The following is a 56,709-nucleotide window of genomic DNA, read 5'->3' as shown; positions in this document are numbered from 1 at the left end:
ATTCTGATACGGCAGGTTGCTATCTTGAAACGCTCCTACCCGGATTTGATCCTTTAATTTTTCCCGCGAGATTACATAATCAAGGCTTTTGATTTCGGAAGCAATTTCGATGGCATCGTCGGTTTCGATATAATACAGCGGTTTAATTCCACTGATATCGCGAGCGACAATCAGTTCTTGCGTTACAAAATTCATATATGCAAACGCAAACATACCATCCAGTTTGGCAATCGCGCTGGTTCCCATTCTATTTAGCAGCTCAAACAACACCTCGGTATCAGAGGTGGTTTGCAATTCGATATCTGTAAGATATTGTGTGGCTAATTCCCTGTAATTATAAATTTCGCCATTAAAAACCAGCATGGCGCGGTCATTTTTATAGGGTTGTGCCGCGGCGTTACGTGTATCGAGGATGGCGAGTCTGGTGTGTCCCATTACGACATTTTTTCGATAGACGACTTGCTGGCAATCCGGGCCTCGGTGCTTTAATAACGTCGTTTTATCTTCATAACGCGTATTTGGCTGAACATCTTCTGATTTATAGAGTTTGCAGTAAATTCCACACATATGATTTCCGCCTGATTCCGTTACGTCTGCTTTTTAAAAAGCATCCCTGAAATACCCTTGGCTGTGGTTCGTAGGCTCGCACGATCCTGTGAGGTTATCGAGCCTGATGCGTTCAACAATCACTAAACGACACGTCAGGCAGAATACGACTGCCCGGACAGGTATTATTGTGCTAATCCGTCATCGTTATTCTTAATCAATGCAAAACTCAGGCACTCAGCGATATCCATCGTCAAATAAAGCACTCGGTAGTTATATTCCACGCAAAACTCATGCACCGCTTCGATGACGCCATAGCGATATTGAGTGCGCCAATTGCCCTGCATATAGTCATGTCCGGCAATAATGCCGGTTGATTTTACTTTTCTGGCACAGGCTCGGAGCTCATCTCGGGTTAATTCATAACTGTGGGTGGTATCGATATATACCCAATCGAAGGTCTGATCCGGGAAACTCTCCAGTGCCTCCAGCGAAGGTTTGCGGTGAATGGTCACCTCTCCGCGCTGTCGTTGCTGCTGAAAATGGTTGTTCACACTCAGGTACAACTCTTCGCCGTAGCGATCCGAATCCCATATGTCCACCAGATGTAGCTGCGCCGGAGCACAGATATCCATGATCTGGCGACTAAAATCACCCGCCGCCACGCCCAGTTCGGCTACGACGCCCTGGGTGGGTAACTTCTCGAGCAGAGCCAATCGATTGGTCAACAAGGTTGTGCCCTCGATATGCTGCTGCAGCAGGGGGATCTTCGGCAGCATATCCTCGCGTTTGGAACGCTCTGCTTGCAGGGCATTCTCATATTCGCGACTGGTCTGCAGTATCTCGTCACACTCTACGACGGGGGTGCCCGGCTCGATTCCATAACTTACCAGCGTCTGGTTGATCTCGCTGACAAAAGAGCTGGCGATCAAGATTTTGTCGAATTGGACGCCTGAAAGCTGACTGGGGTGATATACCGGCTTGTTCATCCAGTGCGAGCCCTGTTTGGCCGGATCACTGTCAACAAAGCCCTGCAGCGTATGGTTCAATGCCAATGCCGGTAAGAAATGAAGTGCTTGGGTCGAAGTCCCGTAGATCAGAATTTGCATAAGGCGCTCCGCGGATCGAGATCAGATCATTGACAACAAATGGGCGTGAATGAGGTCTTGCTGGGCAGAGCTCAAGCTTGGAAAAAGCGGCAAGGTGATGGCACTGGCATAGAACTGTTCAGCCTGCGGCAATGATGTTTGCTGTTTGTGCTGATACCAAGACTGCTTGTAGATTGGCATATAGTGCACGTTGGCCCCAATCCCATGATCGCGTAGTAGCTGGAATAGGTTAAAGCGTTGTTCGGGTGCCACATGATGTACATACAGGTGAAATGCGCTGCGTCGTTCTTCGCCGAAGTAACGGCGCAGACGCTCAGGAGACAAAGTTTCAAAGTAACGACGGGCAATCTCGCCTCGCTTGGCGATCCAGCTTTCCAGATTCTGCATTTGGCTCAATCCCAGTGCTGCCTGAATATCCGTCATGCGGTAGTTGAAGCCCAGCATCTGCTGCTCGTAGTACCAGGGGCCGTCCGGTTCATTGATGAAGTCTTCCGGTTCGCGGGTGATGCCGTGGCTGCGTAGCATGCGCATGGTTTTGGCGAGCGCAGGGTCGTTGGTCATCGCCATGCCACCCTCGCCGGTGGTGATGATCTTCACCGGGTGGAAGCTGAAGATGGTGATGTCGCTATAGCGGCCATTGCCGGTAGACTCACCATGATAACGGGCACCGAGGGCGTGGCAGGCATCCTCGATGATCCGGAAACCGTACTCTTGCCCCAGGCGGTGGATCTCCTGCATGTCGCAGGGGAGGCCGGCGAAGTGTACCGGTATTACTACTTTGGGTAGTTTTCCTTCCGCCTGGGCGGCAATCAGTTTCCTCTCCAGCTCCACTGCGCACATGTTCCCTGTATCGGGCTCAATGTCGACGAAGTCGACTTGTGCACCGCAATAGAGAGCACAGTTGGCGGATGCAACGAAGCTGATGGGCGATGTCCAGACCCAATCCCCGTGGCCGACGCCCAGCGCCATACAGGCGATATGGAGTGCAGCAGTACCTGAATTGACCGCCACCCCGAATTTAGCTCCACAGTAGTCGGCAACCGCTTGCTCGAAGCGTGGAACGACCGGCCCTTGGGTCAGGAAGTCGGACTTGAGAACTTCCACGACAGCATCGATATCTGCCTGGCTGATAGATTGACGGCCGTAGGGGATCATTCTGCTATCTTGCTCTGGTTCATCTTCTGCAGCTGTTCAATGGAGAAAAAGTCAGGGTTGCTTCGAGAGTTGTATTCAAATCCCTGCTCGACCATCTTTCCTTTTTCGCCCGCAGCTGTCTTGGAGAAGTCGTTGTTGCGATTATTGAAGTTGATTGTTGGGCCGATCACGAAGAAGTCATCAAATTCAAAGGTGTGGTAAGAGTCATCGGCAGGACACATCACTTCGTGAAGCTTTTCTCCAGGGCGGATACCGATGATCTTGTGTGGCAGGCTTGGAGCCATGGCACTTGCCAAATCGGTGATGCGAACAGATGGCAATTTGGGAACGTATATCTCCCCCCCTTTCATGCGGCCAAAATTGTCCAGCACGAAATCCACCCCTTGCTGTAAGGTGATCCAGAATCTCGTCATCTCCTCATGGGTAATGGGCAAGGCATCAATACCCTGATCAATCAGCTTTTGGAAGAAGGGGACGACAGAGCCGCGAGAACCGACCACGTTGCCGTAGCGGACTACGGCAAAACGGGTGGGATCTTGCCCCGCGATGTTGTTTGCTGCCACGAAGAGCTTGTCTGATGCCAGTTTGGTGGCACCGTAGAGATTGATTGGATTGGCGGCTTTGTCAGTGGAGAGGGCAATAACTTTTTTGACTTGATTGAGCAAAGCGGCCTGGATGACGTTCTCTGCACCATGGATATTGGTTTTAATACACTCCATGGGGTTGTATTCAGCGGCGGGCACTTGCTTGAGTGCGGCAGCATGAACCACGTAATCCACTCCACGCATTGCCATGGTGAGGCGGTTGGCGTCTCTGATATCCCCAATGAAATAACGCATGCAGGGGTCGTTGAACTCTTGCTGCATCTCGAACTGCTTCAGCTCGTCGCGAGAATAGATGATAAGGCGTTTGGGTTTATAACGTTCCAGTACTGTCTTGACCAATCGCTGGCCAAACGAGCCAGTGCCACCTGTGATCAGTAGCGTTTTATCGTTGAACATTGTGGGCATCTCGTCTCAAAAACAGTAGATGAATCATATGCTAGCAAATAAAGTACCAGCTTTTTCTGTAAAGAGTGTGATCAATTCATAAAAACGGTTTTAAAGCCAAGGGCATCACTCAGGTCTTGATCTCTTTGGCTTTTGTTACTTTCTGATTGCTCTGCATATATCCGCCACCGCATTGAGGGCTCTCGGGGTGAAACGGTGCAGCTCATCCGAGTTGATTAAATCGAGTCGCTGATGCTGTACAGCGTCGAGATTAGGCCACTTCTGCCAGTGACGCAGAGCGTCAGGATCTTGACTCCCCGCCAGGATCAGCGATGGGTTGGCCCTGATCACCTGTTCCATGTCCACTTGAGGGTAAGGGGTCTTGGCATTCGCCATGATGTTGATCCCGCCGCAGAGCTCGATGGCTTGGGCGGGCCAGGCGTTGCCGCTCACGCTGGTGAGCGGCGGATACCAGAGCTGGTAGAACACCTTGACGCCGGTTGGCCTGCCATAGCGCTGTTGCAGGGAATGCAGACGTGCCAGATAGCGATCGGCAGCTTCGTTGGCACTTTTTTCCACCCCCAGCAATTTGCCCAGCGCCCGCATCTCGGTCGCCAGCGAGGCAAAATCGGTAGGCTCAGAGTAGAACACCGGGACACCCAGCTGCTCCAGTGGGGCCAGCATCCGTGACTGAGCCGAGCGCCAGCCGAGAATGAGGTCCGGCTTTTGCGCCAGTACTGCCTCGACGTTGATGCTGCGATAATTCGCCACCTTTGGCTTGGTTTTGACCTCGGGGGGATAGTCTGAGGCATCGTCGATGGCCACCAGCTTGTCACCGGCGCCGATGTCATAAAGCAGCTCGGTAAGATGGGGCACCACGCTCACCACCCGGTTCGGGGTCGCGGCCTGCAGGACACCGGGCAACCAGGCAAGCAGCACGCAGGGCAGCCAGATAGGCAATCGCAACCATCTAACCATGAAATAACCCCGCCACAGTGACAAGCAGCGCCAGCATCAACCAGCCCCAGCCAATTCCTTGCAGAATATTGAGCACCTTGCGCGGTGACTCACCATCGGGGTCATCACCTCTACCAAGTATCGGCCAGCGTTGCAAGGTTCCCTGATAGTAGCGAGGGCCGCCAAGGCGGGTCCGGCACTTATCTACTAGCAGAGTGAGCAGCATCCCCATGGCGGGATAGGGCCAGAGCGCCCCACTTCGCAGCAGCTGTGCTGCCTGTTTGATACGGCTTGCCAGCAGTGGCAGCCCAAGCAGCAAAATGACGGAGACATTGAGCCCCTGATAGAGGGCGCTGGCGGCGCGACCAAAGTGGTCGAAGGCGGGATCTTTGCGGCTCCAACTCTGATTCATCAGCTGCACCAGTCGCCAGAGCAGGGCGCCCTGTACGCCAGCCAGGGCAAATCCCAGCAGCGGGCCAGCCCATTGGCCGATCAGACGCAGGGCGCAGCTCTCCGTCACCGCTTTGGCGAGCCCCATGGCCGAGAGTTTGCCGGTTTCCCGTTTGAGCCAGGGGGCGTACTGCAATCTCGCCAGCGGCAGCGTCTCCTGCGTAGCGAGCGAGCGGGTGGCATGGGCGAGTTCCCGTAGTGGACGAGATTCGATCATCAACAGCAGAAACAGCAGGTCAAACAGCGGCTCGCTCAGGGCCAGATTGCGCAGCGACCAGAGCCCGGCAGCGCAGGGGAGCCAGACTACCAGCATTGCCAGCAGGCCTGCCTGCATTTGCTGGCCGGGTGAACCATCGGGTCTGTGCACCTTGTGCCCCAGCCGGGTCAGCAAGGGCGTGACGGCCGAAAGACGCAGATGGGATGGCCACGGGATCACCGCCTCCAGCAGGGCTGCCCCCACCAGAATGGCCGCCATCGTAGAAAGGAGGGCGTCGGCCATCAAATCAAGCGAGCCGGTCTCGATCACAGCTTGCCGAGCATCTTGATGATCACTTCGGCGGAGTGCTTGCCGGCCACTTCGATGAAGGCATCGAAGGATTCAACCTGTTCCTTGCCAGCGATATCGGACATGGCGCGTACCACCAGATAGGGCACCTTGAACATGTGGCACACCTGACCGATCGCTGCACCTTCCATCTCGACCGCCAGCATCTGCGGGAAGTCGGCGCGAGCCTTGGCGATGGCGTCCGGTTTGCACATGAACTGATCGCCGGTGCAGATAAGGCCGACCTTGGTCTGGTGCTTGCCCTGCTCGGCGATGCAATCCTGAGCGACCGCGATGAGTTTCTCGTCGCAGGGGAAGGCGGCGGGTTGCTGCGCCATCTGGCCCATCTCGTAACCAAAGGCGGTCACGTCCACATCGTGGAAACGCATCTCGCTGGCGATCACCACATCACCGATATGCAGGTCTTGGGCAAAGCCGCCCGCAGAGCCGGTATTGATGACGCAGTCGGGGGCAAATTTTTCCAGCAGCAGGCTGGTGGCCACGCTGGCGGCGACCTTACCGATACCGGAGCGGGTCAGGATCACCTCTTTGCCTGCCAGCTCCCCTTGATAGAACTCGCAGCCGCCCAGTTGCAGGGTGGTGGGGTTGCTCATCTGGCTGCGCAGCAGGGCCACTTCTTGCTCCATGGCGCCGATAATACCTACTTTCATTACTGACCTCGTCTTGATAGCCGTGTGGCTGAATTTAAGTTGCTGTAGATCATAACAAAAGATGGCGTCGGCGCCGAGAGGCGCAAGCGAAAGGAGAGATGAAACGCGGCGCTCCATATGGGAGCGCCGCGGGTGACAAAAAGCATTGATGAGGCACGGCGAGGGCCTTTAGCCGAGCGCGGTATCGAGGGTCATCATCAGGGCAAAGCCTGCCATCAGGCCGAGGGTGGCATAGGTCTGGTGACCGTTGCGGTGAGTCTCCGGAATTACCTCGTGCGAGACCACAAACAGCATGGCGCCGGCGGCGAGCCCAAGTCCGATGGGGTAGGCGATGGCAAGGCCGCTGGAGAGCCCCACCCCGAGCAGGGCGCCAACCGGTTCGAGCAGGCCGCTGGCGATGGCGACCAGCACCGCCACCGAGGGGCGAAAACCGGCGGCGCACATGGCCAGCGCCACCGCCAATCCTTCCGGAATATCTTGCAGTGCGATGGCAGTGGTAAGCGGCAGCCCCACCGACATATCCCCCTGCGAGAAGCTGACCCCGATGGCCATCCCCTCCGGCAGGTTGTGCAGGGCGATGGCAAAGACGAACAGCCAGACCCGGGAGCAGCTCTCATGGCCGGGGCCGCAGGGGCCGGTCTTGTCATGCTCGTGGGGGGTGAACTGATCCAGTCCCAGCATCAACAGCACCCCGAGGGTCATGCCGACCACCACCACGGCGGCGGCACTGAAGCCGTTGCCAGTGATCCCCTCGGCGGCCTCCAGCCCCGGCAGCAGCAGGGAGAAGGCACTGGCCGCCAGCATCATGCCGGCGGCAAAGCCCAGCATGGTGTCCTCTACCTTTTGTGGTACCGAGCGCAGAAACAGAGCGGGCAGGGCGCCGATGGCGGTGGCGGCAAACCCGGCAGCACCACCGACAAGGCCGTAGCGCACGCCGCTGGTCACCTCACCGGTAGCAAGCATGATGAGACTTTGCAACAGCAGTAACAAGACGGCAGCCAGCGCGATAAAGAGACCGAGGGCAGTGAGCGGGCGGCTTTGCATCTGGCTGCGCAGTTGCTGTGACCAGGATAACGGAGGAAGAGCTGAGAGATGGTCCATGGCATGACCTCAAGGTGTGCAAAGTGGATGGTGGCATTACATCCACTTGGCCGCCCCTTGTCCATGCCTGCAAGGCGATTGCCGCTATCTGAAAATCTGGAAAGAGTTTATCCAAGCAACCACATGGGAATCTTATCGGTAGCCAAAGGCGGGGGGGCAAGAGGGGTTGTTTGCAAATGACTGAAGTGGATGTTGAGTGGCAAGTGGGGATGCATCGCTAACTCTTTTAAATCAGCTGCAGATGTCTGCCTTGGTGTTCGGATAACAGAAACAAAAAAACCGGCTTGCGCCGGTTTTTTTATATTGGTGAATGCAGGGAAGCTGGCTTATTTCGCCAGGGACTCCGGCAGCTCTTCACGGATCTTGCCGAGCATCTCTTTCAGGACGCGCGGGTTGGCAACCACGATGTTGCCGGAGTTTTCGTAGTTGTGACCACCTACGAAGTCGGTGACGATGGCGCCAGCTTCTTTGGCCAGCAGTTCACCGGCAGCGGTGTCCCAGGGCTTGAGGCCGATTTCCCAGAAACCGTCGACGCGACCGGCAGCCACGTAGGCCAGATCCAGTGCGGCAGAGCCGGAGCGACGGATGTCGGCACATTCGATGAACATGCTCTGGAACATTTTCAGGTAGGACTCGATGTGGTGCTTTTGTTTGTAGGGGAAACCGGTAGCCAGTACGGTGCCAGCCAGCTCTTTGGCTTTGCCGACACGGATACGGTAGCCGTTCAGCTGTGCGCCGCTACCACGGGTAGCAGTAAACAGCTCGTCACGGATGGGATCGTAAACAACGGCTTGTTCGGTTTTGCCTTTCACGCGCAGGGCGATGGAAACGGCAAAGTGCGGAATGCCTTTGACAAGGTTGGTCGTGCCATCCAGTGGGTCAATGATCCATTGGTAGTCCGGATTGGTACCGGCAATCTCACCAGACTCTTCAGCAACAATGCTGTGCTCAGGGTAAGATTTTTTGATGGTGTGAATGATGGCCGCTTCGGCTTCACGGTCAACGTTGGTCACGAAGTCATTGCTGCCTTTTTGGATAGCCTCAATGTTCTCGGGCTGGGAGAAGGCTTTTACTACAACTTGACCGGCGTTGCGCGCAGCGCGCACGGCGATATTCAGCATCGGATGCATAGGTTCACCACTGGATGTTAAAGAACGGGGGATAAAAGGACGCGGTATGATACCAGTATTTTGTACGATGGCAACTGTTATCCCCCTACGACCAATTGATTACCACTGCCAGATTTGACGGCTCCAATATAGACCAGATCTGCGCTAGTCTTATCCCAGCAGCCGGATACAGGCTGTCATGAGCATAGGGATGTGAACCATGAATTTGTCATTAGTGAGTCAGAACGTGTCTGCGGCCAGCGAGGGACTGTTGGCCATCTTGCGGTCATCACCCGAGTATGGTGATCACTTTGCCCACATCACCGTGACCCCCCTGGCCCAGTGGCAACCGGCCAAGACGGAGGCGGCGATCCTGCTGATCGACGGCGATGCGCCCTGGCAGGATGCCGGATTTGCCCGGGGAGAGGATGAGACGATCGGTTTGCCGGTCTTGCCGCTGTTGATCCGCAAGGGAGACAAGGAGCTGACGGTCTGCGGGCCGGATGTGCGTGACCCCCGTTTCTATTTTGTCTCAAACGGCATCGTGCTGGATGAGTCGGAGCTGGCCGAGCCTGCCTGCAGCCGGGTGCTGTTGCGCAAGCTGGAGTCCTACTTCCCGCTGCTTTCCCGCCTGATCATGCTGCGCCAGCGCAAGCCGGTCGCCGTGATCAACTAATATCTACCATTGCCAGAGCGCACCAGCGGCGCACCGTGGCCTTGTTTGGCCTACGGTGCGCCGCTTTTTAATGGTCTGGAGGTGGTCACTTGTTGCAAGATGAGGCGGCTATGGTGTTGCACCCAGTTCCAACCGTGCAATCTGGCTATGACCAACAAGGAGTGAATCATGATCGACTTTTACACCGCCGCAACCCCCAATGGCTTCAAGGTGGCCATTGCACTGGAAGAGCTGGGATTACCCTATCGGGTCATTCCCCTCGATTTGTCGGCACTGGATCAGAAGAAGCCCGAGTTTCTCGCCATCAACCCAAATGGCCGTATTCCGGCTATCGTCGATCGGGATAACGACGATTTCGCCGTATTCGAGTCGGGGGCCATCCTTATCTATCTGGCGAAGAAGGCGGGCAAACTGTTGCCGGCGGATCCCAAACGCCGCTCTCAGGCCATTCAGTGGTTGATGTTCCAGATGGGCGGGGTAGGGCCCATGATGGGACAGGCCAATGTCTTCTATCGCTACTTCCCCGAGAAGATCCCCGCCGCCATCGAACGCTACCAGAAGGAGGGGCGCCGCCTGTTCGAGGTGCTCGACAGCCATCTGGCTCATCACGAATATCTGGCGGACGAGTACAGCATCGCCGATATCGCCACCTGGCCCTGGGTGCGGATTTATGACTGGAGCGGCATCTCCATCGAAGGGTTACCCCATCTGCAAGCCTGGATGGATCGGATGGCCGAGAAGCCTGCCTGCCAGAAGGGGATCACCATACCGCCGCGCAAAGAGCAGCCGGATGAGCTGATCAAACAGGCACAACAGATGGTAACACGTTGATTTTGAACCGCAGACGGGGCGTATTGCCCCGTAATATTAGAAAAACTAAGGCAAGCCGATTATAAAGATTCGTTCGTTTTCTGTGAGCTGAATCACTATGATGCCCCCATACCACCAAGCGTCCTGTGCGGTGGTCTGGCGGGCTCCCCGCATACTGTTTCCAACACTGTTTTTGATTGCATCACAGCCTCTGTGATCAGATTCCTCTGGGCCATTTTGTGCCAGAGGGCGGCAGCTTTTTTTCGATTTTTTGGGACTGATATGGATCGGCACAGTTTTTATCCGTTGTTTTTACTGACCATTTTGATGGTCGCTGTGGGCCAGATGACCCAGACCCTCTATGTCCCCTCCATTCCCATGATTGCGGGGGACTTCAATGTGGCTTCGGGCCAGCTGCAGGCAGTGATGGCCTGCTACCTGATCCCCTATGGCCTCTCCCAGTTTGTCTACGGACCGCTGTCGGATCGCATCGGTCGTCGTCCGGTGCTGATCGTCGGCATGATGGTGTTTCTGGTGGGCACCCTGATCATTCAGGTCATCCCCCATTTTGCCGCCCTGCTGGTGGGCAGCTTTATTCAGGGGCTGGGTACCGGTGCCGGTGGCGCCATGAGCCGTACCGTGATGCGCGATCGCTACAACGGCGCCGAGCTCAACCGCGCCAACAGTCTGGTGAGCATGGGGGTGATCTTCTCCCCGCTGCTGGCGCCTGTGCTTGGGGGCTGGCTGACCGAGCTGTTCAACTGGCGTGCCGGTTACTGGTTCCTGTTCGGTTTTGGTGCCGTAGCCACTCTGGCGATCATGGCCTGGTTTGGTGAGACGCTGCCTGCTGCTGCCCGTCAGCCGCTGCGCGTCGGTGCTGCCTATCGCCATGTACTGGGCAACCCCAAGTTTCAGGGCAACCTGCTCTGCCTGATGGCGACCTTTGCGGGACTCGCGGTATTTGAAGCGGCGGCCGGTGTGCTGCTCGGCGATGTGCTGAAACTGAGCGCCCGTACCGTGAGTGTGCTGTTCGTGCTGCCGCTGCCCGGCTATCTGTTCGGTGCCTGGCTCTCTGCCAAGCTGAGCTTTCGCCTGAGCCAGGGCAAGCTGATGCGTCTGGGTATCGCCTTTCTGGCGCTGGGGTCGCTGATCATTCTGGTGCCGGGGCTGTTCGGGGTGGTGAGTGCCGCTTCGCTGGTCGGTGGTGCGGCCGTCTACTTCATCGGTAGCGGCATTCTCTACCCGACCGCCACTTCCTGTGCCATCGAGCCCTTCCCGGGGCAGGCCGGCACCGCGGGTGCCATTCTCGGCGGGATGCAGAATCTGGGGGCCGGTGTGGTGACCCTGCTGGCGGCCGGTTTCCCGATGACCGGTCAGGTGACGCTGGGTGCCATCATGACCCTGATGGTGCTGATCGTGGCGCTGAGTTTTGTCTGGCTGCGCCACCACGGCTCCCCCCACGAGCAGATGGCCATCTAAATTTGCTTGCCAGTTGCAAAACAAAGCCCGCCTGTTTGGCGGGCTTTGTCGTTATGGCAGTGTCCGTTTCACACCTTGTCCCATCGGGTTCTCCATTTATTGGGGGGAAAGGTGTAAACCATATTCAGGACGGGACAGTTCGTTGATCATCAGGCAAAGAAAAAGCCCGTCACGCTGGTGACGGGCTTTTGCTGTTGGTACCCCGAGATGCCGTTGCCGGTTTGGGCCCTTGAACCGTCGGTTCAAGGCGGGGATCGGATCTGACCGCAGGCTTCTCGGTCGTGCCGAGCATGCGCAATAGCCAGAAGGCAGATCCCCTGTTTGGTATGAATATCGGCTCGGGGACTTGAACCGGCTGACAAACATCCCAGGGAATTTTAAAACGGTTTGCGATTAGGGCTGTTGCCCCTCTTCGCTGGAATCACCATATTGTCCGTGCTCGATCAGGGCCGCTTCGATGGTGCGCTGCAGCATCTTGATCCGCTTGTCCATGGTCTCAGAGTATTGGTGGTTCTTCTCTTTTTCAAGGCAGAGCTCATGACAGAAATTGAGCGCCGCCATGATAGCCAATTGCTCGTTGCTGGAGACTTTGGAGCGTTGACGCAGGTCGATCAACTTGTCGGTCAGCTGCTCGGCGGCCTGGCGCAGGGCATCCTGCTGTCCCAAGGGACAGGATACCTTGTAGGGACGTCCCAAAATGACGATTTCTACGGCCTCTGTGCTCATGCCTTCCTCAATACGGCGGAGCTGATTTCCGCCTTTATCCACGTGGACAACTGGGCGGGACTATATAGCGCAGATGCATAAGTTTCAAGGCCTTGCTGGCTCTGCAAGAGGGAGAATGCTAGGATCCTGACCATTAATTCTGCAAATTTGACTGAACTTTGAGCGGATCCTCGATGAGCAAAACGAACCCCCTTAAATATGCGGCAGTGGCCGACATCATGGAACAACATGAGCTGATGGCCAGCGCAGTAGAGGCCCATGCTGTGATCTGCGGTCTGGTGTGCGGTGGTGTGGCACTGGACGACAAGAGTTGGCTGCCCCATTTCAACGATCTGGTGAACGACGGTTTCGGCCTGCCAGCCCCGGTGCGCCAGGTGATGACCGATCTTTATCACAATGTGGTTGAGAGCCTGATGGCCCAGAAGGGCGTCGAGCTGCTGCTGCCAAGTGATGATGCTCCCCTCGATGAGCGCATCGATTCGCTGGTGGACTGGTCACAGGCATTTCTGGCCGGTTTTGGCGTGGTGCAGCAGGAGCTCTCCCGCGCGTCGGAAGAGCTGCAGGAGATGATCCAGGATATCGCCAGCATCACTCAGGTCTCCGCCGAGTTCGATCAGGAAGATGACGAGAACGAAGCCTCCTTCCTGGTGCTCTACGAACACGTCAAACTGGGTGTCATGATGGCCTTCGAAGAGTTTGGCAAGCGCCCCGATACCCCGAGCGCGCCGCCGACCCTTCATTGAGGTGCGGGTCAACGAGACCCTTACTGAATCTGCAAGAGCGCCTGATGGCGCTCTTTTTTATTTCCTTGTAGTAGCTAACCCTGTGAGGCGCAACCGGTTTTTTGCCGGTGACCTCGCATTCGGCCAGCGGCTTTGTGATAGCATGAGGCCACCTTTTTCACTTCTTCCTCTCTGCTTATGTCTCAATCTGATGTGCGACAGGTCGATGTCACCCTGGTCGGCGGTGGAATGAGCGGTGCCGTGCTGGCCCTCTCGCTGGCAGCCCTGCTTCGATCCGATGGCTCCCCCCTCGAGATCCTGCTGCTGGAGGCAAGCGTCCCCGAACAGCACACCCATTCAGGGTTCGACGCCCGCGCCATTGCGCTCTCGGCCGGTACCTGTGATGCGCTGTTGCGATGCGGACTCTGGCCGCTGTTTGCCCCCCATTGCGCCCCCATTACCCAGATCCATGTCTCGGATCGGGGCCACTTCGGTCAGGCTAGCCTGTCGGCTGCCGAATACGGTCTGCCCGCGCTGGGCCAGGTGATCGAGCTGGCATCCGCCGGCAAGGAGCTGCAACGGGCGATGGCGGCCTCTCCCAATATCCGGGTCTGCTGTCCGGCACGGGTGAGCGAGATTGTGCCCGATGAGGAGAAGGTGACCCTCACCCTCGAGAGCGGTGAACAGATTGAGACCCGCCTGCTGGTGGCGGCAGACGGCGGCAACTCCTTTGTGCGTCAGCACTTCAAGTTGCCGGTGACCCGCCACGACTTTGAGCAGCACGCCATCATCGCCACGGTCAAAACGGCGCAAGACCCTGAGGGACGCGCCTTCGAGCGTTTTACCGAAGGGGGGCCGTTGGCCCTGCTGCCGATGCAGGAGGGGCTCTCCTCGCTGGTGTGGAGCGTCGGGCAGCATGAGGTGGATGAGCTGATGGCCCTCGATGAGGCGGCGTTTCTTGCCCGTCTGCAGCAGGCCTTTGGCTGGCGGCTCGGTCGCTTCGAGCGATGCGGCGTGCGTCACGTCTATCCGCTCATTCTGACCGCCTGCGATTACCCGCTGGCCCAGCGCACCGTGCTGGTGGGCAATGCCGCCCACGCCCTGCACCCGATTGCCGGACAGGGCTTCAACCTCGGGATGCGGGATCTGGACCTGCTTACCGGTGCCGTAGCCAAGGCGTTGGCAGAGGGGGAGGATATCGGCAGCTTCAAGGTACTGAGTGGCTACTGGCAGCAGCGTCAGCGCGATCAGGAGCAGACCGTCTGGCTCACCTCTTCGCTGGCCCAGCTCTTCTCCAATGGTCACGATCCGTTGGTGGCGGGGCGCAATCTGGCGCTCACCCTGATGGGGCGATTCCCGTGCCTCAAGGCGCCGCTTGCCTCGCGCACCTTGGGCTTTGTCGCTGATGTGTGCGGCAACTAGCCAGCACTTGTTGAGTGGAACCTGTTGACCGCCATTCGTTGATCAAAACCTATTGAATAAAGAGGTGATGCCTGCGGGCGTCCCCTCGCTGGCCAGCCGGTCAGCCCTGAAAGGATGAGATGATGCAGATGCAAAATGTGGATGTGGTGATTGTAGGTGGCGGCATGGTGGGGCTGGGGCTCGCTGCGGCCTTGAAACATAGCGCCCTCAAGGTGCTGGTGGTGGAGGGACAACTGCCCGACCCGCAGCTGGGGGAGGTGGCCGATAACCGGGTCAGCGCCCTGAGTCTGGCCAGCCAGCAGATCCTGCGCCATGTCGGCGCCTGGGACGGCATTGAAGCGCGCCGCCTGCAGGCCTATGACAAGATGGCGGTGTGGGAGCAGGACAGTTTTGGCCATATCAACTTCGATGCCGCCAGCCTGCGTCAGGCCAACCTCGGCCACATCGTCGAGAATCGGGTGATCCAGCTGGCGCTGCTTGAGGCAATTGAAGGTGCCAGCAATATCCAGTTGCTGACCCCCGCCAGAGCCAAGAGCCTGCAGAGCGGCCCGGCGGGCGCCTTGCTGCTCCTTGAAGATGGTCAGGCCATCTCTGCCAAACTGGTGGTGGCCGCCGATGGCGCCCACTCCTGGGTACGCCGTCAGGCTGATATCCCGCTCACCAGCTGGGATTATGGCCACCACGCGCTGGTGGCGACGGTGCGCTGCGCCGAACCCCATGAAGCTGTTGCTCGCCAGATCTTCACCCCGGATGGCCCGCTCGCCTTTTTGCCGCTGTGGCAGGAGAACCTCTGTTCCATCGTCTGGTCGCTGCCTGCGGCCCGCGCCGAGGCGCTCTGCGCCTGCGATGACGAGCAGTTCAATCGCCAGCTTACCGCCGCCTTCGATGCCCGGCTCGGTCTGTGCAAGGTGGAGGGGCCGCGCAGCGCCATTCCCCTCACTGCCCGCTATGCCCGCGACTTTGCTCGCGAGCGGCTGGTGCTGGTGGGAGATGCCGCTCATACCATCCACCCGCTGGCGGGGCAGGGGGTCAACCTTGGCCTGCTGGATGCTGCCGCGCTGGCGGAGCAGACCTTGCAAAATCATGCCGCGGGTGAGGATATCGGCCTGCTCGCCAACCTGCGCAGCTACGAGCGCTGGCGCAAGAGCGAAGCGGCTCGCATGCTGGCGGCGATGGAGGGGCTCAAGCGGCTGTTCAGCGGGGCCAACCCGCTCAAGAAGCTGGTGCGGGGCGTGGGATTGCGCGCGGCCAATCTGCTGACGCCCTTCAAGGAGGGGGTGATCCGCGCCGCCATGGGGCTGGAGGGAGAGTTGCCCGCATTGGCCCGTCCTGACTGGGCTGTTGCTGCGACCAAGGGCAGTGCCATGCAGGCCAAGGGTGAAAAAAACTAATATTACTCGCCGTTTTTGACAACAAAAGTAATCCGACAAGGCTGATGACCCGTTTTGGGTGTCAGCCTTTAATTTTGCTCTGGAGCGAAACGTTTTTCTGCAAATTGTGACGAAACGGTAAAAATCAAAATTTAATCTCGCCTGAGTCGGCTTATGGCTGTTTTTATCACTGCATTTATCTTAGTGTCTGGAGTCAGTTTTACGGGAGGGGATTAGTTTTTTTTGAGCGGCACGCTCGCCTGCTTGTCATATAATCCGCTCCGTTCAAGGAATCCCTCTTGCCTGGCAAGGGCAGGAGCGAGCACACACTTTTGGATCCGGTCGCTTTTTGCTGTACGTATTGCAGTCAGAGCGGTGGCGCGGGTCGCAAGGGTGGTCGCCAAAGCGAAAAGGCTTTTTGCTAAGGAAAGAATGCGATGATCCAGACTACTGTACTGCATCCCAAACACCTGGAAGCCGGCGCCAAGATGGTGGACTTCCACGGTTGGGAAATGCCCATCAACTACGGCTCCCAGCTGGAAGAGCACCACGCGGTGCGCAGCGATGCCGGTATGTTCGATGTCTCCCACATGACCATCGTCGATTTGACCGGCGAACGGGCCAAAGCCTTTCTGCAACACCTGCTGGCCAACGACGTGGCCAAACTCACCGTCTCCGGCAAGGCCCTCTACAGCGGCATGCTCAACCCGGAAGGCGGGGTGATCGATGACCTCATCACCTATTACCTGACCGATACCTTCTACCGACTAGTTGTCAACTCCGCCACCCGCGAGAAGGACCTGGCCTGGATCCGCCATCACGCCATCGACTTTGATGTCACCGTGACCGAGCGTCCCGAGCTTGCAATGATCGCGGTGCAGGGCCCCAACGCCAAGGTCAAGGCTGCGGCCGTGCTGAGCGCCGCTCAGCGTACCGCCGTGGTGGGGATGAAACCCTTCTTCGGCGTGCAGGCTGGCGATCTCTTTATCGCCACTACCGGCTACACCGGCGAAGATGGTTATGAAATCGTAGTGCCGCAAGAGAAAGCCTGCGAGCTGTGGCAAGCGCTGCTGGATAACGGCGTGGCCCCGTGTGGTCTCGGTGCTCGCGATACCCTGCGCCTCGAAGCGGGGATGAACCTCTATGGTCAGGATATGGACGAGTCAGTCTCTCCGCTGGCCGCCAACATGGCCTGGACCATCGCCTGGGAGCCGAGCGATCGCAACTTTATCGGCCGCGACGTGCTGGAAGCACAGAAAGCGGCGGGCAATCAGCCTAAGCTGGTGGGTCTGGTGATGGAAGAGAAAGGAGTGCTGCGTGCCGGTATGCCCGTTACCTTCACTGCGGCAAACGGTGAGAAGCGGGAAGGTGTGATCACCTCCGGCTCTTTCTCCCCCACCCTGGGCTACAGTATTGCCCTGGCACGGGTGCCCCGTGATATCGGTGAACTGGCCGAGGTGGAGATCCGCAAGAAACTGGTCACCGTGAAGGTCACCAAGCCCGCTTTCGTCCGTAACGGCCAGAAGCTGGTTTAACATCGTCTTGGGGGAGGGCAGTGCCTCCCCCATCCCTTTTCATATTCGTTTTTAAACGCGACTCAAAGATCAAAGGAAGCACAAATGAGCCATATCCCGAGCGAACTGAAATATGCCACTTCCCACGAGTGGATCCGTGTTGAAGCCAACGGCGAGGCCGTGGTCGGTATCACCGAGCACGCCCAGGAGCTGCTGGGTGACATGGTGTTTGTCGAGCTGCCGGAAGTGGGCAAGCAGGTCAGTGCCGGTGACGACTGCGCCGTGGCCGAGTCGGTCAAGGCGGCCTCCGACATCTACAGCCCGGTGAGCGGCGAGATCATTGCCGTCAACGAAGAGCTGGAAGGGAGCCCCGAGCTGGTCAACTCCGACCCCTACAGCGCTGGCTGGTTGTTCCGCATCAAGCTCGATGACGAGAGCGAGCTGGCCAACCTGCTGGATGCCGAAGGCTACCAGAACGTGGTGGACGAAGAGTAATGCCCCCGGGCCCTGCCAACACAGCAGGGCCCCTTTGTATGACCGCCAGCCGGGCAAGCACCGGCCGGTGGAAGGGTGAAGTCGCCCGCGCCTGCCGTTTGCCAGTCTAGGAGCCTAGGGAGCAAACGGGCTGGTTCGAAACAAGGCGATCCCCTCTTGATGCTGCCGCAGCATCCGGTGCCGCACCCTGTCTGCGGGATCCAGAACATGAGTGGAGTCGGTATCAGCCGACGATCAGGAACATCAGGTCTTGGTTATCAGGATGTCATGCCAGGACTTATTTATCAGGAAATAGGGAAATGACCCAGTCACTGTTTGAACTCGAGCAAAAAACCGATTTTGTCCGCCGCCATATCGGCCCGGGAGAGGAAGAGCTGCGCCAGCTGCTGGCGACCGTCGGGGCCGAAAGCCTGGACGATTTGATTGAACAGACCGTGCCCGCCGCCATTCGCCTGCCGGGTCCGCTGGGGATCGGTGCCGGCATGACCGAAGTGGAGGCGCTGGCCAAGCTCAGGGGCTATGCCGCTCAGAACAAGATTGCCAAGAGCTACATCGGTATGGGTTATCACGATACCCATGTGCCCCATGTCATTTTGCGCAATGTGCTGGAAAATCCGGGTTGGTATACCGCCTACACCCCCTATCAGCCCGAGCTGGCACAGGGCCGTCTCGAAGCCCTGCTCAACTTCCAGCAGCTGACGCTGGATCTGACCGGCATGGATCTGGCGAGTGCCTCCCTGCTGGATGAAGCGACCGCCGCCGCCGAGGCGATGGCGCTGGCCAAGCGGATGGCCAAGTCCAAATCCAACCTCTTCTTCGTGGCCGATGATGTGCACCCGCAGGTGATCGACGTGGTCAAGGAGCGTGCGGTTCACTTTGGTTTTGACGTGGCGGTTGGCGCCGCGAGCGATGCGGTGAGCGAAGAGGTGTTTGGTGCCCTGTTCCAGTACCCCACCACCACAGGTGAGGTGAAAGATCTGCGCGCTCTGATTGCCGCCGTACAGGCCCAGAAAGGACTGGCATGCGTCAGCGCCGATCTGCTCTCTCTGCTGCTGCTCAAATCCCCGGGCGAGCTGGGTGCCGATGTGGTGTTGGGCTCCGCCCAGCGCTTTGGCGTGCCCATGGGCTACGGTGGCCCCCACGCCGCCTTCTTCGCCACCCGCGATGCCTACAAGCGCTCCATGCCGGGCCGCATTATCGGTGTCTCCAAAGATGCCCGCGGCAAAGCCGCCCTGCGTATGGCGATGCAGACCCGCGAGCAGCATATCCGCCGCGAGAAGGCCAACTCCAACATCTGTACCGCGCAGGTGCTGCTGGCCAATATGGCTAGCTTCTACGCCGTTTACCACGGTCCGGTAGGGCTGAAAACCATCGCCTCCCGCGTGCACCGTCTCACTACCATTCTGGCGCTTGGCCTCAAGGCCAAGGGCATGCCCCTCAAGCATGCCAGCTGGTTCGATACCCTGACCGTGCTGACGGCAGATAAAGCAGCACTTATTGCCAAGGCTGAAGCTAATGGCATCAACCTGCGTGCAGACCTCGACGGTGCGGTAGGGATCTCCCTCTCTGAAACCACTACCCGTGGCGATGTGGCCGAGTTGTTCGAACTGTTCCTAGGGGCAGGCCATGGCCTCGACATCGAGGCCCTCGACAAGGCGGCGCAGGCCCATCACGCCATCCCGCAGGATCTGCTGCGCACCGACGCCGTGCTGACCCACGAGGTGTTCAACAAGTACCACTCCGAAACCGAGATGCTGCGTTATATCCACCGTCTCGAAGCCAAGGATCTGGCGCTCAACTACGCCATGATTTCACTCGGCTCCTGCACCATGAAGCTCAACGCCACCGCCGAGATGATCCCGGTGACCTGGCCCGAGTTCGGCAAGTTGCACCCGTTCGCGCCGCTGGCCCAGGCCAAGGGCTATCAGCTGCTGCTGGCCGACCTCGAAAACTGGCTGGTGAAGGTGACCGGTTACGATGCGGTCTGCATGCAGCCCAACTCCGGTGCCCAGGGCGAATACGCAGGTCTGCTCGCCATCAAGAAGTACCACGAATCCCGCGGCGAGGGGCATCGCGACATCTGCCTCATTCCGGCTTCTGCCCACGGCACCAACCCGGCCTCTGCCCAGATGGCGGGGCTCAAGGTGATCGTCACCGCCTGTGACAAGTCCGGCAACGTGGATCTCGACGATCTGCGCGCCAAGGCGGCCGAGGCGGGGGATCAACTCTCCTGTCTGATGGTGACCTACCCCTCCACCCACGGGGTGTATGAGGAGACCATCAAGGAGGTGTGCGACATCGTTCACCAGCACGGTGGTCAGGTCTATCTGGACGGCGCCAATATGAACGCGCAAGTCGGGTTGACGGCGCCGGGCTTTATCGGGGCGGACGTCTCTCACCTCAACCTGCACAAGACCTTCGCCATTCCTCACGGCGGTGGCGGCCCGGGCATGGGCCCCATCGGCGTGAAGAAGCATCTGGCACCGTTCGTGGCCGGTCACGCCGTAGTCAAGACCGACAAGGAGAGCCGTGATAACGGCGCCGTGTCGGCTGCACCGTTCGGTTCGGCCAGCATCCTGCCCATCAGCTGGATGTATATCGCCATGCTGGGTGACGAAGGATTGAAGAGATCCACTCAGGTGGCCATCCTCAACGCCAACTATCTGGCCAAGAAGCTGGGGGAATCCTTCCCGGTGCTCTACTCCGGCCGTAACGGTCGGGTAGCCCACGAGTGCATCCTGGATATCCGTCCGCTCAAGGAGGCTTCCGGCATCAGCGAGATGGACGTAGCCAAGCGGTTGATGGACTACGGCTTCCACGCGCCGACCATGAGCTTCCCGGTAGCGGGTACCCTGATGGTCGAGCCGACCGAGTCGGAATCCAAGCGCGAGCTGGATCGTTTCGTCGAGGCGATGACGTCCATCCGCGCCGAGATTGCCAAGGTGCAGGAGGGGCAGTGGAGCCTGACCGACAACCCGCTGGTCCATGCGCCGCACACCCAGGACGACGTGATGGATGCAGAGTGGTCCCGTGGCTACAGCCGCGCCGAGGCGGTGTTCCCGTCCGACGCCGTGCGCGCCGCCAAGTTGTGGCCCTCTGTGAACCGCATCGACGACGTCTACGGCGATCGCAACCTGTTCTGTGCCTGCATTCCGACCGAGGATTACGCCAAGTAAGTGGTGTTTAGGTGCAACAGTTAAGCCGTATAAACAACAGGGCCACCCAGACGGGTGGCCCTTCGTTTACATGGACTTTATCTGCATGCTGCTATCCGAACGTCCGGCTTAAGTCCTTGAGCTGGCTCGCTTTGCTCTGCAAGTTGGCACTGGTTTCACTCACTTGATCGATTTTGAGACTGTTATCGTGAGAGAGCGAGGATATCTGGTTGATATTGCGACTGATCTCCTCGATGACCGCTTGTTGCTCGGTGGCCGCGGCGGTGATCTGGTTGGAAAAATCAGAGACCTTGTCTATCTCGACCACAACCTGATTCAGGTTGCCGGTACTTGCCCGGGTAGTGGCGAGGCAGGCGTTGGTTCTGGTCACATTGAGATGCATCATCTCTTTCCATCCCCCCAGGGTTTGCTGGATATGGCCAATGCTGTTCTGGATCTGCTCTGTCGCCTTGTGGGTTCTGGTCGACAGGCTGCGAACCTCGTCCGCCACCACTGCAAAGCCGCGCCCCTGATCGCCTGCCCGTGCGGCTTCGATGGAGGCATTAAGCGCCAGCAGGTTGGTTTGATCTGCAATGCCGCGAATTTCGCTCATGATGGTGCCGATCCGCTCGGATTCGCTCGCCAGCTCAACGGCTGACTGGAAGGCTTGCTCCGCCTGGGTGGCCAGCGCCGACATCTCTTCTCCTGCTTCCGAAAGCTGGGTGCTGGTGGTGATGCAGTGGCTGCGGGCTTCTTCGATCTGGCTGTTGCTGTCTTGAATATTGCGGTTGATCTCCTCGGCGGCCGAGGCCATCTGGGTGACGGCGGTGGCAATCTGCTGGATCTGCGTGTCTTGCGAAGAGATATCCTGGCTGGCCAGCGAGGCGGAGCCGCGCAGGTCATTGGCCATGGCATTGAGCGAAGCCGTGGTGTCATCCACCCGGCCGAGTACGGTACGGATCTTCGCTTGCCCGAGTTTGATATGGAAATCGGCGATGCTGTGGGGGGCATCCCCCGAGAAGATAAGGCGGCTGATGCTGTCGTAATCCTGCTCGAGCTGCTGCAAGAATCGCGGCGTTAGGAAGAGAGGGTGGCGATTGAACCAGATTGTTGCCAAGAGGGGTATGATTACCCAGAGCGCCTGCAGCGGTGAGATCAGCCAGAGCGCGCTGATCACGCTGACGAGCAGCAGGGGGATGGTCATCATGGCCGGCGTGAGTTGACGCAGGCCCATGTGAATGGCAGAGCCGGTTTCACGGGCTTTAAGGGTTTTGTACATCTGGCTGGCACGCGCTTTGTGCTCTGCGGCGGGGCGGCAGCGGACGGATTGGTAACCCACCATCTTGCCATCTTCATAAATCGGGGTGACATAGGCATCAACCCAATAATAGCGACCATCTTTGCAGCGGTTTTTTACCATCCCTCGCCATGGTTTACCCGCCTGCAGGTGGGCCCAGAGATCGGCAAACGCTGCCTTGGGCATGTCGGGGTGGCGCACCAGATTGTGATGCTGCCCCAACATCTCTTCCAGGCGATAGCCTGCCACCTGACAAAACGCCGGATTGGCGTAGGTGATGTCCCCTTTGAGATCGGTCGTCGATACCAACTGGATATCGTCGGCAAATTCAACCTCGGTATCTGTGGTGTGAAGCGAGCTGGTTACCATGATCAGACTCCGGTTTCGGCGTAACGGAATACTTCGTCTGAGTATGGCAGAGGATGTTCATTTATTGTGTTGTTGCACATTAACTCTTGTGCTACTGCGTGGGGACGGGATGGGTCTCACATTTTTACAGCGCGGTTTGGCGAGGGGAGGCAAGCCAAGTAACATGGCGTGACTTATGGCTGTGCAGCGAGACAGGTAACGCAATGAAGTTGGATGCGATTTTATGGGATTATGACGGTACTCTGGTCAATTCGGTGCCGAAGAATATCGATATCACCAAGCAGATCCTGGCTGAGGTCGCCCCCCATCTGACCGGAGAGTATCTGCCGCGCTATCTGCGCAGCGAAGCGGAGTATCACCATGCCAATCACGCCGCCAAAAACTGGCAGGCGCTCTATATGGATTACTACGGTTTGTCGCGGGACGAGATGGTGCTGGCTGGCAGTCTGTGGGCCAAGCATCAGGAGATGAACCGGACCGAGGTGCGTTTTTTTGCGGGGCTGGAGGCGGTGATTGACCATTTCTCTGCCATTCCCCACGGAATTTGTTCGCAGAACTCCCAAAAGAACATTCGCCGGGTACTGGAGCAGCATGGCGTGAACAGCCTCTTCAAGGCTGTGGTCGGCTATGATGACGTGCCCGGACAGCAGCAAAAACCCCATCCTTACGGTGGCCTCAAATGTCTGGAGTCTATCTTCGGCCCAGCTAGGTGCCAGTCGCTGATCTATATCGGTGACCATGAAGCGGATGTGCAGTTTGCCCGTCATTTGCAAGCGGCGCTTGGCGAGCAGAGCCGTGTGATATCGGTGGCTGTCGCCTATAGCCGCGCGACCCCGGAGCGCTGGGAACACCAACCCGACCATATCGCCCGTGACGTCGAGGATCTGCTCCCCATCGTCGGGCAATATCTGTAACGCCGGTTGCAGATTGCCGTACGGAATAGAGAAAACGCCGATCAGTTGATCGGCGTTTTGTCTATGAGGTGCCGGATGGTTTCACACTCTGCTGGCTTAAAACTCTGTCTGTTTAAAGATGGGCGACTTAAAACAGCAGTTGCGTCAGGTAGCCCATCAGGATCGCCATGCCGAGGATCACGGTAAGGAAGGCCGCAATCATCGGGGTTCTGAACATCGATTTGAGCAGGATCACCTCGGTCAGGCTGGCACCTGCACTGCCGATGATCAGCGCCATGACGGCGCCCATTCCCATCCCTTTGCCCAGCAGTACCGACGCCAGCGGGATCACGGCCTCGGCGCGGATGTAGAGCGGGATCCCGACGATGGTGCTGAATGGAATGGCCAGCGGGTTGTCGGCGTCAGCATGGGCGGCGATCCACTCGGCCGGAATAAAGCCGTAAATAAACGAGCCGATGAGCACCCCCAGCAGCAGGAAGGGCAATACCGCTTTGAACTGCTGCCAGGCATCGATGCGAGCTTTGACCCAGGCGGTGGGGAGCTGTGGCGCTCTGGTCAGGGTTGCCGTGCCATCGCCGCAGCAGGAGAGGGTGGCCTGCTCTGCCATCTCTGGTTGCTGAGCCGGGCAGCACGCTGCCCCGTTGAGGGGTTTGATTGCGCGAATGGCACTGCGTTGGTTGTCACTGCAATGTGCTTGAGTGGTGGCGCGGGTCGTCAGGCCACAGCCGCTACCGCAAGAGGGGGTGGCCTCTTTGGGGTCGATGACATGGCGCTCGAATCCCAATCTGTCGAGCAGCATGCTCGCCATGACGGAGACGCTAGCGGCGATCACGGCGTAGAGCAGGGTCACTTTCCAGCCGAAGGTGGCCCACATCAAGCCGACGATGATGGGGTTCAGCAGTGGCGAAATAAACAGGAAGGTGAGGGTGGGGCCAAAGCCAGCCTTGGCCGAGAGCAGCCCTCTCAGCATGGGGATGGTGGAGCAGCTGCAAAAGGGGGTGACGGCACCGAGCAGGGCCGAGAGCAGATAGCCCTTGCCATGGCGCGCCCCCAGCATCCGCTGGATCTTCTCGTCGGGGATCTTCTGGCGGATCAGGCTGACCCCGGCGCTAATGACCAGAAACAGCACCGACAGCTCGACAGCCAGAAACAGGAACATCTGGGCTGCATCGGTCAGCATGGTTAACCACTCATTCATTGTCGTATCCTCACTTGGTTTCTATATTTCCAAAATAATCGAAATGAATGGTCGGTCAAGATATTTCTGGTATTATCGAAATATCAAATTCGTGGAGGGCGCAGAGATGCAACTGGAAGAGGTCGCCAAGGCATTGAAAGAGCTGGGTCATCCGACCCGGCTGTTTATCTTCAAGCATCTGGTCAAGGCGGGAGAGCAGGGGCTGCCGGTGGGTGAGCTGCAAAAGCAGCTGGCGATCCCCGCTTCCACCCTCAGCCACCATATCGCGGCGCTGGTCTCGGTGGGGCTGGTGAAGCAAAACCGGGAGAGTCGCACCCTGCTTTGCGTCTCTCAATACGCGGTGCTGGAGGAGATCATCGCCTTTTTCCGCGATGAGTGTTGCGTCAACAGCCCGGAGCATCGGCAAGATCAAAGGCAAGAGCTGCCTTCCTGAGGGCTATGGCTGCTAGTAGTGCTGCGCGCAATAAAAAAACGCCGATCATCCGATCGGCGTTTTGCATTGTTTTTCTCAGCTGCGGGTATTAACCCAGATTGGCTGCAACCTTGCTTTGAGCTTGTCCCTTGCGCTTGATGACAAAGCCAATGCCCAGTACCACCAGCCAGGCGGGGATCAGTTCGACCGAGATGCGGAAATCGGGGGTCATATACATGATCACCAGAATACCGGCCATGAACGCGAGGCAGAGATAGTTGCCGAAGGGGTACCAGAACGCCTTGAACTTGGGCTGGACACCCTCTGCGACCTTGGCCTTGCGGAACTTGAGGTGCGCGAGGCTGATCATCGCCCAGTTGATCACCAGTGCGGAGACCACCAGCGCCATCAGCAGGCCGAACGCCTTGCCCGGCATCAGGTAGTTGATCAGCACGCAGAGCAGGGTGGCGATGGCCGAGACCGAGAGGGCAACCAGTGGCACGCCGCTCTTGTTCGTCTTGAGCAGGGCTTTCGGGCCGTTGCCCTGTTTGGCCAGACCGAACAGCATCCGGCTGTTGCAGTAGACGCAGCTGTTGTAGACCGACAGTGCCGCCGTCAGTACCACGATGTTGAGTACGGTGGCGACCAGATTGCTGTCCAGAGCGTGGAAAATCATCACGAACGGGCTGCCGCCTTCCACCACTTTACCCCAGGGATAGAGGGACATCAGGATAGCTAGGGCGCCGATGTAGAAGATGAGGATGCGGTAGATCACCTGATTGGTGGCCTTGGGAATGCTCTTCTCGGGGTTGTCCGCTTCGGCGGCGGTAATGCCCACCAGCTCCAGACCGCCAAAGGAGAACATGATCACCGCCATCGCCATCACCAGACCGCTGATTCCGTTGGGGAAGAAGCCGCCCTGGGCCCACAGGTTGGTCACGCTCGCCTCGGGGCCGCCGGCACCGGAGATGAGCAGATAGCCGCCAAAGCCAATCATGCCGATGATGGCGACCACCTTGATGATGGCGAACCAGAACTCCATCTCGCCAAACGCTTTGACGTTGGAGAGGTTGATGGCGTTGATCAGCACGAAGAAGAAGGCTGCCGACATCCAGGTCGGGATCTCGGGCCACCAGTACTGGACATAGATGCCCACCGCGGTCAGCTCGGCCATGCTCACCAGCACGTAGAGCACCCAGTAGTTCCAGCCGGACGCAAAACCGGCAAACTCGCCCCAGTATTTGTAGGCAAAGTGGCTGAATGAACCGGCTACCGGCTCTTCCACCACCATTTCACCGAGCTGGCGCATGATCAGGAAGGCGATAAAGCCGCCGATGGCATACCCCAGCAGGACCGAGGGACCTGCCATCTTGATGGTTTGGGCAATGCCCAGAAAGAGGCCGGTGCCGATGGCGCCGCCCAAAGCAATCAACTGAATGTGGCGGTTTTTAAGGCCGCGCTTCAGCTCCTCACCGTCTTGTTTCAAATCCATGGGTCTGTCCTTACGTCTCTGTTGTCTCTGGTCGGTGTTGGGCTCATCCTGAGCAGGCCGCAGTGCGTAGCCAAAACCTGACGAAAGCTGTATTTATTTCGTTACATCATGCCATTTGCAATTTTTAGTGTTGGCTGGCAACCGAAGCAGAATAGTGATAATCCGCCATGAATGCACCTGTTTTCCATCTCTAATGGCCGTGTTTTGTACCAAAGGCAGCTTTTTCATGATCTGAAGAGGCTTCTTGGTAGTTTTTGGTTAATGTTTGTGCAGTCGAATTCTGTTTGATTGACATTTTGTCTTGTTGGTGTGCTTTTGTGGTGCCAAGCCACAAATGGATGCAAATGATGCCAAACAAGCGAGAGTACAGGGAAGAGTGCAGGGAGTTGGAGTACAGAAAGTGCGAAAGCGTGCTGCAACAGGGGGTTGCCCGGGGTGTACAGGTGGCGCTCTGGTTAGGGATTGCCGCCAGTCCGCTGTTGTTGCTGGTGGCCGCGATTATGTTGCTGGGTTGGCTGTTACTCGGTGATCAGGAGTTGCTGCACTACTGGCAGTCGCTGTTGCTGGCGGGTGGGGTAACGGGGGCGCTCGTTGGCGGCTGGCTGGCGGAGCGGGTTCGCCTGCGCCACGGTTTGCTGGCCTTCTATGCCCGGTTGATGAACAACCCGGAGCTCAATCGTTAGTTAACGCTGGCTGTTTGCCGAGCGCAGCAGAACGGAATCGAATAGCGGCTAACTGGCTGCAGGTGACAAGGGCACAACGCTAAGGTCGACAAGAAGAGGGATAAGCATTTGTGGTGCTTATCCCTTTTTTATCCACGCTTTTCACTGTCATCTATGTGAATTGCAGTTCGCCACAGCTGACTTTCGCCGCGACACTGTAATTTTTATCTTTTGTTGATGCCGATAGCTGTCAAGCTGGCTTAACAGAGCTGGCGGCGCAGACCGGTTGCCTCAAGGACCTTGGCGCTGATCTCCTCCACCGAGTGGGAGCTGGTATCGAGGAAGCGGATCGCCTCCTGGCGAAACAGCCGCTCCACGCAGGCCAGCTCCTGCTCGCACTGTTCGATGGAGGAGTAGCGGCTGTTGGCACGGCGCTGGTTACGGATCTCGTGCAGCCGCTGCGGCGCTATGGTGAGGCCAAACAGCTTGTGACGGTTGGCCTTGAGGGGGGCGGGCAGCTCCAGCATCCCCATGTCCTGCTCGATAAAGGGGTAGTTGGCGGCGCGAATGCCGAACTGCAGCGCCAGATAGAGGCTGGTGGGGGTCTTACCGCAGCGGGAGACCCCGATCAGGATGATGTCCGCCTCATCGTACTCCCTGGTGGTGATGCCATCGTCGTTGGCCAGTGCGAAGTTGACCGCCTCGATGCGATCGTCATAGAGCTTGCGGTTCTCCATACCGTGGGTGCGGTGGAGGCGCGGCTCGGCTTTTACCCCCAGCTCCTGCTCCAGCGGGCTGACGAAGGTATTGAGAAAGTCGTGGCCGCACGCCTCCGATTTCAGCACCTCTTCCCGTACCAGCGGGTCGACGATGGTGTGAAACAGAATGGGGCGTACCCCGGTCTGACGGAACTGCTCGTCGATCCGCATTCGTACCTGACGGGCTTTCTCCAGTGTCTCCACAAAGGGGATAGTGATCTGCTCGAAGGCCAGCGGAAACTGGCTCAGTACCGCGTGGCCGAACACTTCGGCGGTGATGGCGGTGCCGTCTGAAACATAAAATACGGTGTGCACGTAGGGCTCCTGTGATACCGCGGGTGGGGTCGCATGGGGTAAGGGGTGAGAAGTATCTCCCGAAACCATACCAGTTTTGTCAACCGGTCTGCTGTGCCCAAGTTGTGAAGTGGCTTGCAAACCTGAATCGTTATCTTTTTGTGTCGCCATTGTAGAATGTTCCGGTCATTCGACCATCCCCAACGCTTGCTCGGGGATTTTTTTGAAAACCACTGGAAAACGTTTTCATGGTCGTTGGCAACAGAAGAAACAGACAATAACGCACCTGACTTACCCATAACCTCATCGATTAAATCGGGCGCACGAGGTGCTATGGCATCGGTGCCCACCAACCTGGAGACATCCAAGTGCAACAGTACGTGCTCTGGTACGAACAACTCGGAATGCAGGACGTAGAACGAGTTGGCGGCAAGAACGCATCCCTTGGCGAGATGATCAGCAACCTCTCTGGCGCCGGCGTATCCGTGCCGGGGGGCTTTGCCACCACCGCCTTTGCGTTTAACGAGTTTCTGGAGTCAAGCGGCCTCAACGGCAAGATCCACCATCTGCTCGACAATCTCGACGTGGACGATATCGCCGCCCTCAACCGGGCCGGTCAGCAGATCCGCGACTGGGTGATCGAAGCCCCGTTCCAGCCCGAGCTGGAGCAGGCTATCCGGGTTGCCTATGAGAAGTTGAGTGCCGGTGTCGAGGCCTCGTTTGCGGTGCGCTCCTCCGCCACCGCCGAGGATATGCCGGACGCCTCCTTTGCCGGTCAGCAGGAGACCTTCCTCAACGTACGTGGCATCGATGCCGTCATGACGGCGGTCAAGCATGTGTTTGCTTCCCTGTTCAACGATCGCGCCATCTCCTATCGGGTGCATCAGGGCTATGACCACAAGGGCGTTGCTCTCTCGGCCGGGGTGCAGCGGATGGTGCGTTCCGATCTCGCCGCCTCCGGCGTGATGTTTACCCTGGATACCGAGTCCGGTTTCAACGACGTGGTCTTTATCACCGGCGCCCATGGTCTTGGCGAGATGGTGGTGCAGGGCGCGGTCAACCCGGACGAGTTCTATGTGCACAAGCCGACCCTCAAGGGGGGGCGCCCGGCGGTGGTGCGCAAGACCCTCGGCTCCAAGCTTATCAAGATGACCTATTCGGACGATGCCGGCCACGGCCGCCAGGTGAAGATTGTCGACACCGATGAGGCCGAGCGCAGCCGCTTCTGCATCACTGATGAGGAGGTGATGGCGCTGGCGAAACAGGCCCTCATCATCGAGCAGCACTATGGCCGCCCGATGGACATCGAGTGGGCCAAGGATGGTCAGGATGGCCAACTCTACATCGTGCAGGCCCGCCCGGAAACCGTGCGCAGCCGTCAGGAGGCCAACACCCTCGAGCGTTTTGCCCTCAAGCAAGCGGGCAAGGTGCTGATCGAGGGACGAGCCATCGGCCACAAGATTGGCGCGGGCCCGGCGCGGGTCATCTCTTCCATCAGCCAGATGGACGAAGTGCAGCCCGGCGATGTGCTGGTGACCGACATGACCGACCCGGACTGGGAGCCCATCATGAAGCGGGCCTCCGCCATCGTCACCAACCGGGGGGGGCGCACCTGTCACGCCGCCATTATCGCCCGCGAGCTGGGCATTCCGGCAGTGGTGGGCTGTGGCAACGCTACCGATCATATTCAGCCGGGCCAGCGGATCACCGTCTCCTGCGCGGAAGGGGATACCGGTTTTATCTATGACGGCGAGCTGGACTTCGACGTGGCGGTGACCGAGGTGGGCAATATGCCGCGCCTGCCCATCAAGATCATGATGAACGTCGGCAACCCGGACCGCGCTTTCGACTTTGCCCAGTTGCCCAATGCCGGGGTAGGACTGGCACGCCTTGAATTCATCATCAACCGGATGATCGGCGTGCACCCCAAGGCGCTGCTGGAGTTTGACCAGCAAACCCCAGAGCTCAAGGCCACCATCGGCAAGATGATCGCCGGTTACTACAGCCCGCGGGAGTTCTATGTGGCCAAGCTGACCGAGGGGATCGCCACTCTGGGGGCCGCCTTCTGGCCGGAGCGGGTGATCGTGCGGATGTCGGACTTCAAGTCCAACGAGTACGCCAATCTGGTGGGCGGTCGTGGCTACGAGCCCCACGAGGAGAACCCGATGATCGGTTTTCGTGGCGCATCCCGCTACATCGCCGACAGCTTCCGCCCCTGCTTTGCCCTTGAGTGCGAGGCGATCAAGCGGGTGCGCGATGTGATGGGGCTGACCAACGTCGAGGTGATGATCCCCTTCGTGCGCACCGTGGGCGAGGCGGAGCAGGTGATCGACATCCTGGCCGAGAACGGTCTGCGCCGCGGCGAGCGGGGGCTCAAGGTGATCATGATGTGCGAGATCCCGAGCAACTCCCTCTTGGCAGACAAGTTTTTGGAGCACGTGGACGGCTTCTCCATCGGTTCCAACGACATGACCCAGCTCACCCTTGGGCTGGATCGGGATTCCGGGCTAATCGCCCATCTGTTCGACGAGCGTAACGAGGCGGTCAAGGCGCTGCTGGCGATGGCGATCCAGGCTGCGCGCAAGGCGGGTAAGTACGTGGGGATCTGCGGTCAGGGCCCATCTGATCATCCGGACTTTGCCGCCTGGCTGGTGGAGCAGGGGATCGATTCGGTGTCGCTCAACCCCGATACCGTGGTCGATACCTGGCTCTATCTGGCGGAGCAGCATGGCGCCAAGTAAGTCACTGTCAAAATGAGCAGCAGAAAGGGGGCCATGATGGCCCCCTTTGTTATTTGTCTGTCGCGACCTATTTCGGCTGCTGTTCGGCCCCCGACAGCTCGATCTGCACATTCACCCCTTCGCTCTTGAGCTTGGTGGCGATGGCATTGAGATCGGTGCCCGGTTTGGCCTCCAGCAGGGCGATACCACCGCTGCTCTGTTTGAAGTTCAGGCCGTGGCGAGTCGCCAGCGCCTTGGCGCTGGCATCGTCAGCTTCCACCAGCAGGGTGCCGCTTACAGTCAGCTCGGGGCTGGCGGCCCCTTGCATCAACACGTCACCGCGGCGCAGGGTCTGTTGCGGGACCTTGCTGTCAAGGCTGCGGGCGACCCGCCTCTTGCTGCTGTTGTCGGGAATGAGGTAGGTCTGGCCGTTCACCTCTATGGTGCTGTACTGCTTGCCATCCATGGTGACGGACTCCTGGGCGCAGAGCTGTCCCGAGAGGGGGGCCAGCAGGGTTGCCAGAAGCAAGGTAACAGGTTTGTTCATGGTAATACTCCTAGCGTGTTAGCTGCGGTTGGCATCGTGACCCAGGACCCGCAGGGACCATGAGATCAGCTTGCCCGGTTGGCGATTGTTGCGCTCGGTCAGGGTGGTACGCTCACGGGTCTCGCGATTGAGCAGAGAGACCTGACGGGTACCGTTGGCAACATCGGTTACTTCCAGTCGCCATGTGCCTTCCGCCGATTCGCCGTAGAACTTGTTGGATAGCATCCGCATGTCACGCAATCCCTTGGTTCGTACAAAGCCCAGCTGCTGCTGGTCGAGAGATTGGCCGACCAGGCTGTTGAAGGGGCTCAGCAGGATGCTGCGGGTGCCGGCGGGGGAGACCAATTCGATCAGCAGATCGGGCAGACGCTGATGATCCAGACTCACCATCACCTGAACCGCTTCCACCGTCAATGGTGTCGCGATGCGGGTGGTGGAACGGGTCGGGCTGTTGCCCACATCCGCAATGGCGGCGGCACTGCCAGTGACATTGATCTTCTGCCATGGCAGTTGCACCAGCGGGGGCAGGGGCTGGTGATTGGCTGCCAGCTCAAGGGCCTTGTTGACGTCAATCAGACCAAAACCGTAAGTCGGGCTGAACCACATGCCAGCGGCATTGCGCTCCCACCCTTCCAGCCCTTTCACATCACGCACCTTGCCGGTGCTGCTGGTGTAGCTGACCATCACAGGCTTCTGTGTGGCATCGACCCGGGTTGCGCTGCGCGCCAGCAGATCCCGCAGGTCCCGCACCGACAGATCCGGGTAGGCGGACATCAGCAGCGCCATGGCGCCGGAGGTGCTGGGGGTGGCGGAGGAGGTGCCGTTCATCACGCCGTTGTAGTCGCAGCTGGCATCCAGTTGCGGGTTGCCGTGCAGCCGGTTGGTGCTGGGATCGTCGGTGCGGTTGTAACCCATGTCGCAGCCGGGCAGATCCGTGGTCACCATCGCCGGAGCGTCGGTACCGTACTCGCCGCCGGTCGCGCTCAGGAAGATGTTGCTGCCGACGCTGGAGTAGGAGGATCTGACGCCATCGGCGTTGAGCGCGCTCACCACCAGGTTCCAGAAGTTGCTGTTGGAGGGATCGAGGTTGCTGTTTTCAAACGGCAATTTGGGGCCATTGCCGGTGCGGTTAAGCACATAGCCGCCTGCCGCTATCTTGTTGAAGCCGTTGCCGGCGGCCTTGATATAGGCCGCGCCCTGCGCCTTGAGGGTCTGCTGCTCAAACAGACGATCAAGCTGGGATTGATCCAGAGAGTTGGCTGAGCGGGGATCCACCACACTCATGCCGTAGCTCTGGTTGAACACCCGGTTGTCGCGGCTGGCATCGCTGTCGCCAAGGGCGTAGAGCCAATCCTTCTGCAACTGCTGGCTGTTGTCATCCAGCAGGTTGAACCCCTGCAGCTGGGCTCGCGGGGCAATCCCCTTGGTACCGATGGCGTTGTCTACCGCCGCAATAATGCCGGAGACCGAGGTGCCGTGGGCCGAATCCGGATCGGTCGGTGTCGGGTCATCGCTGCCGGTTACCACGTTTTTCGACCCCGGGCGCACGTTCTCCGCCAGATCCGGGTGGGCGATAGCCAGACCATCATCCACCACGGCCACATTGACTCCCTGGCCCAGCACGCCGGTGCGATGAGCCCACCAGAGGTTGAGATCATTGCCCGCTATGCCGCCACGGGCGCTGAATCCATCCTGCCCGCTGTTGAGCAGATACCACTGCTGATCCTGCAGGGGATTGGTACCTGGCAGGCAGCGCTCGGTGCTGCTGCGTCCGATATCCATGCCGCTCTCCTTGCCGGTGAGCGGCGCACAACCTTCATTTGCCTGAACGAGCGCACTGGGCAGGGCCGACAGCAGTGCTGTGATCGCCAGTGCTAACGATGTTTGCTTCATTATTTTTTTAACTCCATCTTGGATCGCACCATCCTGAGTGCGACGGAAATCTATACACGGGTGGTAGGGGTTCAAAAAGAGCCATTTTCAAAAAACGCTATGAGGTTCAAAGAAATCCGATCTGGTTTATGATAGGTATTCCAATGACGCTGGTTATGTGTTTTATTGAGAATGGTTCTCACCGCTCACTACTGATCTTTTTATCTGTAATTCACTCCTCTCGCGACTCTCCTTCGCCGCAGCCATCTCGATTCGGTGTAATCCCGAGGGGAGCTCGTGCGCTCTTGGAAATAAACGGCATGGTGGTGTGTGCCAATGTGAGTGCTGGTATGCGTTCGGGTGAGCCTGCAAGAGTGATGAGGTGGGGGTGGGTCAGTGGTTTATTGCTTGGAGGCGGTGGATGGCTCTGTTATGGTAACTGAAATAGCCGTTCAGATGGCTAGATTGCTGCGGTGTGAAGGGCGTTACTTCTGAGGGCGGCCCTGCCGCAGTCCCATAGCTTGATGCGTACCTGACAGGGAGTCCCTATGCCGTTTCGTTCCTTCTTATCTTCTCCTTTGACTGCTTCCTTGCGCGCCACTGCTGGCGCCAGCACCTTTATTGCCGCGATGGCGGTCGGGAGCCTCTCTTTTTCCGCGGTTGCCGCCGATGCGCCCTTGCCGACCAAACAGGAGATTGTGATTGGTACCACGGTGGGGGATTTTGCCGACATGGTGACCGACTCGATCAAGCCGCAGCTGGAGGCCAAGGGGTATAAGGTCAAGCTGGTGGAGTTCACCGACTATGTGACCCCCAATATTGCTCTGGCTGACGGATCACTGGATGTGAACTGCTTCCAGCACAAACCCTATCTGGAGAGTTTTGCCAAAGATCGCGGCTTGTCGCTGGCGCCCATTACCCAGGTGCCAACCGGCCCGATGGGACTCTATTCCGGCAAGCTGGCAGCACTCGACAAGGTGAAAGAGGGGAGCACGGTGGCCATCCCCAACGATCCCACCAATCAGGCGCGGGCGCTGTTGATGCTGCAGGATCTTGGTTGGCTCACTCTCAAGGAGGGGATAAACCCGCTCAAGGCGAGCGAGTTTGATGTGGTGAACAATCCGCACAATCTCAAGCTGGTACTGCTGGAAGCCGCGCAGTTGCCCCGCTCGCGGGAGGATGTGGACTTCTCGGTGATCAACGGTAATTTTGCCGCCTCCAGCGGAATCCCGTTCAGTGAAGGACTGTTTCTGGAGCGCAGCTACGATTTTATCAACTGGGTGGTGGTGAAAAGCGCAGATGCGGATCAGCCGTTTGCCAAAGATGTGGCGGCGGCCTACAACTCGGCGGCTTTCAAAGCCTATGCAGCCAAGCGTTTCGTCGGCTACAAGTACCCGCAAGGGTGGGGTGGCTAACAGTCTTGAACGTGGCCCGGCTATACAACGAAAAACGCCCCGAATTCGGGGCGTTTTTTATGGTATCAAGCCATCAACGGGCGCTTCACTGGTTGCGATAGAAGCGGTTCAGCTCGTTCATCACCTGGATCATGGCGCCCATATCCGGGGTGCCGTGCTTGATCGGGCGATAGCTGTTGCGCTCCAGCAGTTCGAAGTCACCCTGCTTGTTGAAGTGGGTGATGGTCTCCCCTTCATAGATGGCGAAGTCATTCTGATCCCCGGCCAGCAGCCAGTTGCGCGGGCTGGTATCAAACAGCGAGCGGCCAACGCTGTAATCGCGCGCCGGATTGCGCACGCCCAGCATCCCCTGCATCAGGGTCGGCGCCAGATCGAAATGGCTGCTCGGTTGTTCCCGAACGTCACTGCCGCGCCCCGGCCAGGCCAGTACCAGCGGTACCTGCACCTGATAGGGTGAGTAGTTGCTGCCTGCGCCCCAGCTGTTGCTGCGGGTGTCGTTGAACTCCTGACCGTGGTTGGAGGTGATGACGACGATGGTGTTGCTGTCCATCCCCTGCGACTGCAATTTGGTCAGCATCTGTTCAAGCAACTGGTCGGTATAGAAGACCGAGTTCTTGTAGCGGTTCTCGAGTTTTTGCAGGTTCTCCGCCCGATAGGCGGTCGCCGGATTGAAGTTGGCGAGCTCCGGTTGGAACGGCCCCTTCATGGTGGCGGGTAACTGGTAGTCGCCTGGGCTCGAGAGATAGACCAGCGAGAACCAGGGACGCTCGGGAGAGCGCTTCTCCAGCCACTGTTGCCAGTCGGTCAGCAGCTTGCCATCGTCACTCTGCTCTGAGACAAACACCTGTTTGCGCAGACCGGCGAGGATGCTCTTGCGATACTTCTGGGCATCTTCCATCGCGCCGAACAGCCCGAACTGGTAATCCTGGCGCAGCATCTCATCGAACAGCACCGGCGGACGCTTGTCGCTGCTGATGTCCTTGTAGTAGTGACCGGGCAACCCGTAGAAGAGGCTGAACATGCCCATCAGGTCGTCGTTGCCGCCACTCAGGTGATTGCGGAACGTCAGATGCTGATCCGCATAGCGCTGCAGATTGGGCATGTTGATGTTGTTGAGCATGTCAAAGCGCAGCGAATCGACCACCACAATCAGCAGATTGTTGTGAGTCAGGGGGGCGTTGACGTTGAGCGGGCGCAGCGGATAGTGCATCCGGCTGTCGCTGTTATCCCCCTGGGAGGCCGCCTGCTTCTCGTACTGATCCAGATCCAGCCAGCCATGTTTGGCCAGGAAGGAGCGGGCCGTCATGGGGTAGGAGAGGGGGAAGTTGGCTCTCTGCATGGTGATCGGCTGATAGAGGGTCGCATCCGCCCAGCTGTTGACCACGTGGGTTAGAATAAAGCAGATCAGCAGGGCCAGCCCCACCTGATTGCCGTACTGGCGGCGCTTGCGCTTGTTGATCTTGCGCCAGACATAGGCCGACAGCAGCAGTTGCAGCAGGAAGATGGTGGGCACGGCAACGAAGATGATGCTCCAGATTGAGCCCTCTTCGGTTTGCGCCTGATCCAGCAGCAACTGCCATACCTGACTGTTGAGGTGGAACTTGAACAGCCGGAATACCTGGGTGTCGATCAGCAGCAGCACCAGCGCCAGGGTGGCGATGATGGCCGAGATGAACCGCAACGACTTCTCCTTGGGCAGCACGAAGCTGAGCGGGAAGATCGTCAACAGGTAGGTGACAAAACTCAGAAACGAAAAGTGGCCAATCCAGCTTACAACGAGGTAGATCACGCCAAGCGTGGTCGATGGCCAGCTGATGGCACCCAGATAACGGGTGGCGATGAGCATGGCCAGAATAATGTTGAAGAAGGAGAACCAATGCCCCCAGGTGATCAGGCGAGAGACATTATCACGATAGGGGTTACCGGTTTCGACCATAGTGATCCATCTGCGTTGAGAAACGTCAAATCAACAGAGTCGGGGACTCAGTGTGCGTCGTGGCGATTATCGACCGATGCGGTCAGGGCCTGGACAAACTTTTCAGTGATGGCCTGGCGCTGGGCCGGTGCCATACCGTTGATGATATTGGTGGTCAGATTGCCAAGCACCATAAGGCTGAGATCTACCGGCGCTTTATGCTTTTCCAGCGCGGTGATCAGGTCGTTCATCAGGGCGTCAAATTGCTCGTTATTGTACTTTGATACGATAGGCATAATCTTCAGTTCATCTCGGTTCAAAGCGCCTTATAATACTTCACCCTTTCGGCTAACACTATGGCTTTGTGACATGAGTCTCGATATCGACAAGATCATTCTTCACTCCTTGCGCCAGGGCGGCGATGGTCAACCCCACGCCGATACCCGCAGCCAGACCCTGCTCCCTGATGAGGCGGTACAGGGACTGATGGCGGAACTGCATCGGATCTACAACGGCAAGGGTGGCAAGGGCTTTGGCTTCTTTGCTGACCCCGAGGCCGCCGTGGCCGAGCTGGCCGACGGCATCGATGCTCCCAAGCAGCCTTCACCCGCGTTTCGTATCGCCCTCGAACAGCTGCTCGACGAGCAGACCGAATTCGTTCCCTTCTCGGTCACCGTGACCCAGATGCTGGTCAAGCAGCTGGTGGAGCACGCCCTCGATGAGCAAGGGGTGCTGCTGTTTGCCAAATATAACTACGTCGGGGTCGATTATCTGCTGATTGCCCTGCTGGAGGGCAAGGAGAGCGTCACCGTCAGCGAAGCGCTGGAATTGCGCCATATCCAGTATCTGGATATCGGCAAACTCAATCTGGTGGCCCGCATTGATTTGACCGAATGGAAAACCCAACCTGATTCGCGCCGTTATATCACCTTCAGCAAGGGGCGCATTGGTCGCAAACTGGGCGACTTCTTTATGGATCTGCTGGGCGCCCGCGAGGGCATGGATGCCAAGGTACAAAATAAAGGCTTGCTGCAGGCGGTCGAAGATTATTGCGACAGTCGTCAGCTCGAACCGACCGAGCGCAATGACTATAAAAAGCAGGTCTTCAAATATTGCACCGAACAGGCGAGTGCCGGTGAAGAGATCGAAATCAAGGAGTTGTCTGCAGAATTGCCTGGCGACGGTGACCTCGATTTTTACAGCTTTATCGGTCAGGAGTATGAGCTGGAAGAGCGCTTCCCGGCAGATCGCTCTACCTTGCGTGGTTTGACCAAGTTTGTTGGCTCCGGCGGCGGTCTGACTCTGAGCTTTGAGCAGAAGTTGTTGAACAGCCGGATCTTTTACGACCCCCAGACCGACACCCTGACCATCAAGGGTGTGCCGCCCAATCTCAAGGATCAGCTGCTGCGCCAGTCGTAGTCATGCTCCCGAGTGTGATCAACTCGTCATTTCTCGCAAAAAGAGACTCCGCCACGGCGGGGTCTCTTTTTTTATTGCGCCCGGGCAGACCTCGAAACTGGCGCGGTACTTTGTTAACAAATCAAACAAAATAAACCACCTGAAAGGGTTTTCATTGAGATGAAAACCCTTTCATTCATGAAATTTTATTTCATTTTGGTAATTATTATTCTGTGGTTGTCTGGAATTAAGCCGATAATTGGCCGTAATTCCCTGAAATAAGAAAATGTTTTCAAAACTTTCTGGAAGGAAATACGTAATTGCATTTCAAAAATGCGAGTTGCGTCATGTGAGCCGTTTGCCGCTTGGGATAATATTCATCTCGCACACAATGCTCTTACAGCGCGGAACTAATACAAGGAAAGGCTCATGAAAAAGAAATTGCTGTCATCCCTGATCGGTCTGGCCACTCTTGGCGTCGCTTGCTCTGCTACTGCTGCCATCGATGAAGGCCAGCTGACCATCTGGATCAACGGTGACAAGGGATACAACGGTCTGGCTGAAGTGGGTAAGAAGTTTGAAGCAGAAACCGGCATCAAGGTTACTGTGGCTCACCCGGATCAGGTTGAAGTGAAATTCCAGCAAGCCGCCGCCACTGGCAACGGCCCAGACATCTTCTTCTGGGCTCACGACCGTTACGGTGAGTGGGTCAAAGCCGGTTTGCTGGTTCCGGTAACGCCGAACGCTGCCACCAAAGGCAAATTTGAACAGCTGGCATGGGATGCCATGACTGTTGATGGCAAAACCTATGGCTACCCGGTTGCCATGGAAGCAGTCAGCCTGATTTATAACAAGGACCTGCTGCCCGAGCCGCCGAAAACCTTCGAAGAGATCGCCAAGATTGACGAGACTCTGAAGAAAAACGGCAAGCGCGCCATCATGTGGGCTTATGACACCCCGTACTTCAGCTATCCGCTGGTGGCTGCCAACGGTGGTTACGCCTTCAAGAAAACCGCTACCGGTTATGACGTCAAAGATACCGGCGTGAACAACGCAGGTGCCAAGATGGGCGTGGGCTACATCTCCGAGATGATCAAGTCCGGTCACCTGGAAAAAGGCATCGACTACGGTGTGATGGACGCCAAGTTCAACAAGGGCGAAGTGGCCATGATGATCAACGGTCCCTGGGCCTGGAGCAACCTGGACAAGAGCGGCATCAAGTACGGCGTAGCGCCGCTGCCGACCCTGAACGGCAAGCCGGCCAAAGCCTTCGTTGGCGTACTGGGTGCCACCATCAACGCTGCCAGCCCGAACAAGGATCTGGCTATCGAGTTCCTGGAAAACTACCTGCTGACCGATGCCGGTCTGGCGCCGGTTAACGCCGACAAGCCGCTGGGGGCCGTTGCGCTGAAATCCTTCCAGAAGACCCTGGAATCCGATCCGCACATCAAGGCCACCATGCTGAACGCCCAGGCTGGCGAGCCGATGCCATCCGTTCCCGAGATGAGCCGTTTCTGGTCTTCCTTCGAAACTGCCCTCAAGAACGTGACCTCCGGTCGTCAGGGTGTTGACGAAGCTCTGGATACCGCTGCCAAGCGTATCGTTCAGTAAGCACGCACTACCCGGGAGGCCGTCATGGCCTCCCACTCTCTCAAATCTCTCTTGGCGTTATAAAGGTTAATTGGCATGGAAGTAGTACCTTCTGTTGAGTCCTATGCCGGTCCGAAGGATAAGCACACCTGGCTTAAGTGGACCATTGCGGCCCTGGTTGCCATCCTCAACGGCTACGCAGCCGTGATGATGTACGCCAGTGGCGAGTGGGTATTCGCGCTGCTGGATCTGGTGGTGGTTTCCGTCGGTCTGTATGTCTTCATGAACAAGAAGACCTATGCCCATCGCTACATCTTTCCGGGTGTTGCGGGCATGGTTGTGTTTATCATCTTCCCTCTTGCCTACACCATTGGCATTGCCTTCACCAACTATTCGGGGTCCAACTTGCTCTCCGTGGAGCAGGCGCGGGACTACCACCTGAAGAAAACCTACAAGGTGGCGGGCGGTGAATTCGATTTTACCCTGCTGGGTGGCGACAACGGCCAGTTCCAGCTGCTGCTGACACAGGATGATCAATCCTTTATCAGCCAACCTGTTTCCCTGATGACCAACAAGGCCCGTGAGCTGGCGTCCCGCGAGGGCCGTGTGCAGAACACCCAGCAAGTGGTCGAGCTGCAGCCCTTCACTGGCGAAGCGGCCAGCAAGGCCGCACCGATCCGCGCCATTGTTGAGCATCGTACTCACCTGAGTGACCTTGATCTGGTACTGCCGGATGGCGGTACCCACCTGACCCTGAGCAGCCTGCGCAAGTTTGCCGCCCAGAAGCAGCAATACATCCGCTTGGTTGATGGTATCAAGCTCGAATCCGGCGTGGTGATCAAAGACAGCAACTTGCTGCGTGATACCCAGAATGGCGAGCTGATGCTGCCCAATGGTGAGACCGGCTTCTATCAGTACATCGACGAACAGGGTCAGTTTGTCGGCAAGGGGATTGCTCCGGGCTTTGTGGTGAGCGTCGGTTGGAAGAACTTCGCGCGCATCGTCACCGATCCGGGCATCCAGTCACCCTTCCTGCAGATCTTCATCTGGACCGTGATCTTCTCAACCTGTTCTGTCGCCTTCACCCTGGCTATCGGCATGGTGCTGGCCTGTCTGGTGCAGTGGGAAGAGCTCAAGGGGCGCGGTTTCTATCGGGTCATGTTGATCCTGCCCTATGCGATCCCGGCGTTTATCTCCATCCTGGTGTTCAAGGGGTTGTTCAACCAGAACTTCGGTGAGATCAACATGTTCCTGGAAGCGGCGTTTGGCATCAAGCCGGACTGGTATACCAACCCCTTCCTGGCCAAGGTGATGATCCTGATTGTCAACACCTGGCTCGGCTACCCCTACATGATGATCCTCTGCATGGGCCTGCTCAAAGCCATTCCGGAAGATCTCTATGAAGCGTCCGCCATGGACGGTGCCGGTCCGGTACAGAACTTCTTCAAGATCACCGTGCCGCTCTTGATGAAGCCGCTGACACCGCTGTTGATTGCCTCGTTCGCGTTCAACTTCAACAACTTCGTGCTTATCCAGTTGTTGACCAACGGTGCGCCCGACATCATCGGCGCCAGCACCCCGGCCGGTACCACCGACCTGCTGGTGAGTTATACCTACCGGATTGCGTTCCAGGGATCGGGTGGTCAGGACTACGGTCTGGCCAGTGCCATCGCCACAGCTATCTTCCTCATCGTGGGTGCGCTGGCGCTGCTCAACCTGAAATTGTCCAAAGCCGACAAGCAGCTGTAAGGAGGCTTCAACATGGCAATCGTACAACCCAAATCAGTCAAATACCGGGTGTGGGCAACCCACCTGGTCATGTGGGGCTTCCTGGCGTTGATCATCTTCCCGTTGATCATGGTTATCGCCATCTCGTTCCGTAACGGTAACTTCGCGGTAGGGGAGATCATCCCCTCCAATCCGACGCTGGATCACTGGAAGCTGGCGCTGGGCATGTCCATCACCAACGCCGACGGCAGCATCACGCCGCCGCCGTTCCCGGTGCTGACCTGGTTGTGGAACTCCATCAAGATCGCCGGCATCACTGCCCTGATGATCGTGACGCTCTCCACCACTTGTGCTTACGCCTTTGCCCGCCTGCGTTTTCGTGGCAAGTCCACCATCCTGCAGGGCATGCTGATTTTCCAGATGTTCCCGGCGGTGTTGGCGCTGGTAGCCATCTACGCGCTCTTTAACAAGATTGGTGACTATATTCCCTGGCTGGGTCTCAACACCCACGGTGGCCTGATCCTGGCGTACATGGGGGGGATTGCCCTGCACGTCTGGACCATCAAGGGCTACTTCGAGACCATCGACTCCTCCCTGGAGGAGGCGGCGGCCATCGACGGTGCGACCCCGTGGCAGGCATTCCGTCTGATCCTGTTGCCCCTGTCGGTGCCCATCCTGGCGGTAGTGTTTATTCTGGCCTTTATCGGTTCCATTACCGAGGTGCCCATGGCCTCCATCCTGCTGCAGGATGTGAACAATCTGACCCTGGCGGTCGGGGCCCAGCAGTACCTCTATCCGCAGAACTATCTGTGGGGTGATTTCGCGGCGGCCGCAGTGCTCTCCGGTTTCCCCATCACAGTGGTCTTCCTGTTGGCACAGCGCTGGTTGGTTGGCGGTCTGACTGCTGGTGGTGTGAAAGGTTAAGTTTATGGCCGGGGGAGCTGACTCCCCCCGCTATCACGATTTGCAAAGATTCAAGAGCGGAGCTCGTCATGGCTGAAGTAGTACTCAACAACGTTCGCAAAAATTACGATCCGGCTGTTCACAAGGACACCCTGCGCAACATCAACCTCTCCATCAAGGAGGGCGAATTCATCGTCTTCGTCGGCCCGTCCGGCTGCGGTAAATCCACCCTGCTGCGGATGATCGCGGGTCTGGAAGACATCACCAGCGGTGAGCTGACCATCGGCGGTCGCTACATGAACGACGTGCCGCCGGTAGAGCGCAACGTCGGCATGGTGTTCCAGTCCTACGCCCTTTATCCGCACATGAACATCTACGAGAACATGGCCTTTGGTCTGAAGCTCAAGAAGATGGACAAGGAGAACATCCACAAGCGGGTGATGCGCGCCGCCGAGATCCTGGGTCTTGAGCCGCTGCTGGACAGAAAGCCCAAGGCGCTCTCCGGTGGTCAGCGTCAGCGTGTCGCCATCGGTCGCTCCATCGTGCAGCAGCCGCAGGTGTTCCTGTTTGACGAGCCGCTCTCCAACCTGGATGCCGCGCTGCGGGTCAAGATGCGGATCGAGATCGCCAAGCTGCACAAGGAGCTTAACTCCACCATCATCTACGTGACCCACGATCAGGTGGAAGCGATGACCCTGGCCGACAAGATTGTGGTGCTGAGCCCGCTCAAGGCCGAAGCTGCCACCAACCTGGAACAGTTCGGTTCACCGCTGGATCTCTACCACAACCCGGACAACAAGTTCGTGGCGGGCTTTATCGGCTCTCCCAAGATGAACTTCCTGGCGGGCGAGTTGCTGGAGATTGGCGAGCAGGAGTGCCTGGTCAAGTTGACCTCTGGCGATACCGTGCGTGCCCGGGTCGATGCCCGCAGTGGCGCTGTGGGTGACAAGGTGGAGCTGGGCATTCGCCCCGAGCACCTGATGCCGCTGGATCACCCCCATGCGCACAGCAAGGTGAGCGGGATCGTGCAGGTGGCCGAGCACCTGGGTGCCGAGTCCTTCGTTTATATGGATGTGGATGGTCACGACTTTACCGTCAAGGCCACCTCGGATGTGGATGTGGCGACCGGTCAGACCTACAGCGTGGGTATCCCGGCCGAAGCCTGCTACCTGTTCGATGCCAAGGAGCAGGCGTTCCCCCGTACCGCCAAATATATCCGTACCTGATTTTTTGTTGTGCTGGTTTTTCCTTTCTTAATAATCAATGCCTTTTTGCCGGTCGTCAGACCGGCTTTTTATTGCCTGCGATTTGAACATGCAGATAGGCAAGGTAACCCGGTTCAAGCCTCGAGTTCGGCGGTAATATCGGGCACAAAGGTCTGGCTGGCCAGCGGCGGGCGCTCATACCCTTCGGTCTTGATGGGGGGGAGCTTGATAGGCTCGTAGTGGATCGCCTCGTAGGGTACCTTGCTCAGCAGATGTGCAATGCAGTTGAGGCGGGCACGGCGTTTGTCATCTGCCTCCACCACGAACCAGGGACAATCCTCGGTGTCGGTGTAGGTGAACATGTCATCCTTGGCGCGGGAGTATTCCACCCAGCGTGACCGGGACTGCAAATCCATCGGGCTGAACTTCCAGCGCTTGATGGGGGTGTTGATCCGCTCTTTAAAGCGCTTCTCCTGCTCCTCGTCACTGACCGAGAACCAGTATTTGATCAGGGTGATGCCGGAGCGGATCAGCATCCGCTCAAACTCGGGGCAGGCGCGCAGAAACTCGCGATACTCGGCGTCGCTGCAAAATCCCATCACCCGCTCGACTCCGGCCCGGTTGTACCAGGAGCGGTCAAACAGCACCATTTCGCCAGCGGCGGGCAGGTGGGCCACATAACGCTGAAAGTACCACTGGGAGCGCTCCCGATCGGAGGGGGCGGGCAGCGCCGTGACCCGGCAGACCCGGGGGTTGAGCGGTTCGGTGATCGCCTTGATGACGCCCCCTTTACCGGCGGCGTCCCGTCCTTCGAACAGCACCACCACCTTCAGCCCCTCCTGCTTGACCCACTCCTGCAGCTTGACCAGCTCCTCCTGCAGATGGGCAAGGTGGTGCTCGTAGCACTTCTTGTCCAGACGTGGCCGCTTCTTGCTCTTCTCCTTCGCCATGGGCTTCTCCTTTTGGCATCCTTTCATGGGTGACTTCTTTGAGTCACTGCCAGCTTGCACCAGGGAGGCGTCACCTGCCAAGGGGGACGTGATACACTGCCCGCCCATCGCTGGCAACAGGAGATAACATGAAGCATTTTATGGAGATAGCGGGCCGCCGGATGGCCTATCTGGATGAAGGGCAAGGGCCGGTACTGCTGTTTGGTCACAGCTATCTGTGGGATAGCGCCATGTGGGCGCCGCAAATCGAGGCGCTCAAGGGCAGCTATCGCTGCATCGTTCCCGAGCTGTGGGGCCACGGTGATTCCGACCTGCTCCCCGAAGGTGGCTGCACCCTGGCGACGCTGGCGCGGGATCACCTGGCGCTGCTCGATGCCCTCGGGGTTGACGAGTTCGTACTGGTGGGCCTCTCCATCGGCGGCATGTGGGGTGTGGAGCTGGCGCGCATGGTGCCAAACCGCCTTAAGGGTCTGGTGCTGATGGACAGTTTTGTCGGCCTGGAACCGCAGATCACCTGCGAGCGCTACCTCGGCATGCTGGCGATCATCGAGCAGCTCGGCACCGTGCCGGCGCCCATCATCGAACAGGTGGCGCCTATCTTCTTTGCCAGCCAGCCTGATGAGGCGCTGATGAGTGGTTTCAAGGCGCGTCTCGCCGCTTGGCCAAACGAGAAGATTGCCGCCATGGTGGCGGTGGGCCGTAGCTTTGTGACCCGCGAAGATCGCATCGAGTGGCTGGAGGAGATCACCACTCCCGCACTGGTGATGACCGGCTGCGAGGACAAGGCCCGTCCGGTGCTGGAGGGCTATCTGATGGCCGAGGTGCTGGGTTGCCCGTTCAGGGAGATCCCGATGGCTGGCCACATCTCGTCGCTGGAAAATCCGGCCTTCGTCAATCAGCAGCTGACCGAGTTTCTGGCGGCGCTGTAAGCCTGAATTGGACGCCTGAGCAGGCTGTACTACCAGCCTGATGGTCGTGAAAAAGGGAGCCGAGGGCTCCCTTTTGTTGGGTCGTGTCTCACGGTTCAAGACTCATAACTGTTACCAGATATAGCCCAGCGCCAAACCCGCATAGAGCTCGCCGTCGTGCTGGACGATGGGGCTGTTTTTGATGTCCCGATCATACCATTCGTAGTTCATGGCAAACATGCCAATCCAGTTGGGGCTGAAGCGGTAACTGGTGATGAGGGCCGTCATCGGGGAGAGGGTGGTACCGGTATCCCAAGCAGGCCGCTGGGCGGTTGCCTCGCTCTCGGAGATGCCGCCGAAGTAGTAGTTGGCCATCTTGTCGCTGCGCAGCATCAGCCCCATCCCCGGCATGATCAGCAGGTTGTCACGCAGGATGGGGAAATCGGCCCACAGCAGCAGTTCCTGCCCCTTGCTGCGGCCGGTGACATCGCTGTTGGCCCGCACGGTCAGCAGGGCGTAGGGGGTGATGATGTTGCCACCGATCCCGCCTTCCAGCTGCCATTTTCGCTGCTCCATGCCAGTAAAGGCCGGAGAGTCCTCGGGATCCAGATTGCCAAAACGGACCCGGCCATAGCCGTAGAGGGCCACGTTCTCATCCTTGTGGAAGTAGTAGCGGGCCCGATCTCCCAGAAACATAAAGTCGTCGCCGAAGTAGATAAAGCCCGGGATGGCGTAGAGGGCGTTGTCCTGCGCTTCATAACGGGCCTGCCCCCCGATGAGCGCCGCACCGGCGACAAAGCCTTGTGGCACCGGACTGGTTGGGCTGTCGCTGGTGAGCAGATCCATGGCGCCAAGATCGATATCGGCACGCGCTGGCAGGGCGGCAGCGAGGAGCAGGGCCGTCAGTCCTGCCGCTCTAATTTGACGAAAAAAGGTCATGGACACTCCGTTGTCACGATTGCAGGGGAAGCAGGTTATTTTGCGGCACTGGGCATCTCTTCGCGTTTTGGCCAGGCATTGATCACCGCCTTGACCAGGGTGGCGAGGGGAATGGCGAAGAAGACTCCCCAGAATCCCCACAAGCCGCCGAAGACCAGCACGGCGATGATGATGGCCACCGGATGGAGGTTGACCGCTTCCGAGAAAAGCACCGGCACCAGCAGGTTGCCATCGAGGGCCTGAATGACCAGATAGGCCACCATCAGCCAGGCAAACTCCGGGGTGAGCCCCCATTGGAATAATGCCACCATGGCCACCGGCACGGTCACCACGGCGGCGCCGATATAGGGGATCAGCACCGAAAAGCCGACCGCTACCGCCAGCAGCACCGAGTAGCGCAGTCCCATCAGGGCGAAGGGGACATAGGTGGCGATGCCGACGATCAGGATCTCGATCACCTTGCCGCGGATGTAGTTGATGATCTGGTTGTTCATCTCCACCCACACCCGGTTGACCAGGGTGCGGTTGCGCGGCAGGAAGCGGCGCAGGCTGCCCATCAGTACCCGCTTGTCTTTGAGCATAAAGAAGACCATCAGCGGTACCAGAATGAGGTAGATCATGATGGCGACCACGTTGACCAGCGAACTGAGGGAGGCGCTTACCAGATGCTCGCCGCCACTGAGGATGCGCTGGCGAATATTGTCGATGACGGTCTCCACCAGACTGACGTCGATGAGCTCGGGGTATTTGTCAGGCAGGGTGCGCACATAATCCTGAGCGTGGGTCAGCATGGCCGGCGCCTCTTTGGCCAGATTGATCCCCTGACTGACCAGCGTCGGGATAAGACCCAGCAAGGAGGCGACTGCTACCGCAATAAAGAGGATCAGAATGACGCTGGTGGCCAGGGTGCGCGACAGCCCCGCTTTTTGCAGCCGGGCGACCGGCCACTCCAGCAGATAGGCCATTACCAGCGCCACCAGCAGGGGGGCCAGCAGATCGCCAAACAGCCAGATGATGGTGAAGCAGAACACCAGCAACAGGAAAAGGGTAACGGCATCGGGGTCGGAAAAACGGGTCTGATACCAGCGCTTCAATACTTCTAACATGACTGCATCCTTACATCACTGGGGCTCAAGATGGCTGTTTCGCCCCGACAACCAACTGCAAAGAGAGGGTATTGTCCGGTTGTTGCTGCATCTCGACATGGTGGCCCTGACGGTGCAGATAGGCCGGAATATCCTGCCGGGAGCCCGCATCGGCTAGCCGGATGGTGACGGTTTGACCGCTTTTGGCCCCCCTTAACCAGAGCTTGAGCCGGATCAGCGGCTCGGGGCAACGCCAGGGGGTCAGGTCGAGAATTTCCATGGGGTCTCCATCAGGCAGGTGGCCGCTATTATGGCCGTGATAAGAGCATGAAACAACGCTTGTAGCCCTTGATGGGCAAGGGTATTCTGCCGAGGCCCTTTCTGATGGAGATAGAGATAACGTGGCACGTTTTTCCCCCCTGATGGCATCGCTTCCCCTGCTGGCTTCCCTGATGGGCGCCACGTTTCATGCCGAGGCCAACAATCAGCTTCCCGACATCGGCACGGCCGGGGTTGCTGCCCTGCCCATCGAGCAGGAAGTGCGTTACGGCAACGCTTTTATGCGCTTTGCCCGTGCGGGTCTGCCGATCATCGATGATCCGGTGCTGAGCCAGTACATTGACGATCTGGGTCAGCGACTGCTGACCAACGCCGATGGGGTGCGTTTCCCGTTTACCTTCTTCCTCATCAATGATCCCAGCATCAACGCGGCCGCCTTCCTCGGCGGGCGGGTCAAGGTGCACACTGGCCTCTTCCTCTACGCCGACAGCGAGAGTGAGCTGGCCTCGGTACTGGCCCACGAAATCACCCACGTGACCCAGCGCCATATCGCCCGTTATATGGAGGCGCAGGCGAGCAGTTCGGCGGTGACCCTGGCCGGTCTGGTGGGCTCCATCGCGCTGGCGGTGATCAACCCGACTGCCGGTATCGCCGCGCTGCAGACTACGCTGGGCCTCTCCATGCAGTCTGCCATCAACTACACCCGCGACAACGAATATGAAGCGGATCGCATCGGCATGAAAACGCTCAATGATGCCGGTTTCGACCCCATGGGGATGGCCAACTTCTTCCAGAAACTGGCTGCCGAGTACCGTTACGCCAGCAAGCCGCCAGAAATGCTGCTCACTCACCCGCTGCCGGAGACCCGGATCAGCGAGGCCCGCGCTCGGGCGGGCAGCTATGGTCGCCGCGACTTGCCGCCCAGTCTCGACTTCTGGCTGGCCAAGGTGCGGATTCAGGTGCGTTTTGGTACCGATACCCCGCAGGGGCTGCTGAGCTACTTCGATAGCCGGATCCAGAAGGGGGATTATCCGCTCAAGGATGCCGCCATCTATGGCAAGGCGCTGGCGCTGATCCAGCTCAAGCGCACCGACGAGGCTGATACCCTGATGCAGGAGCTGGCGGCCCGTCATCCGGAAGATCTCTTTATCGTCGATGCCCAGACCGACATCGATCTGGCCAAGGGGCGCAGTGCCCAGGCCATCGCGCGCCTCGAGAAGTTCCGCAGCCGGATGCCGGATAACGAAGTGGTGGTGGTCAATCTCGGCAACGCCTACCTCGAGAGCGGCAACTACAAGAAGTCCATCGCCATCCTCGACCCCTATGCCCGTGCCCATGAGGAGAACAATCTGGCCTGGAACCTGCTGGCCGATGCCTATCGCAAGGCGGGCAGAATGACCGAGCTGCATATGGCGCGGGCCGAGATGCTCGCGCTGCGCGGGGATTATCAGGCGGCCATCGACGAGCTGATCGTGGCGCGCGGTACCACCAGCGACCGGATGACCTTGGCTCGTCTGGAGGCGCGCATCACCGAGCTGGAGCGGGCCAAGAAGGATCTCGACAGCCTCAAGGGCTAACGAAACCTGGCATTGGCCTATCAAACAAGGGCGCACCACGGTGCGCCCTTGTTGTTTATGGCGGTGGCGTTGATGTGGGGGACGGTGATAGCAGCGATGGGCTACTGACTCATGCTGCTGGCGGTCGCCTTGAGCATCTCGATCTGCTGCTGGTCGAGCTCGCCGACCAGCGTCTGCTTGAGCTTGCCCTCGCTATCGAGCAGATAGCTGGTGGGCAGGCCGCTTGGGCGAGGGAAGGGGAGCCTGGCATCTTCATTGGTAATAAGGAGGGGTACCTTGATGTGGTACTGCGCGGCCAGCTTGTCCAGCTCTGCTGGCGTGGTCGGGTCGTAGTTGATGGCCACCACTGTGATCTGGCCCTCCGCTGCCAGCCCGTTGAGGCGCGGTATCTCCCGCAGGCAGGGAGCGCACCAGGGGGCGAAGTAGTTGACCAGCAGCGGCTTGCCGGCAAAGTGGCGCAGGCTGACCGACTGCCCTGTTGCATCGGTAAATTCGGGGGCGGGTGTGCAGGCGCCCAGCAGGCCCGCCACAATCAGCCAACAAATACGTTTCAATTCCTTTCCACTGCAGCTTACTCTGACCATCACTTTCCCCTACAATAGCGCCGTTTCTAGTCCCATCTTGCGATTAATCAGGGAGTTACCATGAGCGAGACCCAAATCTACCACAATCCGCGCTGCTCCAAGAGTCGCGAAACCCTGGCTCTGCTGGAACAGCACGGGATCGCCCCTGATGTGGTGCTCTATCTGGAGCAGGCCCCGAGTGAAGATGAGATCCGCAACCTGCTCTCTCTGCTCGGTTTTAGCGATCCCCGCCAGCTGATGCGCACCAAGGAAGAGCTCTACAAGGAGCTGGGATTGTCCGATGTCAGCGGTGATGCCCTTATTCGCGCCATGCACCAGCATCCCAAGCTGATCGAGCGCCCAATTGTCATCAAGAATGGTCAGGCCCGCATTGGTCGCCCGCCGGAGCAGGTGCTGGAGATCCTCAAGTGAGCACCCGCTTCGCACGTTGGCTGACTCTGGTCGGCTTCTTCGGTCTGCTGTGTTGGGTCATCCTCTGGCATCTGTGGCTATCACCCCATCCGGACCTCAACCCCTGGCTGCTGCCGGTGATCTGGACGGTGCCGCTGCTCTTCCCTCTCAAGGGGATAGTGCAGGGCAACCCCTACACCCACGCCTGGGGCAACTTCGTGTTGATGCCCTATTTCCTGCACGCCCTCACCCTGATCACCACGGATGAGGGGGAGCGGTGGCTGGCGGTGGTGGAGCTGGTCTTCACCACTCTCGCTTTTGTCGGCACCATCTATTACGCCCGACTGCGTGGTCGGGAGCTGGGCTTAAGCATTCGCAAAAAGAAAGACGACGCCAACTGATGACAAACGCCCCGCAAGGGGCGTTTTTTATGGGGAAGCTGCTCTATCCAGAGGGATCACTGTGCCCCTTGGGCTGCCCGATATTGGGCCAGTTGCTGCTGGCTAAAGTCCATCAGCGCGGGATAGAAGCGCAGAAATCCCGCCTCGCATGTTTGCCACTGCGACTCATCGAGGGTCAACAGCGCCTCTCCCAGTTGTACCGGGCGGCGCAGTCGGCGACCGATGCCATTCAGCGCTTGCCCCAGCCCCTCCCTGTGGCGGTAGGAGGCGATCCAGTTCTGCTCGGCCATCCGTTTGAGGGGGAGTGGCAGTCCGTCCGGCAGGCGTGGGTGATCCGCCAATAGCTGCTCATAACTGCGTTGCAGGAAGCGGGGCAGGGGCTCGGTACTGAACAGCTTCCAGTGCTGGCTCAGCCAGTGGTCGTAGATCATATCCACCACTATGCCGCCAAAGCGGCGCCAGGGGGCCTCGAAACAGGCGACGGCCGCCTTGTGCTCGGGGTGGCTGTCGGTGAAAGCGTCAATTTTGCGGTGTAGCCAGATCCCCTCATCGAAGTGGGCGGCAAGCCCCGTGGGCAGCGTGCCTTTGACGAAATCGCCGAGCAGATTGCCGGTGAGGGAGCTTCGGATGTGGGCAGCCAGATGGAGATGGGCCAGAAAATTCATCGGTCGCTGTGTGTCAGTTATGGGATGGCAAGGTGCTTCGAGCCTAACGGATCCCGCCCGCCTTGACCATGATCGGGATTTTGCTACTGCCCTGCGGCTGCCTCTTGCCGGGCAAAATTCGGGCGTGCTAAGGTGATTGCCATCTTTGTCACAGGACGCGACAAACCACCATGATGCGCAAAGCCAGAGGCTTTTTTCTGGCCTTCTACTTCAAGCCTTTCTATCTCTCCGAGTGGTTCGACGAATAGATCGAACCCCTGGAGCAGTTCACTGACGCCCGCTCGGGCGTGATCTCGCTCATCCAGATTTTGCCGCTTTTGGTCATCGCATGCATTCGCCTGCGATGCCTTGTCCGCGCCTGTGCGCTTTTTATGTAATGGAGTACTCATGATGAAGATCAGACTGACCCTCTCAGCCCTGTTTGTTGCCAGCCTGCTGGCCAACCCCGCTATGTCCAAGGAGTGGAAAACCGTGCGCTTCGGGGTGGAGGGGGCCTACCCGCCCTTCTCCTGGACCGATGCGTCGGGCGAGATCAAGGGGTTTGATATCGATCTCGCCAACGCCCTTTGTCAGCAGATGGCGGTCAAGTGCGAGCTGGTGGCGCAGGATTGGGACGGCATGATCCCGGCCCTGCTGTCGCGTAAATACGATGCCATCATCGCCGCCATGTCGATCACCGACGAGCGGCGCCAGAAGGTCGACTTCACCGAGAAATATGCCCATATTCCCAATCGCTTTGTGGCGGCCAAGGGAACCGAGCTGACGCTGACCCCGGAAGGCATGGCGGGCAAGCGCATCGGGGTGCAGCGTGCCACCACCCACGACAAGTACCTGACCGACAATTTTGGCTCGAATGTCACCATCGTCCGCTACGGCAATGCCGATGAGGCCTATCTCGATCTGAAAGCGGGTCGGGTGCTGGCCCTGCTGGCCGATGCCTCTGCCATCGAGCAGGGGCTCCTTGGCAAAGAGGGGGGCGACAAGTTCGACTATGTGGGGCCTGCCCTGACCGATCGCCAGTGGTTTGGTGATGGCATGGGGATCGCCGTGCGCAAGAGCGATAAGGAGCTCAAGGGCAAGCTGGACGAGGCGATCAAGGCCCTGCGTGCCAATGGCACCTATCAGCAGATCAACCAGAAGTACTTCAAGTACGATATATATGGTGGTTGACGGGGGGAGGGAGCTTGCTCCCTCTCTTTTCATTGGACAAGCGACAATCGTTCAAGGAGGATCGCCATGTTGACCCTGATCGAGGGAGCCGAGATCTTCAGCCCCACCCACCTTGGCCAGCAGGATCTGCTGGTGGCTGATGGCCGTATCGCCTGGATGGGCAAGGGGTTGACGGTGCCCACAAACTGGCCGCTGCACAGGGTCGATGGTCGTGGCCGCTATCTGGTACCCGGGCTAGTGGATCCGCTGGCCCATATCACCGGCGGCGGCGGGGAGGGGGGCTTTGCCTTTCGCACCCCTGAGCTGGCGGCGAGCGAGGCGCTCAAGGCCGGCGTCACTACCCTGGTGGCGGCGCTTGGCACCGACAGCCTGACCCGCACTCCCGCGCAGGTGCTCGGCAAGGTGCGTGAGTTTCGCGCCGCCGGGGTGAGCGCCTTTATGTATACCGGCTCCTACCATCTGCCGGTCAAGACCCTGACCGGCACGGTGGAGTCGGACATCATCCTGATCCCCGAGGTATTGGGGGTGGGGGAGGTGGCCATCAGCGACCACAGATCCAGTGCGCCGACCCACGATGAGCTGGCCAGGCTTGCCAGCGAGGCGCGAGTGGCCGGGCTGCTTGCGGGCAAGAGCGGGGTCAGCTTCTTCCATGTCGGGGATGGCAAGGGGGCATTGGCGCCCCTGCGGGCCCTGCGCGATAAGACCGACATTCCGCTGCGCCAGCTCTATCCCACTCACTGCAACCGCAACCCCTGGCTCTTTGCCGAGGCCATAGAGTGGGGCAAGGCGGGAGGTTGGGTAGATCTCACCACCTCGAGCTTTCCCGATCTGCTGGAGGATGGCGAGCGGCTTGCTGCCGATGCACTCGTCGAGCTGCTGGCCGCCAATGTGCCTGCCGAGCGCATCACCTTCAGCTCGGATGCCAACGCCAGCCTGCCGCGCTTTGATGGCGAAGGGCGGCTAATCGAGATGCGCTGCGGCCAGATTGCCAGCCTGTGGCAGCAGTGCGTGCGCGCGACCCAACTCGGTGTCTCGCTGGAGAGGGCATTGGCCGCGGTGACGAGCAATCCGGCACAGGCGCTGGGGCTCGGCAGCAAGGGGCGTATCGGGGTCGGGCAGGATGCGGATCTGCTGCTGGTGCACGACCGGACGTTTGCTATCGAGCGAGTGATGAGTGGCGGCCAGTGGCGCGAATAAGGCTGCGGGCAATATCGTAGTCAGTGCGAGTGCGTGGTTGCTCCAAACAGCAAAAGCCCGACAACAAGGTCGGGCTTTTTTATCTGCAATGTGGAGATCAGGCTTAGATCGCCAGAAACCCGAGGATCAGGATGGGGCCGAGCAGGCTCAGGATAAAGCCGGAGACAATGGCCACCGGCACCACCTGAATGCCCCCTGATTTCTGGATGACCGGCAGGGTGAAGTCCAGCGCCGTGGCGCCGCCGTAACCGATGGCCGCCGAGGGGTGGCGACGCATCAGGACCGGGATGATCAGAATGGCGATAAGCTCGCGCCCAAGATCGTTGATAAAGGCAGCAGAACCGAGCACCGGCCCCAGTTTGTCGGCCACCAGAATGCCGGAGAGCGAATACCAGCCGAAGCTCGAGCTCATCGCCAGACCATGGGTAAAGGGCATGCCCAGCAACTGGGCCGCCAGCAGGCTGCCAAGCCAGCTGCTGAGGATGACGGTGGCGGCGATCTTCATCCCCCAGGGGTTGAGCAGGATCTGACGCAGCCGCATGCCGGAGTTGCGCATCTGCACCCCGATGAGAAACAGCAGCAGCATCAGGGCCCACTCGCTCCACTTGTCGATGGGCAGGGCGCGCAGATCCAGCAGTAGACCCAGCAGCACACCGCCGAGCACCACAAAGCAGAGCTGCAGGGATTCCCACAACAGGTGCAACTTGCCCGGCATCTTGGCATCGCTCGCCTCGTGGGTCGGCGGCGTGCGCTTGTCGAGCCACCAGAGGGCCAGCAGGTTGCAGATCGTGATCGCGGTCAGCATCACCCCGGCGACCTTGAAGATCACCGCCAGATTGCTGCCCAGGTTCTCCACATAGGCAAGCCCGAGCCCCATTAGAAACAGAATGAGGTAGACCATCTTGCCCAGACTCTGGTTGACCAGCTTGATCAGCCGGGCAGAGGAGAGGGGAATCAGATAGCCGATTGCCAGTGGCAACAGGATCAGCAACACATTGAGCAACATCGAGGCCTCGATCACAAAAACTGATAAAAACACCACCTTATCATTACTTATTGGCTCTGTGTCACATATCTATCGCTTTCATGGCCGAAAACAGCCCTTTTGGGGGCAGATTGTTACTTTTTTGCCACAACTTCTCTGTTTGATAAGGTTCTGTGCGAGCCCGAGTGCACCAATGAAATCAAGTTGATCCGATCGGGGAGCCGATATTTCGCTCGGTAAGGGTGTGCATAAAGCCATTTTGGTACCGGTTTGGCACACATCACGCTTTTCTCTTGCCACTGATATGATTGGGGTATAAAAAGGCGGTATCGGAATAGCCATTGAAACGGCTGTTTATGCAAACAAAGTGCTGAAAAATACGCAAAGAGCGAATAAAAATAGAGCGGATCCCCTGAAGACCCTCGTTCTGTATTGTTTTTTCACTATCCGGGTGATATTTTCGCTGAAGGTTGCCATCGGTTAACTTTTTGTTAAATGGACGGTGGTTGAGTCACGCCCCCTGCGGCGTCTAGGGACAGACAAGGTTGTAATGGATGAGCGACGTTGCCGCACTGGAAGTACGTGATCTGCACAAATATTTTGGCACCCACGAAGTGCTCAAGGGCATCGACATGACCGCCCACAAGGGGGATGTGATCTCCCTTATCGGCTCCTCCGGCTCGGGGAAGTCGACCTTTCTTCGCTGTATCAATCTGCTCGAAACCCCCTCATCCGGCACCGTCTCGCTCCATGGTGAGTTGATCCGGATGAAAACCAGCCGCGCCGGCGAGCGGTTGCCCGAGGATATGCGTCAGGTTGAGCGGATCCGCAGCCGGCTGGCCATGGTGTTTCAAAGTTTCAATCTCTGGTCACACATGACCATCATGCAGAACATCATCGAAGTGCCGATCCAGGTGCTCAAGGTACCTCGCGCCGAAGCACTGGCCAAGGCAGAGCAACTGCTCAACCGGGTTGGACTCTGGGAGCGGCGCGACTACTATCCCGGCCACCTCTCCGGTGGTCAGCAGCAGCGGGCCGCCATTGCCCGTGCGCTGGCGGTAGAGCCCGAGGTGATGCTATTTGACGAACCCACCTCGGCGCTGGATCCCGAGCTGGTGGGAGAGGTGCTCGGCCTGATGCGCGAGCTGGCTGAAGAGGGGCGCACCATGCTGGTGGTGACCCACGAGATGTCGTTTGCCCGGGATGTATCTAACAAGGTGATGTTTCTGCATCAGGGGCGGGTGGAAGAGGAGGGCAACCCCAAGGAGATTTTCGCCCATCCCAAATCCGAGCGGTTCAAGCAATTCATCTCCTCCATCTACTGATGGTGGGATGCCTGGTTACCCAATCAACTGTTTTATCAAGGAGAGATACATGAACAAGCTGATGCTGGCGACAGCCGTAGTTACTGCCCTCGCGTCCGGTAGCCTGATGGCCAAGGAGTGGAAAGAGGTCCGGATCGGGGTTGAGGGTGCCTATCCCCCCTTCTCCTGGACCGAGCCCAGTGGCGAGGTGAAAGGCTTTGATATCGACATCGCCAACGCCCTGTGCGAAGAGATGAAAGTGAAGTGCACCCTGGTCAAGCAGGACTGGGACGGCATCATTCCGGCGCTGCTGTCACGCAAGTTTGACGCCATCATCGCCACCATGGACATCACAGAAGAGCGCAAGAAGAAAGTGGACTTCACCCAGAAGTACCAGCACATTCCGGCCCGCTTCGCCGCCAAGAAGGGCACTGACGTGCAGCTCGACAAAGCCTTTATGGAAGGCAAGTCCGTCGCGGTGCAGCGTGCAACCTCCATGGATACCTTTATTACCGACAACTTCCCCAATGCCACCATCAAGCGTTACGGCACCGCCGATGAAGCCTATCTCGATCTGAAATCCGGT

54 protein-coding genes and 1 other RNA gene (2 of these 55 only partly in view) are annotated in these 56,709 nt (G+C 58.5%); 27 read left to right on the top strand and 28 right to left on the bottom strand.

The window, feature by feature from the left end:
• From asnB to suhB, 9 genes are all read right to left on the bottom strand, one after another.
• Positions 1-567: the start of an asparagine synthase (glutamine-hydrolyzing) gene (gene asnB / locus OKC31_RS00860; RefSeq protein ID WP_270655972.1), read on the bottom strand. Its footprint begins 1,299 nt before the window's first position; 567 of the gene's 1,866 nt are visible here — the first part of the coding sequence; it begins with the start codon at positions 565-567; the stop codon falls past the left edge of the window.
• A 164-nt stretch (positions 568-731) separates the two neighbouring features.
• Positions 732-1,655 (bottom strand): class I SAM-dependent methyltransferase, encoded by a 924-nt coding sequence (locus OKC31_RS00855; RefSeq protein WP_220702410.1) that lies wholly within the window; start codon positions 1,653-1,655, stop codon positions 732-734.
• Between the two features lie 21 nt (positions 1,656-1,676).
• Positions 1,677-2,810, bottom strand: a complete 1,134-nt coding sequence (gene pseC / locus OKC31_RS00850) for a UDP-4-amino-4,6-dideoxy-N-acetyl-beta-L-altrosamine transaminase (RefSeq protein WP_120413997.1) — start codon at positions 2,808-2,810, stop codon at positions 1,677-1,679.
• Positions 2,807-3,811 (bottom strand): UDP-N-acetylglucosamine 4,6-dehydratase (inverting), encoded by a 1,005-nt coding sequence (pseB, locus tag OKC31_RS00845; RefSeq protein WP_270655970.1) that lies wholly within the window; start codon positions 3,809-3,811, stop codon positions 2,807-2,809. Before pseB ends, pseC begins: the two co-directional genes overlap by 4 nt.
• Before the next feature lie 144 nt (positions 3,812-3,955).
• A complete protein-coding gene (locus tag OKC31_RS00840) occupies positions 3,956-4,777 on the bottom strand; it encodes a cobalamin-binding protein (RefSeq protein WP_270655969.1) in 822 nt (273 codons plus the stop codon).
• Positions 4,770-5,732 carry a cobalamin biosynthesis protein CobD/CbiB gene (locus OKC31_RS00835; RefSeq protein WP_120414000.1) on the bottom strand — a complete coding sequence of 321 codons (963 nt, stop codon included), beginning with the start codon at positions 5,730-5,732 and terminating at the stop codon, positions 4,770-4,772. Before OKC31_RS00835 ends, OKC31_RS00840 begins: the two co-directional genes overlap by 8 nt.
• Positions 5,729-6,421, bottom strand: a complete 693-nt coding sequence (gene mtnN / locus OKC31_RS00830; RefSeq protein ID WP_021230869.1) for a 5'-methylthioadenosine/S-adenosylhomocysteine nucleosidase — start codon at positions 6,419-6,421, stop codon at positions 5,729-5,731. Before mtnN ends, OKC31_RS00835 begins: the two co-directional genes overlap by 4 nt.
• Positions 6,422-6,589: 168 nt before the next feature.
• Positions 6,590-7,522, bottom strand: a complete 933-nt coding sequence (locus tag OKC31_RS00825; protein ID WP_047440409.1) for a ZIP family metal transporter — start codon at positions 7,520-7,522, stop codon at positions 6,590-6,592.
• A 326-nt stretch (positions 7,523-7,848) separates the two neighbouring features.
• Entirely contained in the window at positions 7,849-8,652 is an 804-nt protein-coding gene (gene suhB / locus OKC31_RS00820; RefSeq protein WP_005352992.1) for an inositol-1-monophosphatase, read from the bottom strand.
• A 199-nt stretch (positions 8,653-8,851) separates the two neighbouring features.
• On the opposite strand from suhB, the gene OKC31_RS00815 reads away from it, so the two are divergent.
• From OKC31_RS00815 to emrD, 3 genes are all read left to right on the top strand, one after another.
• Positions 8,852-9,307 carry a hypothetical protein gene (locus OKC31_RS00815; RefSeq protein ID WP_005352991.1) on the top strand — a complete coding sequence of 152 codons (456 nt, stop codon included), beginning with the start codon at positions 8,852-8,854 and terminating at the stop codon, positions 9,305-9,307.
• Between the two features lie 168 nt (positions 9,308-9,475).
• On the top strand, positions 9,476-10,138 hold the full coding sequence (locus tag OKC31_RS00810) for a glutathione S-transferase family protein (RefSeq protein WP_270655967.1): 663 nt from the start codon (positions 9,476-9,478) through the stop codon (positions 10,136-10,138).
• A gap of 261 nt (positions 10,139-10,399) precedes the next feature.
• On the top strand, positions 10,400-11,596 hold the full coding sequence (gene emrD, locus OKC31_RS00805; protein ID WP_216962037.1) for a multidrug efflux MFS transporter EmrD: 1,197 nt from the start codon (positions 10,400-10,402) through the stop codon (positions 11,594-11,596).
• A 195-nt stretch (positions 11,597-11,791) separates the two neighbouring features.
• Here emrD and ssrS read toward each other — a convergent pair.
• Positions 11,792-11,973: non-coding RNA, 6S RNA (gene ssrS / locus OKC31_RS00800), on the bottom strand.
• 16 nt (positions 11,974-11,989) lie between these two features.
• On the bottom strand, positions 11,990-12,322 hold the full coding sequence (gene zapA / locus OKC31_RS00795) for a cell division protein ZapA (protein ID WP_005333910.1): 333 nt from the start codon (positions 12,320-12,322) through the stop codon (positions 11,990-11,992).
• Between the two features lie 173 nt (positions 12,323-12,495).
• Here zapA and OKC31_RS00790 point away from each other — a divergent pair, with 173 nt between their 5' ends.
• The 3 genes from OKC31_RS00790 (at position 12,496) to OKC31_RS00780 (ending at position 15,857) form a co-directional block, all read left to right on the top strand.
• Positions 12,496-13,065, top strand: coding sequence for a UPF0149 family protein (locus OKC31_RS00790; RefSeq protein ID WP_120414004.1), 570 nt, complete (start codon positions 12,496-12,498; stop codon positions 13,063-13,065).
• A gap of 177 nt (positions 13,066-13,242) precedes the next feature.
• Complete coding sequence (gene ubiH, locus OKC31_RS00785; RefSeq protein ID WP_270655964.1) at positions 13,243-14,466, top strand: 2-octaprenyl-6-methoxyphenyl hydroxylase; 1,224 nt, start codon at positions 13,243-13,245, stop codon at positions 14,464-14,466.
• 122 nt (positions 14,467-14,588) lie between these two features.
• Positions 14,589-15,857, top strand: a complete 1,269-nt coding sequence (locus OKC31_RS00780) for an FAD-dependent 2-octaprenylphenol hydroxylase (protein WP_270656111.1) — start codon at positions 14,589-14,591, stop codon at positions 15,855-15,857.
• Between the two features lie 212 nt (positions 15,858-16,069).
• On the opposite strand, the gene OKC31_RS00775 is transcribed toward OKC31_RS00780, so the two are convergent.
• Positions 16,070-16,297: a hypothetical protein gene (locus OKC31_RS00775; protein ID WP_021230880.1), complete on the bottom strand. Its 228-nt coding sequence runs from the start codon at positions 16,295-16,297 to the stop codon at positions 16,070-16,072.
• Between OKC31_RS00775 and gcvT the strand changes: the two genes are divergently transcribed.
• From gcvT to gcvP, 3 genes are all read left to right on the top strand, one after another.
• The gene (gcvT, locus tag OKC31_RS00770) at positions 16,274-17,371 is read left to right on the top strand and encodes a glycine cleavage system aminomethyltransferase GcvT (protein ID WP_270655963.1); all 1,098 of its coding nucleotides are present in this window, start codon (positions 16,274-16,276) and stop codon (positions 17,369-17,371) included. The genes OKC31_RS00775 and gcvT overlap by 24 nt on opposite strands.
• 84 nt (positions 17,372-17,455) lie before the next feature.
• Positions 17,456-17,845, top strand: coding sequence for a glycine cleavage system protein GcvH (gcvH, locus tag OKC31_RS00765; RefSeq protein ID WP_005333898.1), 390 nt, complete (start codon positions 17,456-17,458; stop codon positions 17,843-17,845).
• A 299-nt stretch (positions 17,846-18,144) separates the two neighbouring features.
• The gene (gene gcvP, locus OKC31_RS00760) at positions 18,145-21,021 is read left to right on the top strand and encodes an aminomethyl-transferring glycine dehydrogenase (protein WP_270655962.1); all 2,877 of its coding nucleotides are present in this window, start codon (positions 18,145-18,147) and stop codon (positions 21,019-21,021) included.
• A gap of 91 nt (positions 21,022-21,112) precedes the next feature.
• Here gcvP and OKC31_RS00755 read toward each other — a convergent pair whose 3' ends face one another.
• The gene (locus tag OKC31_RS00755; protein WP_100645568.1) at positions 21,113-22,666 is read right to left on the bottom strand and encodes a methyl-accepting chemotaxis protein; all 1,554 of its coding nucleotides are present in this window, start codon (positions 22,664-22,666) and stop codon (positions 21,113-21,115) included.
• Positions 22,667-22,869: 203 nt separating this feature from the next.
• Here OKC31_RS00755 and OKC31_RS00750 point away from each other — a divergent pair, with 203 nt between their 5' ends.
• Entirely contained in the window at positions 22,870-23,580 is a 711-nt protein-coding gene (locus tag OKC31_RS00750) for an HAD family hydrolase (protein ID WP_270655959.1), read from the top strand.
• 127 nt (positions 23,581-23,707) lie between these two features.
• Here OKC31_RS00750 and OKC31_RS00745 read toward each other — a convergent pair whose 3' ends face one another.
• Positions 23,708-24,778, bottom strand: a complete 1,071-nt coding sequence (locus tag OKC31_RS00745) for a permease (protein WP_270655958.1) — start codon at positions 24,776-24,778, stop codon at positions 23,708-23,710.
• Between the two features lie 106 nt (positions 24,779-24,884).
• On the opposite strand from OKC31_RS00745, the gene OKC31_RS00740 reads away from it, so the two are divergent.
• Positions 24,885-25,211: an ArsR/SmtB family transcription factor gene (locus tag OKC31_RS00740; RefSeq protein WP_005344826.1), complete on the top strand. Its 327-nt coding sequence runs from the start codon at positions 24,885-24,887 to the stop codon at positions 25,209-25,211.
• 88 nt (positions 25,212-25,299) lie between these two features.
• Here the strand turns inward: OKC31_RS00740 and OKC31_RS00735 are convergent, their stop codons facing one another.
• Complete coding sequence (locus OKC31_RS00735; RefSeq protein ID WP_005333893.1) at positions 25,300-26,682, bottom strand: amino acid permease; 1,383 nt, start codon at positions 26,680-26,682, stop codon at positions 25,300-25,302.
• Positions 26,683-27,068: 386 nt separating this feature from the next.
• Between OKC31_RS00735 and OKC31_RS00730 the strand changes: the two genes are divergently transcribed.
• Positions 27,069-27,365: a hypothetical protein gene (locus OKC31_RS00730; protein ID WP_233267786.1), complete on the top strand. Its 297-nt coding sequence runs from the start codon at positions 27,069-27,071 to the stop codon at positions 27,363-27,365.
• A gap of 239 nt (positions 27,366-27,604) precedes the next feature.
• On the opposite strand, the gene ppsR is transcribed toward OKC31_RS00730, so the two are convergent.
• Positions 27,605-28,417, bottom strand: coding sequence for a posphoenolpyruvate synthetase regulatory kinase/phosphorylase PpsR (gene ppsR, locus OKC31_RS00725; protein ID WP_005333888.1), 813 nt, complete (start codon positions 28,415-28,417; stop codon positions 27,605-27,607).
• A 347-nt stretch (positions 28,418-28,764) separates the two neighbouring features.
• Between ppsR and ppsA the strand changes: the two genes are divergently transcribed.
• The gene (gene ppsA, locus OKC31_RS00720) at positions 28,765-31,137 is read left to right on the top strand and encodes a phosphoenolpyruvate synthase (RefSeq protein ID WP_270655957.1); all 2,373 of its coding nucleotides are present in this window, start codon (positions 28,765-28,767) and stop codon (positions 31,135-31,137) included.
• A gap of 67 nt (positions 31,138-31,204) precedes the next feature.
• On the opposite strand, the gene OKC31_RS00715 is transcribed toward ppsA, so the two are convergent.
• Positions 31,205-31,663 carry a serine protease chaperone gene (locus tag OKC31_RS00715; RefSeq protein ID WP_236367896.1) on the bottom strand — a complete coding sequence of 153 codons (459 nt, stop codon included), beginning with the start codon at positions 31,661-31,663 and terminating at the stop codon, positions 31,205-31,207.
• 18 nt (positions 31,664-31,681) lie between these two features.
• Positions 31,682-33,556 (bottom strand): serine protease Asp, encoded by a 1,875-nt coding sequence (asp, locus tag OKC31_RS00710; RefSeq protein WP_270655955.1) that lies wholly within the window; start codon positions 33,554-33,556, stop codon positions 31,682-31,684.
• A 608-nt stretch (positions 33,557-34,164) separates the two neighbouring features.
• Here asp and OKC31_RS00705 point away from each other — a divergent pair.
• Positions 34,165-34,950, top strand: coding sequence for a MetQ/NlpA family ABC transporter substrate-binding protein (locus tag OKC31_RS00705; RefSeq protein WP_058056192.1), 786 nt, complete (start codon positions 34,165-34,167; stop codon positions 34,948-34,950).
• Between the two features lie 85 nt (positions 34,951-35,035).
• Here the strand turns inward: OKC31_RS00705 and OKC31_RS00700 are convergent, their stop codons facing one another.
• Together OKC31_RS00700 and OKC31_RS00695 are read right to left on the bottom strand one after the other, a co-directional pair.
• Positions 35,036-36,886 (bottom strand): DUF3413 domain-containing protein, encoded by a 1,851-nt coding sequence (locus tag OKC31_RS00700; RefSeq protein WP_042053125.1) that lies wholly within the window; start codon positions 36,884-36,886, stop codon positions 35,036-35,038.
• Between the two features lie 47 nt (positions 36,887-36,933).
• Positions 36,934-37,161, bottom strand: a complete 228-nt coding sequence (locus tag OKC31_RS00695; RefSeq protein ID WP_005333874.1) for a YejL family protein — start codon at positions 37,159-37,161, stop codon at positions 36,934-36,936.
• A 73-nt stretch (positions 37,162-37,234) separates the two neighbouring features.
• Here OKC31_RS00695 and yejK point away from each other — a divergent pair, with 73 nt between their 5' ends.
• From yejK to OKC31_RS00670, 5 genes are all read left to right on the top strand, one after another.
• On the top strand, positions 37,235-38,284 hold the full coding sequence (gene yejK / locus OKC31_RS00690; protein WP_270655954.1) for a nucleoid-associated protein YejK: 1,050 nt from the start codon (positions 37,235-37,237) through the stop codon (positions 38,282-38,284).
• Between the two features lie 408 nt (positions 38,285-38,692).
• The gene (malE, locus tag OKC31_RS00685; RefSeq protein ID WP_005333871.1) at positions 38,693-39,874 is read left to right on the top strand and encodes a maltose/maltodextrin ABC transporter substrate-binding protein MalE; all 1,182 of its coding nucleotides are present in this window, start codon (positions 38,693-38,695) and stop codon (positions 39,872-39,874) included.
• 75 nt (positions 39,875-39,949) lie between these two features.
• Entirely contained in the window at positions 39,950-41,602 is a 1,653-nt protein-coding gene (gene malF, locus OKC31_RS00680; protein ID WP_042053124.1) for a maltose ABC transporter permease MalF, read from the top strand.
• Positions 41,603-41,614: 12 nt separating this feature from the next.
• Positions 41,615-42,505 carry a maltose ABC transporter permease MalG gene (gene malG / locus OKC31_RS00675; protein WP_005333868.1) on the top strand — a complete coding sequence of 297 codons (891 nt, stop codon included), beginning with the start codon at positions 41,615-41,617 and terminating at the stop codon, positions 42,503-42,505.
• A gap of 68 nt (positions 42,506-42,573) precedes the next feature.
• Positions 42,574-43,710 (top strand): ABC transporter ATP-binding protein, encoded by a 1,137-nt coding sequence (locus OKC31_RS00670; protein WP_005333867.1) that lies wholly within the window; start codon positions 42,574-42,576, stop codon positions 43,708-43,710.
• Positions 43,711-43,823: 113 nt separating this feature from the next.
• Here the strand turns inward: OKC31_RS00670 and ppk2 are convergent, their stop codons facing one another.
• The gene (gene ppk2, locus OKC31_RS00665; protein ID WP_005361444.1) at positions 43,824-44,639 is read right to left on the bottom strand and encodes a polyphosphate kinase 2; all 816 of its coding nucleotides are present in this window, start codon (positions 44,637-44,639) and stop codon (positions 43,824-43,826) included.
• A 128-nt stretch (positions 44,640-44,767) separates the two neighbouring features.
• On the opposite strand from ppk2, the gene OKC31_RS00660 reads away from it, so the two are divergent.
• Entirely contained in the window at positions 44,768-45,568 is an 801-nt protein-coding gene (locus tag OKC31_RS00660) for an alpha/beta fold hydrolase (protein WP_128835941.1), read from the top strand.
• 111 nt (positions 45,569-45,679) lie between these two features.
• On the opposite strand, the gene OKC31_RS00655 is transcribed toward OKC31_RS00660, so the two are convergent.
• The 3 genes from OKC31_RS00655 to OKC31_RS00645 are packed head-to-tail and all read right to left on the bottom strand — an operon-like array spanning position 45,680 to position 47,851.
• Positions 45,680-46,486: a MipA/OmpV family protein gene (locus OKC31_RS00655; protein WP_128835939.1), complete on the bottom strand. Its 807-nt coding sequence runs from the start codon at positions 46,484-46,486 to the stop codon at positions 45,680-45,682.
• Between the two features lie 35 nt (positions 46,487-46,521).
• Positions 46,522-47,592 carry an AI-2E family transporter gene (locus OKC31_RS00650; RefSeq protein WP_005352935.1) on the bottom strand — a complete coding sequence of 357 codons (1,071 nt, stop codon included), beginning with the start codon at positions 47,590-47,592 and terminating at the stop codon, positions 46,522-46,524.
• 25 nt (positions 47,593-47,617) lie between these two features.
• On the bottom strand, positions 47,618-47,851 hold the full coding sequence (locus OKC31_RS00645) for a sulfurtransferase TusA family protein (RefSeq protein WP_005361432.1): 234 nt from the start codon (positions 47,849-47,851) through the stop codon (positions 47,618-47,620).
• A gap of 121 nt (positions 47,852-47,972) precedes the next feature.
• Here OKC31_RS00645 and OKC31_RS00640 point away from each other — a divergent pair, with 121 nt between their 5' ends.
• Entirely contained in the window at positions 47,973-49,427 is a 1,455-nt protein-coding gene (locus OKC31_RS00640; RefSeq protein WP_429213545.1) for a beta-barrel assembly-enhancing protease, read from the top strand.
• A gap of 101 nt (positions 49,428-49,528) precedes the next feature.
• Here the strand turns inward: OKC31_RS00640 and OKC31_RS00635 are convergent, their stop codons facing one another.
• A complete protein-coding gene (locus tag OKC31_RS00635) occupies positions 49,529-50,011 on the bottom strand; it encodes a TlpA family protein disulfide reductase (RefSeq protein ID WP_270655953.1) in 483 nt (160 codons plus the stop codon).
• Positions 50,012-50,071: 60 nt separating this feature from the next.
• On the opposite strand from OKC31_RS00635, the gene arsC reads away from it, so the two are divergent.
• On the top strand, positions 50,072-50,422 hold the full coding sequence (gene arsC / locus OKC31_RS00630; protein WP_224969842.1) for an arsenate reductase (glutaredoxin): 351 nt from the start codon (positions 50,072-50,074) through the stop codon (positions 50,420-50,422).
• Positions 50,419-50,802 carry a DUF2069 domain-containing protein gene (locus tag OKC31_RS00625; RefSeq protein WP_224969843.1) on the top strand — a complete coding sequence of 128 codons (384 nt, stop codon included), beginning with the start codon at positions 50,419-50,421 and terminating at the stop codon, positions 50,800-50,802. The genes arsC and OKC31_RS00625 overlap by 4 nt, the downstream gene beginning before the upstream one ends.
• A 56-nt stretch (positions 50,803-50,858) precedes the next feature.
• Here OKC31_RS00625 and OKC31_RS00620 read toward each other — a convergent pair whose 3' ends face one another.
• Together OKC31_RS00620 and OKC31_RS00615 are read right to left on the bottom strand one after the other, a co-directional pair.
• Positions 50,859-51,467, bottom strand: coding sequence for an acyl carrier protein phosphodiesterase (locus OKC31_RS00620; RefSeq protein ID WP_224969844.1), 609 nt, complete (start codon positions 51,465-51,467; stop codon positions 50,859-50,861).
• An 83-nt stretch (positions 51,468-51,550) separates the two neighbouring features.
• Positions 51,551-51,856 carry a hypothetical protein gene (locus tag OKC31_RS00615; protein WP_270655950.1) on the bottom strand — a complete coding sequence of 102 codons (306 nt, stop codon included), beginning with the start codon at positions 51,854-51,856 and terminating at the stop codon, positions 51,551-51,553.
• 1 nt (position 51,857) lies between these two features.
• Between OKC31_RS00615 and OKC31_RS00610 the strand changes: the two genes are divergently transcribed.
• Positions 51,858-52,637 carry an ABC transporter substrate-binding protein gene (locus OKC31_RS00610; protein ID WP_224970185.1) on the top strand — a complete coding sequence of 260 codons (780 nt, stop codon included), beginning with the start codon at positions 51,858-51,860 and terminating at the stop codon, positions 52,635-52,637.
• Between the two features lie 66 nt (positions 52,638-52,703).
• The gene (iadA, locus tag OKC31_RS00605) at positions 52,704-53,834 is read left to right on the top strand and encodes a beta-aspartyl-peptidase (protein ID WP_270655949.1); all 1,131 of its coding nucleotides are present in this window, start codon (positions 52,704-52,706) and stop codon (positions 53,832-53,834) included.
• A gap of 103 nt (positions 53,835-53,937) precedes the next feature.
• Here iadA and OKC31_RS00600 read toward each other — a convergent pair whose 3' ends face one another.
• Positions 53,938-54,840, bottom strand: coding sequence for a lysine exporter LysO family protein (locus OKC31_RS00600; protein ID WP_224969847.1), 903 nt, complete (start codon positions 54,838-54,840; stop codon positions 53,938-53,940).
• 533 nt (positions 54,841-55,373) lie between these two features.
• Between OKC31_RS00600 and OKC31_RS00595 the strand changes: the two genes are divergently transcribed.
• Positions 55,374-56,144, top strand: a complete 771-nt coding sequence (locus OKC31_RS00595; RefSeq protein WP_005337310.1) for an ABC transporter ATP-binding protein — start codon at positions 55,374-55,376, stop codon at positions 56,142-56,144.
• 49 nt (positions 56,145-56,193) lie between these two features.
• Positions 56,194-56,709: the 5' portion of an ABC transporter substrate-binding protein gene (locus tag OKC31_RS00590; RefSeq protein ID WP_005337307.1), read on the top strand. It continues 258 nt past the right edge of the window; the window shows 516 of its 774 coding nt (coding positions 1-516); its start codon is at positions 56,194-56,196; its stop codon lies off the right edge, out of view.

Source organism: Aeromonas sp. Y293-4, from assembly GCF_027705905.1.
Lineage (GTDB): Bacteria > Pseudomonadota > Gammaproteobacteria > Enterobacterales > Aeromonadaceae > Aeromonas > Aeromonas veronii.
This window is presented reverse-complemented; position numbering and strand designations above follow the sequence as displayed.

Bases quoted from the DNA above. Each gene is read 5' to 3' on its own strand.
- ubiH (WP_270655964.1), top strand. From the start codon at position 13,243: ATGTCTCAATCTGATGTGCGACAGGTCGATGTCACCCTGGTCGGCGGT.
- OKC31_RS00755 (WP_100645568.1), bottom strand. From the start codon at position 22,666: ATGGTAACCAGCTCGCTTCACACCACAGATACCGAGGTTGAATTTGCC.
- mtnN (WP_021230869.1), bottom strand. From the start codon at position 6,421: ATGAAAGTAGGTATTATCGGCGCCATGGAGCAAGAAGTGGCCCTGCTG.
- OKC31_RS00855 (WP_220702410.1), bottom strand. From the start codon at position 1,655: ATGCAAATTCTGATCTACGGGACTTCGACCCAAGCACTTCATTTCTTA.
- OKC31_RS00780 (WP_270656111.1), top strand. From the start codon at position 14,589: ATGCAGATGCAAAATGTGGATGTGGTGATTGTAGGTGGCGGCATGGTG.
- malF (WP_042053124.1), top strand. From the start codon at position 39,950: ATGGAAGTAGTACCTTCTGTTGAGTCCTATGCCGGTCCGAAGGATAAG.
- OKC31_RS00600 (WP_224969847.1), bottom strand. From the start codon at position 54,840: ATGTTGCTCAATGTGTTGCTGATCCTGTTGCCACTGGCAATCGGCTAT.
- zapA (WP_005333910.1), bottom strand. From the start codon at position 12,322: ATGAGCACAGAGGCCGTAGAAATCGTCATTTTGGGACGTCCCTACAAG.
- OKC31_RS00645 (WP_005361432.1), bottom strand. From the start codon at position 47,851: ATGGAAATTCTCGACCTGACCCCCTGGCGTTGCCCCGAGCCGCTGATC.
- OKC31_RS00715 (WP_236367896.1), bottom strand. From the start codon at position 31,663: ATGAACAAACCTGTTACCTTGCTTCTGGCAACCCTGCTGGCCCCCCTC.
- gcvH (WP_005333898.1), top strand. From the start codon at position 17,456: ATGAGCCATATCCCGAGCGAACTGAAATATGCCACTTCCCACGAGTGG.
- OKC31_RS00810 (WP_270655967.1), top strand. From the start codon at position 9,476: ATGATCGACTTTTACACCGCCGCAACCCCCAATGGCTTCAAGGTGGCC.
- OKC31_RS00635 (WP_270655953.1), bottom strand. From the start codon at position 50,011: ATGGTCAGAGTAAGCTGCAGTGGAAAGGAATTGAAACGTATTTGTTGG.
- OKC31_RS00695 (WP_005333874.1), bottom strand. From the start codon at position 37,161: ATGCCTATCGTATCAAAGTACAATAACGAGCAATTTGACGCCCTGATG.
- OKC31_RS00595 (WP_005337310.1), top strand. From the start codon at position 55,374: ATGAGCGACGTTGCCGCACTGGAAGTACGTGATCTGCACAAATATTTT.
- pseC (WP_120413997.1), bottom strand. From the start codon at position 2,810: ATGATCCCCTACGGCCGTCAATCTATCAGCCAGGCAGATATCGATGCT.
- OKC31_RS00705 (WP_058056192.1), top strand. From the start codon at position 34,165: ATGGCGGTCGGGAGCCTCTCTTTTTCCGCGGTTGCCGCCGATGCGCCC.
- OKC31_RS00750 (WP_270655959.1), top strand. From the start codon at position 22,870: ATGAAGTTGGATGCGATTTTATGGGATTATGACGGTACTCTGGTCAAT.
- OKC31_RS00660 (WP_128835941.1), top strand. From the start codon at position 44,768: ATGAAGCATTTTATGGAGATAGCGGGCCGCCGGATGGCCTATCTGGAT.
- OKC31_RS00790 (WP_120414004.1), top strand. From the start codon at position 12,496: ATGAGCAAAACGAACCCCCTTAAATATGCGGCAGTGGCCGACATCATG.
- malG (WP_005333868.1), top strand. From the start codon at position 41,615: ATGGCAATCGTACAACCCAAATCAGTCAAATACCGGGTGTGGGCAACC.
- gcvP (WP_270655962.1), top strand. From the start codon at position 18,145: ATGACCCAGTCACTGTTTGAACTCGAGCAAAAAACCGATTTTGTCCGC.
- pseB (WP_270655970.1), bottom strand. From the start codon at position 3,811: ATGTTCAACGATAAAACGCTACTGATCACAGGTGGCACTGGCTCGTTT.
- OKC31_RS00745 (WP_270655958.1), bottom strand. From the start codon at position 24,778: ATGAATGAGTGGTTAACCATGCTGACCGATGCAGCCCAGATGTTCCTG.
- arsC (WP_224969842.1), top strand. From the start codon at position 50,072: ATGAGCGAGACCCAAATCTACCACAATCCGCGCTGCTCCAAGAGTCGC.
- OKC31_RS00610 (WP_224970185.1), top strand. From the start codon at position 51,858: ATGAAGATCAGACTGACCCTCTCAGCCCTGTTTGTTGCCAGCCTGCTG.
- OKC31_RS00650 (WP_005352935.1), bottom strand. From the start codon at position 47,592: ATGTTAGAAGTATTGAAGCGCTGGTATCAGACCCGTTTTTCCGACCCC.
- OKC31_RS00670 (WP_005333867.1), top strand. From the start codon at position 42,574: ATGGCTGAAGTAGTACTCAACAACGTTCGCAAAAATTACGATCCGGCT.
- emrD (WP_216962037.1), top strand. From the start codon at position 10,400: ATGGATCGGCACAGTTTTTATCCGTTGTTTTTACTGACCATTTTGATG.
- asp (WP_270655955.1), bottom strand. From the start codon at position 33,556: ATGAAGCAAACATCGTTAGCACTGGCGATCACAGCACTGCTGTCGGCC.
- yejK (WP_270655954.1), top strand. From the start codon at position 37,235: ATGAGTCTCGATATCGACAAGATCATTCTTCACTCCTTGCGCCAGGGC.
- OKC31_RS00620 (WP_224969844.1), bottom strand. From the start codon at position 51,467: ATGAATTTTCTGGCCCATCTCCATCTGGCTGCCCACATCCGAAGCTCC.
- suhB (WP_005352992.1), bottom strand. From the start codon at position 8,652: ATGCATCCGATGCTGAATATCGCCGTGCGCGCTGCGCGCAACGCCGGT.
- malE (WP_005333871.1), top strand. From the start codon at position 38,693: ATGAAAAAGAAATTGCTGTCATCCCTGATCGGTCTGGCCACTCTTGGC.
- OKC31_RS00840 (WP_270655969.1), bottom strand. From the start codon at position 4,777: ATGGTTAGATGGTTGCGATTGCCTATCTGGCTGCCCTGCGTGCTGCTT.
- OKC31_RS00615 (WP_270655950.1), bottom strand. From the start codon at position 51,856: ATGAGTACTCCATTACATAAAAAGCGCACAGGCGCGGACAAGGCATCG.
- ppk2 (WP_005361444.1), bottom strand. From the start codon at position 44,639: ATGGCGAAGGAGAAGAGCAAGAAGCGGCCACGTCTGGACAAGAAGTGC.
- OKC31_RS00655 (WP_128835939.1), bottom strand. From the start codon at position 46,486: ATGACCTTTTTTCGTCAAATTAGAGCGGCAGGACTGACGGCCCTGCTC.
- gcvT (WP_270655963.1), top strand. From the start codon at position 16,274: ATGATCCAGACTACTGTACTGCATCCCAAACACCTGGAAGCCGGCGCC.
- OKC31_RS00775 (WP_021230880.1), bottom strand. From the start codon at position 16,297: ATGCAGTACAGTAGTCTGGATCATCGCATTCTTTCCTTAGCAAAAAGC.
- OKC31_RS00740 (WP_005344826.1), top strand. From the start codon at position 24,885: ATGCAACTGGAAGAGGTCGCCAAGGCATTGAAAGAGCTGGGTCATCCG.
- OKC31_RS00815 (WP_005352991.1), top strand. From the start codon at position 8,852: ATGAATTTGTCATTAGTGAGTCAGAACGTGTCTGCGGCCAGCGAGGGA.
- iadA (WP_270655949.1), top strand. From the start codon at position 52,704: ATGTTGACCCTGATCGAGGGAGCCGAGATCTTCAGCCCCACCCACCTT.
- OKC31_RS00700 (WP_042053125.1), bottom strand. From the start codon at position 36,886: ATGGTCGAAACCGGTAACCCCTATCGTGATAATGTCTCTCGCCTGATC.
- OKC31_RS00825 (WP_047440409.1), bottom strand. From the start codon at position 7,522: ATGGACCATCTCTCAGCTCTTCCTCCGTTATCCTGGTCACAGCAACTG.
- OKC31_RS00735 (WP_005333893.1), bottom strand. From the start codon at position 26,682: ATGGATTTGAAACAAGACGGTGAGGAGCTGAAGCGCGGCCTTAAAAAC.